We start from the raw sequence: 56,382 nt of genomic DNA on the forward strand, positions 1-56,382 counted from the left end.
AAGGCGGGACAGCACGTTCTCATCGAAAATATCTACGGCAATCAGGTCGCGGATCTCTGGGCGCTCGCAGCGGACAATGCGTTCGAGACGTCGTCGCTCGACCATACACGCTCGGTGAACAGCAATATCTTCTTTGCCACCGGCATGACGCTCATGAGTTCACGCCGTCGCCCGATGCTGACGATGGTGGCCGACAGCGGTGACGTGCGCCACGACACGCTTCTGTGTCCCTGCAGCCGCGAGCTCTACCGGCAGCTCGGTTGCGCAGACGGCCACCGCAATTGTAGCGACAATTTCCACGAGGCGCTGTCAGCGCTCGATCTTGCGCTACCCTTCACGCCGGCCTCGCTCAACCTGTTCATGAACGTCCCCGTTGCCCCGGATGGCACGGTCGATCGCCTTCCGCCGACAACCGTTGCCGGCGATACCGTCGTGCTGCGGGCCGAGATGGATCTGGTGCTCGTTCTCTCCGCATGCCCGCAGGATGTCACGCCGATCAACGGCGCTTCCCGCACCCCCCGGGACATCGCGGTCACCCTTCACGACACCAACCCCGCCGAGGTGACAGCATGACACCGCCATTGCTGTCGCTGCGCGAGATCCGCAAGAGCTTCGGAGAGAACGAGGTTCTCAAGGGCGTTTCCCTCACGGTGCAGGCGGGGGAGGTGGTCTCCATCATCGGGGCGAGCGGCTCGGGAAAGAGCACCTTCCTGCGGTCGATCAACGCGCTGGAGGTGCCGCAATCCGGCTTCATGGATTTCGAGGACCAGTCCTTCGACTTCCGCACCGAGTCACGCTTCTTCCCGACTGCCGCCCAGCTGCAATCGCTGCGGACCCGGGTGGGCATGGTGTTCCAGAGCTATCACCTCTGGCCGCACATGACCGTGCTGGAGAATGTCACCCACGCACCCATCCGGCTCCTCAAGATGCCGCGCAAGCAGGCGATCGAGGAAGCGGATGCGCTTCTGTCCCGCATCGGCCTTTATGAGAAACGCGGCAGCTACCCGTCGCGGCTGTCGGGCGGACAGCAACAGCGCGTCGCGATCGCGCGGGCGCTTGCCATGAAGCCGAAGCTGATGCTGTTCGACGAGGTCACGTCGGCACTCGACCCGGAGCTCGTCCACGAAGTCCTCGTGCTCATGGCCTCCCTTGCCTCGGAGGGAATGACGATGCTGTTGGTCACCCACGAAATCGCATTTGCCCGCGACGTCTCGTCCCGCGTGCTGTTTTTCGACCAGGGCGTCATCGCCGAAGCGGGCACGCCCGATATTCTCCGGCACCCCGAGAGCGAGCGCCTGAAGCAGTTCCTGCACCGCATCCTCCATGACGACGTCGGCCATGGGTATTCCGCCTTGAACGCGCAGGAAGGACAGTCGTCATGACGTTCATTCTCGAAGAATTGCAGCTCTATGGCCCCGGCTTTCTGAAGGCCGCCTGGACGGTGTTCGCCCTGACGATCCTGACGATCGTCGTCAGCTGGGCCTGCGGGCTTCTGGCCGCTCTTGCGCAACGGTCACGGTTTAGATCTGTGCGGGCTGTCGCCGGCTTTTACATCTGGTTCATCCGCGGCACGCCGACGCTTATCCAGATCTTCATCATCTATTTCGGCCTGCCGCAGTTTGGCATCCGGCTGTCGCCGTTCACGGCCGGCGTGCTCGCCCTCGGGATCAACAGCGGCGCCTATATCGCCGAGATCGTCCGTGGCGGCCTGACGGCGATCCCGTCGGGGCAGAGCGAGTCGGCGCTTGCGCTCGGCTTCAGCCGGGCGGAGACGATGCGCACGATCATCCTGCCGCAGGTCTTCCGCATCATCCTTCCGGCCGTGACCAACGAAGCGATCTCGACATTGAAGAACACGTCGCTCCTGTCGACCATCACCGTCGTCGAACTGACGCTCTACGCCCAGACGCTTATCGCCGCGACCTTCCGGCCCTTCGAATTCTACATCGCGGTCGCGGTCATCTATCTCGTCCTGACGACCGTCCTGACGCTTCTCGCATCGTGGCTGGAGCGCCACTATGCCCGGCTGAGCTGAGGGCCCGATACAGGCGTTTTTCCGGCAAGGCACATTCGCCGCGCCGTCGCAGTGCAGACCGAATACATCAAAGAAAACAGGGAACTCGACATGCTTTTCAAAACGCTTTTCGCCGTCACTGCAACCGTCGCAAGCCTCACGCTGGGCTCGTTTGCCCACGCCGCCGACCTCGAACTGCTGGAACCCGGCAAGCTGATGGTCGCCACGGAAGGCACCTATGCGCCCTTCAGCATGCGGGCACCCGACGGCACGCTCGATGGTCTGGAAATCCGGGTCATGTCGGAGGTCGCCAAGCGCCTGAACCTCGAATACACGCCGGTCCTCATCAAGTGGGACTCGCTGCTCGTCGGCCTGCAGGCCGATCAGTACGACGTCATCAGTGCCGCGATGGACATCACCGAAGCTCGCCAGAAGCAGGTGACGTTCTCCAACGGATGGCTGGAGTCCGGCGGGCGTGTCGTGGTCGCCGAACAGTCCGAGCTGAAGACCGCCGCCGACCTCGAGGGCAAGACCGTCGGCGCGCTCGTCGCCTCCAGCTGGACGAAGATCGCGGAAGAGAAGGGCGCCACCGTCAAGGGTTACAAGGCGGAGTCGGACGCGATGCAGGATCTCGTCAATGGCAATGTCGATGCGGTCATTACGGACGCGATCGCGGCTGCCTATGCCATCAAGACGGCAAAGATGCCGCTGAAAATGACCGACGATTATGTCAGTCACGTCCAGAAGGGCTTCGCGTTCAAGATGGGCAAGCCGCACCTCGTCGAGGCCGTGAACAAGGCGCTCGCCGACATGGTGTCCGACGGCACCTATGCCAAGCTGACGACCGACCTCGTCGGCTTCGATCCGACCCCGAAGGATCCGATCAAGACGATCAAGTAAAACGTGTGTGGCGGACGTCCAACGACGTCCGCCACATCATCATGCAGGCTTCTCTTCACCTGTGTAGCGGGTCGTCAGCTCTTGACCGACCCCGACGTCATGCCGGCGAGGAAGTAGCGCTGGGCGAAGAGGTAGAGGAGGAGGAGCGGCAGCGAGCCGAGGACGCTCATGGCCATCATCTCGTTCCACTCGAAGGCGTGTTGCCCCATGAGAAGCTGGATGCCGATCGGGACGGTGCGCAGGTCCATGGATTTCGTCAGCGTCAGCGCAAAGAGGAACTCGTTCCAGGACAGAAGAAACGTATAGACCGCGGTGGCCACGATGCCGGGCACCGAGACCGGGACGATAACGCGCCAGAGGGCCGTCCAGCTGGTGCCGCCGTCGACCAGCACAGCTTCGTCCAGCTCCTTCGGCAGCGTGTTGAGATAGCCGGTCATCAGCAGGATGGCATAGGGCAACGTGAAGACGAGGTAGGTGAGGATCAGCGCGAAGTAGGTATCGAAAATGCCGAAGGCGACCACCATGCCGAAATAGGGAATGAGCAAAGTGATCGGCGGCACGGTCTGCGTGCTGATAATGAAGATGTTCAGCGTGTTCTTGAATCGAAACGCATAGCGGCTGAAGCCATAGGCGGTGATGATCGCCACGAGCAGTGTCAGTAGGGTGACGACGCCGGCGACGATGTAGCTGTTGATGAAGAAGCGGATCTTCACCGGATCGTCGAAGATCGAGGCATAGGCAATGAACGTATAGACGTCCGGCAGCAGTTTCGGGGGTAGGGCGAAGATTTCCGTGTTGGATTTCAGCGAGCTGAAGAACATCCAGAGAATGGGGAAACCCGCAAAGACGAGGCCGATCGCCAGGCCGATATAGGTGAGAACGGTCGGAAGGATGGAGCGGCTTGACGAGCGCTTCGAGGAGCGTTGGGCCATGGGATTACCTGCCCTTCTGATGCTTGATGTAGAAATACGTCACGCTCATGGAGATGACGAGGATGATGATCGCGCTCGCTGAGGCCAGCGAGAACTCGTATTGCGAAAAGGCGAGCTTGTAGGTGTAGGTGCTCAGCACCTCGGTCGAATAGATCGGCCCGCCGCCGGTCGTCATCCAGACCAGCGGGAAGACCTGCATCGTCCAGATGAAATCGAGAAGCGCGATCGAGATGATGATCGGCATCAGTTGCGGGATGGTGATGTACCAGAATTTCTGCAGTTCGTTCGCTCCGTCGATGCCGGCCGCCTCGTAGAGTTCCTTAGAGATACCCTGCAGACCGGCCAGCAGGCTGACCATGTAGAGCGGATAGCCGGCCCAGATGTTCGCGAATGTCAGGGCATGAAGGGCGGTCGCGGTGGATGAGAACCATTCGACTTTGAAATCCACGATGTGGAGCGCCATGAGCACGCTGTTCACGACGCCGTTCGGGTCGAGCAGCAACCGCCAGATGATGGCGATGATGACGGCGGTAAACAGCCACGGCAGGATGTAGAGCACGCGCAACAGGCTACGAACCGCGGGATCGATGCGCTGGGTATTGAGGAGAAGCGCGAAGGCGAGGCCGATGAGGAAGTGGAAGACCACGCTCATGACCGTGAAATAGAGGGTTTGTCCGAAGGCCTGCCAGAAGATCGCGTCCCGGAAGATCGTCAGGTAATTCTGAAAGCCGACGAAGGCGGCATCCTTCTTCATGATCGCGCCGTCCATCAGCGAATAGCGGAAGACCATGATCATGGGAAACAGCATGAGCACCGAGAAGAGCAGGGTCGCCGGTGCGATGTAGAGATAGGGGACCAGCCGTTTGCGCGTCCGATAGGTCAGAAGGCCGCTGCTGCGCTTTTTAGCCGGTTGGACGGCCAGACCTTGCATCACACTGCTCATGACGATTGCTTTCCCGGTTTCCTCAAGGGCGGATGAAGTACCCCGGCAAGCGGTTGATCGCCTGCCGGGGCTGGAAATCCTGCTCGACTAGAACTTGGTCAGCCACTGCTTCTGCGCGTTGGCCGCGGCTTCCTTTGCCGTTTCCGAACCGTCGAACATCTTCTGCACCTCGATACCCATCTGACGCATCAGCTCCTCGGCCACGGGAAGGCCGACGAACTCGTTGGCGAGATGGCCGCTCTGGAAGATTGCGAAGGCCTCTTCGAACAGCGGGTCGGACTTCGAGAAGTCGGGCTTTGCGTTCACATTGCCCGGAAACGCATTGGCGATGGAGACGAGGCGGCCGTTGACGTCGGGGCTCATCAGGTATTCGACGAGCTTCCAGGCCTCTTCCTTATGCTTGCTGCCTTCGCTGATGCCGATGCCCCAGGAGGCATAGGGCAGTCCGCGCTTGCCGGTATAGCCATCGACGGCGGGCAGGGCCGAGATGCCGAAATTGAGCTTCGGGTTGCGTTCGCGGATGAGGTTGATGTGGGCCAGCGAGTCGACCATCATGCCGACGCGGCCGTTGACGAACTCCTCGACCTTGTCCTGCTCCTTCTTGGCGAAGATGCCGGGCGAGATGACGCCCGCGTCGTGCAGGGACTTGATGTATTCGAGGGTGCCGACGACAGATTCGTTTTCGAGATCCGGCTTGCCGTCCTTCAGCATCGATCCGCCGGACGCCCAGGTCCAGGACATCACGTCGTTCTGAATACCGCCGGGGTTCTGCAGCGACAGCGGCAGCACCCAACCATACTGGTTCTTGCCCGCATCCGTCATCTTCTTCGCCGCATCGGCAAATTCCGTGCGCGTGCCCGGGATCTTGTCGACGCCGGCGGCCTTGGCGAGGTCGAGGTTGACGAACACCGGATAGACGAACGAGGCGAGCGGGAACATGACGCTGTTGCCGTCGACCTTGACGATATCGGCGATCTGGCCGGCATCGTATTTCGCATTGGCCATCAGCGGATCCATCGACGCGATGGCACCCTGTTTGGCAAGGCCGTTGACCCAGGCGCCATCAAGACCGACGACATCGCTGAGCGTGCCGGACGCCGCGCCGACGACGATCTGGTCGCGGGTGGTGGCATAGGGGCCGCTGACCAGCGTGACCTTGATGCCCGGATTGGCCTTCTCGAAATCGTCCATGATACCGCGGAGTGCGCCCGCGGGCATCTCCGGCTCCCACCACTGGATGAACTCGATGGTGGTATCGGCGAACGCAGCGGTCGAGCACAATGCCCAGAGTGCTGCGGTGGCAAGAAGCTTCGTAGCTTTCATGATCCCCTCCCAGGAATACGGTTTGTTCGATCCTCCCAGATCGATATGGCAGTAGGGTCCCGAACGCCGACACCTGTCAACGTCCATTTTCGGCATGAAACGCGTTTCGCGTTCCGGGGTCTTCAAGATACCAATTAAATCACTGATATCTATGGTTTTATAGAGCGTGTCTCACGGAGCATTTTATTTGGAATAAATGACTTGAGGATCGTTTTCTCTTTACGTTCGTAAAGAAATGAAAGTGGGCCTTGCCGGGAGCTTTTTCGTCTTGATCGCGCATCCCTGTATCGCGGTTGTCAGCATTCAGGTCGGCGGCTTTTCCCGCATCCACGGCACCCAGCCAGCGCCCCCGGCTCAGAGCGCCAGATGGCTCTCCGGGTCGAAGAAATGCAGCTTGGCGACATCGATCGCCACGTCGATCCGCTCGCCGGCACGGGCGTGGCTCGTGGCTTCGAACTTGGCGACGGCGTTCGCAGCACTGCTCAGTTCCTCGACGGCATCGGGGTCGCCGGAATCGACGCGGACGGCATCGATATTGAGATGGACGATCCACTCCGATCCAAGTTCTTCGATGGATTTGACCGTTGCCGGGATCGTCGGATGCATCGCACCGGACGCGAGCTTGCTGTCGTGCAGATCTTCTGGCCGAATACCGAACAGGACCGTCCGCCCCTCGAACGCCGTCAAGCCGGGGGATCGTGCGAAGGCTTCCGCCGACAGCGGCAGAGAGAAGGTCGGCAGGACGACGCGGCCATTTTCGAGGCGGCCTTGGAAGAGGTTCATCGACGGCGAGCCGATGAAGCCGGCGACGAAGGCGTTGACCGGCTTGCTGTAGAGGATCTTCGGCGTATCCACCTGCTGCAGCACGCCGCCTTTGAGCACTGCGACGCGGTCGCCCATCGTCAGCGCCTCCGTCTGGTCGTGTGTCACGTAGATCGTGGTCACGGCTAGCTGGCGTTGCAGGCTGACGATTTCGGCGCGCATCTGCACGCGCAGCTTGGCGTCGAGGTTGGAGAGCGGCTCGTCCATGAGGAAGGCCGCCGGCTCCCGCACCATGGCCCGCCCCATCGCCACACGCTGGCGCTGCCCGCCGGAGAGCTCGGCCGGCTTGCTGCCGAGCACCTTGGTCAATTGCAAGGTCTTTGCGATCTCGTTGACGCGTTTTGTTCGTTCATCCTTGCTTTTGCCCGCAAGCTTCATCGAGAAGGCGATGTTGTCGAACACGGTCATGTGCGGGTAGAGCGCGTAAGACTGGAACACCATGGCGATGTTGCGGTCCTTGGGCGAGAGATCGACGACGTTCTCGCCGCCGATGCTCAGCGTGCCGCTGCTGATCTCCTCCAGCCCCGCGATCATGCGAAGAGCCGTCGATTTGCCGCAGCCCGAAGGCCCGACGAGGATCAGAAACTCGCCGTCGCGGATCGTCAGGCTGAGATCCTTGATCGCATGGAATTCCGTTCCAAAGGTCTTGCAGATTTTGTCCAGCACCACATCGGCCACGGTGTTTTCCTCCCTGTTTCCTCAGCCATCGGAACCTTGCGATGGCCCTTGTGCGACAGCGCCGATAGAAGGCCTGTCCGCATCCCGTTCGTCAACGGCCTGTCGCCGCCAGGAGCCTCCAAGATTGTCGGACGCTCGTGATGTCAGTATCCCAGGCCGTTGAGAAGAAACGCTTTTCTCAGCGTATCCTAAGCATTTCGAATGAAAAAGTATTTTTTTACGCGTGCAATTTTATTGGCGTGTTCGCTGCGCGCGCTTCAGGGCATCGCCAGCGGTCGTGGGGCGCCCGCTGCCTGCATCAGCGCGGTGCAGGCGGGGTGATCGGGAAGGGCCATTCGACCACCCTTTCCGGTGACGGAGATGGCGGCAGCAGCAGCGGCATATCGGACGCAGTCGATCGGCGGCTGCCCCCGGGCCAGCGCCAGGGCGTAGGCGCCATGAAAGCAGTCGCCTGCGCCCGTCGTATCCACAGCACGAACCGCGTAGGCCGGCACGTGCCAGTTTCCGGCGTCGCCCGCCTGCCTCACGAAGGCGCCGCGATCGCCGTCGGTGAGGACGACAGCTGCCCGGTCGTCGGTCCACAGATGTCGGAGGATGGCGGCAGGCGCGGTCTCGCCCGTCTGCGCCTCGGCATAGGCCAGCGGCAGGACGAGATGATCGGCAAGAGCGATCAGACGGTCCGTCGCCGTGCCGATCGACCATTCGATGTCGGCAACCACAGACAATCCGAGGGCGCGCGCCCGCGCGACGGTCCGCTCGGAATGCGTTGCATACCCATCCACGAGCAGAACACGAGCCTCCGACAGCGTCTCGTCGCTCAGATCGTGGCAGGTCCCGTGGGGGACATCGTCGTCATAGGCGATGAAACGATCGCCGTCCGGCCCGACGGTGATGACGGAGCGGATGGCACGGGCATCTGCCCGGCGCGGGGCGCGGGAAACGTCCACGCCTTGCCGCTCCAGTTCGCTGGCACTCGGATCCTCGTCCGGCGTGCTGCCGAGCCAGCCGATGAAGCCTGCCTGGCCGCCGAGTTTCGCAACCGCCACGAGGGCGGTCGCGACGTTGCCGCCGAAGTCTCGTGTGCGCCCCACGACCTTGCCCTTCCCGGCCTTCAGCGGGCGATCGACATAGACGATGTCGTCGATGGCGACGGCGCCGAAGCCGAGAACGTCGAGGCGGTGCGGTGCCATGGCGTCAGGCGCCTGCGGCCGTCAGGGCAGCTTCGGGCGCCATGCCGTCGTGAATGACGAGCTTGAAGGCGCGGGCAGCCTTCGTCGTATCGCCGTGACCCCAGAGGTTGCGGCCGACGACGGCACCGCGGGCACCGGCGCGCAGCGCGTCGCTGGTCTGCGTCAGTGCGCCCAGGAGCGTATCGGTCTTCGGTCCGCCCGCAATGACGATCGGGACCGGGCAGGTGGCGACGGTTTCCTTGAAGCTGTCGAAGTCGCCGGTGTAGCCGACCTTGATGACATCGACGCCCGTCTCGAAGCCGATGCGGACGGCATAGGCGATTTCATCCGGTGTGAAGACGATCTTGCCGCCATTGGCGTAATCGCGGGGATAGACGTGGGCGACGACGGGCATTTCGAAGCGTGCGGCGGCGTTGACGGTGTCGGTCAGCCAGCGGATATAGTGGCCTTCGGTATCGCCGCGCACGGGAATGGCCACGGCCAGCGCATCGGCGCCGTAGCGAACCGCATCTTCCGGCGTGGCGATGAGCTGCCGGATGCGGTCGTCCGGCGTGAAGCAGCCGGCCTGGATGACCAGCGCTGCCTTGCCGGCATAGGCCGACCAGAGGTGCCGGGCGGCACCCGGCTGGATGCTGATATAGTCAGGGCCTCCCGCCATGACCCGCTCCAGCGCGCCGGGCAGGTCCGCAAGTCCGCCTTCGCGCACATTGCCATAGCCGACGAAATGATCGACGGCGCCGCCGAACAGGTTTCCCGATGCATGCGAAAACAGGCGCGACAGCCGTACTTTGGTTCCAAGGCCCATGATGATTTCCTCCGTTGATGTCTTTCTGCGTATGCGCTGCAGCTAACTCGAAAGAAAAGAAACATTCAATATTTCGATTTCTTTCGTTTGCAATTTAGTTTACCGATGACTGATTATTTCTTCCGCGATATTGCACTGCACATGCTCGTTTTCGTATCATGTCGCGAATGTTAGTTTCGTTTTTCGAAAGTCACCATCGTTCCTCCTCATCGGATCCGTCATGCTTGCAGAACAAAGACGACATCAGATCATGCTCGAGCTCCAGCGCGTGGGTCAGGCTAAGACCCGCGAACTTGCGGAGCGCTTCGGGGTATCCGAAGTCACCATTCGCTCGGACCTCGAACATCTCGATGCGAAGAAGCAGCTCATCAAGACCCATGGCGGCGCGATCGCCTTGCCGGTGGACTCGCCGGCGGCTGCCTTCGAGGAGCGGATGAACCGCAATTTCGAAGCCAAGCGGCGCATTGCGCAGATGGCGGCGCGGCTGATCCTCGACAACCAGTCCATCGTGTTCGACAGCGGCTCGACGCTGCTGCAACTGGCGATGCAGATGCCGCCCGTCCACAATGTCGTCGTCGCCACCACCGCCATGAACATTGCCCAGCACCTGATGTATCGCCCGGGACTGGACGTTCACATGATCGGCGGACGGGTGTTTCCCAATACGGTCAGCACCATTGTCTCCGATGCGGACAAGGCCGTGGGTGGGCTGGTGGCGCACCAGGCATTCGTCAGCGCGCATGCCATCGATCACGCATTCGACGTGGTCGATGTGTCCGAGGATATCGCCCGCACGAAACGCAACCTCGTGCGCATGGCGCGGCGCGTCATCCTGGTCGCGGACTCCACGAAGTGGGACATCGGCGCGTCGTCCAAGGCCTTCCCGCTGTCGCGGGTCGACATGATCATAACCGATACCGGCATGCCCTATTCCATCCGGAGCCGCCTCGACAAGCTGGATGTCGAGGTCCGCTACGTCTGATCGCCGCCGCGCGTCACGACGCCCTGTGCCGGAAAGACCAGCCCCGCCGCACCCACCAGTCCGGCATTTGTTCCGAGCTCGGCCCGCACGATGACGACGTCGCGATAGGCCGACATGGCCCGCGTCGCGACGACGCTGCGGATGCCACCGATCAGGAGATCGAAGGCATTCGAAAGTCCGCCGCCAATGACGACGATATCCGGCGAGAAGATGTGCAGAAGGTTGGTCAGTCCGATGCCGAGCCATTCCGCCTCCTTCGCGATCAGGGCAAGTGCAGCAGGATCGCCGACCCTTGCCGCCTCCACCACCGCTCGCGCGCCCGGCCGTCCGATGTCGATCTGTGCCGCGGCGATTTTCTCTCCGCCTGGCCGGAGAGCGGCCTCCGCGCCGCGATGGCCGAGGGCCGTTCCCGATGCCAGCGCCTCGAAACAACCGACATTGCCGCAAAGGCAAGTCGGGCCGGAACCGGAGAGCGTCATGTGGCCGATCTCGACGGCAAGGCCGCGGCTGCCGTGGAATATGCGTCCATGGGAGACGACGCCGCCTCCGATGCCGGTGGAGACGGTGATGAACAGCACGGTCTCGAAGCCGCGGCCGGCACCGTAGTGCCACTCGCCAAGCGCCGCCACATTCGCGTCGTTGTCCAGGAAGACTGGAAGGCCCAGCCGCGCGGACAAGCGCTCAACCACGGGAACATCGTGCCAGCCGGCAAGCGTCGGTGGCGCGATCATGATGCCTGCCACCGGATCCAGCGGGCCGGGTGCACCGAGCCCGACGCCCGCGATCTCGTGGCCCGCTTGCGCCGTGAGCTTTTCGGCAAGCGACGCCATCTGGTCGAGCACCGCATCGACGCCGTCGCGGGCACGGGTCGGCACCGTCAGGGACTGCCGCACTTCGCCCGCGCGGCTGACGATGGCCGCACGCAGATCCGTACCGCCGAGATCGAAGGCGAGTGCGACGGTGGTCATGCCGCCCTGCCGCCAAGCCCGTGCAGCCAGGCGATCCGGGCGGCGAGATCGGACGCGCCGAAGGCCAGCGAACCCAGCACGACCGTTTCCGCGCCCGCTGCACGCAGATCCGGCACCGTCGTCTCCCTTATGCCGCCGTCGGCCGCAAGAATGATATCGGGGCGCCCCGCCGCCTCGATGAGGCGTCGCGCTTCGCCAAGCCGGCTGCAGGCCTCGGGCGCAAGCGATTGTCCCTTGACGCCGATCCGCGTGCCGAGCAGCGTGACCATGCCCACATGCGGCAGGAACGGCAGGATCGCCTCGACCGGGGTCTCGAGCCGCAGGACCACGCCGCCGACGACACCGGCCGCGCGCGCCGTCGCCAGTGCCCGAAGGCCCGCTTCGCCGTTTTCGGCGTGGACGCTGAGAAGGCTGGCGCCGGCTTCGATGAACTGCGCTGCCTGCGCCTCCACGCTGTCGGCTTCCACCATCAGGTGTACGTGGATCGGAACCTTCGTGCGCTGTGCGATCTGGGCCACGAGATCGGGGAAAAACAGGTATCCCGGCGCAAACCGCCCGTCCGCGACGTCGATATGGTGGAGGTCTGCCACCGCCTCGATACGGTTCAGGTCGCGCTGCAGGTTCACCAGATCGGCCGACCAGAGCGAGAATTCGGCCAGCAGCCGGTCGCGGGGCAGGGACGAGATGGCGTGGGCGTGATTGTCGATCATGGCGTTCTCCGAGCGTGCAGGGCGAGAAAGTCCGCAATCGCGGCTTTGACCTCATGGTGGTGGCGATCACGGTCCAGCGCCTTCGGCACGACGCTGACGAGCCGGGCGCCGGGAATCGTGGCCGCGAGCGTTTCGGCGCAGGCCTGCGGGTGGATCGCATCGTGGTCGTTGGCGATGATCAGCGTGGGAAGCCGCAGGGCCTCGACCTCGTGCCGTGGGGCGCCCGGGGAACCCGCGGCGATATCGGCCAGGACCTCGGCAAAGAGGGTGGCCTGCGGCCTGTCGGCATAGCCAAGCAGCGAGGCGAGATTGTCGGGCGCTTCGCGTGCAAGGCGCCGTCCGGTTTCGCCTGCGGAAAATTCGGCGCGGGCGGCTTCGGGCGGGAGACGCTGTAGCAGGACCGCCATCTCGGCGATGGGGGCCATATTGTCGGGCGCGCTGGCGAAGCTCCAGGCGGGCCGGACAAGGATAAGGCCCGTCACGCGCTCGGGATGGCGGCAGGCGAGATGGAGCGATATTGCGGCACCCATCGAAATGCCAGCCGCGACGAAGGTGCGATGTTCGGCCATCGCGTCGAGCGCGTCCTGCGCGAAGAGCGGGATGCCGAACGGCCGGTCGGGGCCGAGCGGCGTATCCTTGTGGCCGCGGCAGTTGACGGTCACCCGAAGCGCATCCGCCGTCTCCGGCCAGTTTGCGGCAACCTGTGCGTCGTCACCGCCCAATCCGTGCTGGAAAAGAACCGCTTGCGTCATGCGGGCACCGCAAGCAGAGGCGCGAGGAACCGCGCCACATGGGGTGCCTCTTCCGGTTCCAGTCCGTGCGTCACGACGGCGTCGTTGAAGCCGGAGGCGCGCAGGCGCGCGATGAAATCGGCGAAATCCACCACGCCGCGCCTGGGTGCTGCAAACCGGCCATCGGCATGGCGGTCCTTGGCATGCGCCATGGCCGTGAAGCCGGCTGCGATATCCACGGCGCGTGCGACGATTTCGCGGGCCTCGTTTGCATCGGCTTTCTCGAACAGGTTTGCCGGATCGAGCACAATCCTCAGCCGGTTCGAACCCATTTCCGTAATCAGCCGGCAAGCCTCTTCGGCAGATCTGACGACATTGGCTTGTTCCGGCTCGATGCCGAGCACGATCCCCGCCGCGTCCGCACGGGCAAGGGCCGCAGCCATCTCCTTTGCCATGTCGGCCCAGGCCTCCGGCGTGGCATTGTCGGGGTGGTGCGCCCACTGGTCGCTCGGATGGCGGGAGCCGGTGCAGAGCGTGACGAGCGGGATGCGGAGCGCGCCCGCGATATCGATGACGCGGCTGAGGGCCTGCCGTCCGCGTGCGCGAACTTCGGGATCGGGGTGGGCCATGTTGTAGGTACCGGAAAGGGCGGCGAGACCGACGCCGGAGGCCAAGCGTGCCGCATCGATCCGCGCGACCAGCGCGACCATGTCCTCGATCTCATCCGGCAGGGACGGCAGCCCGGCGCAGGCGAGATTGAACTGCACGGTCTCGTAGCCGGCCGCCCGCGCTGCCTGCAGCACGGCGGCGGGATCGGTGCCGGCAAAGGTCTTTGCAAAGATGCCGAGCTGCATCAGACCGCTCCCGTGACGGAGGCAAGCTCGACGCGCTCGCCGCTCTCCACCGAGCGGGCGATGGCGACCATGGCGCGGATGGAGGCAAGGCCATCGTGGACATCGGCGCCGCGCATCGGCGCACCGTTGAGGACCGTATCGGCAAGACCTTCGAGCTGCCGGCGGAAGAAATGGCCATCGGCCCCGAGCGGGCGCCGCGACGTCGCATCCTTCTCGTGGAAGATATCGACTTCGGAGGACCGGAAGTACCAGGGATTGAAGGTTTTCGCGACGACCGAGCCGTTCTCGCCATAGAGCTGGAAGCCCTCGTGCCAGTCCATTCGCACCGCTACCGTCAGGTCGAGATGGCCGAGTGCGCCACTGGCGAATTCGGTTTCGACGAACCAGCAATAGGCGCCGAAGCGCGTCGCGAGACGCGCGCGGACGGCGACGATATCGCCGCAGAAGAAACGGGCGGTGTCGACCAGATGCGACCCGTGCGCGAGCATGAAATATTGCCGGAGATCGGCCTTGGGATTGCCACCTGGCCGGCGCGCCAGCTTGCTGGAAACCGGCAGCGGCTGAATGGCGTCCGTATTGGTGTAGCGATGCGTGCTGTCGCAGTACCAGGCCTTCAGCGCCAGGATCTCGCCCATGTCGTCGCGCACGAAATCCCGTGCCGCCTCCAGCGCCGGATCGAACCGCTTCATATGGCCGACCTGCAGGATCTTGCCCGAGGCATCGACGGCACGGGCGAGCCCCTCGCCCTCTTCGATGGATACGCCGATCGGCTTTTCGCAGAGCACATGCTTGCCGGCCTGGAGCGCCTTGATCGACATCGGCACATGATAGGCATCCGACGTCGCGACGATCACGGCTTCCAGATCGGGGTCGGCCAGCATCGCGTCGTAATCGGCAAACGTGCGCTGCGGCTCGTAGGTGGCCGCCATGCGTGCCAGAAGATCCGGCGCCGCATCGCAGATGGCGTAGAGATCGGCATTCTCAGCCTTCACGCAGGATTCCAGATGCGCGAATTGCGCGATGGGTCCGCATCCGAGCACGCCGACCCGGAGCCGTCTCTCCCGTTTGCGGATCACGATTGCGCTCCCTTGCGGGTATCGGCAAAGCCCATGCGCGACAGCGTCTCGCGGTTGACGCGCACGGCGCTTGCGGGGTCTTTGCCCGCCTCTTCGCTTTCCTCCTCGACGACGATCCAGCCGTTGAAATGCGGCGCCTGACCGGCGATGTCGATGACGTCGGCAATGTCGCAGACCCCGGCGCCGAGCATCGCCCAGTCGCCGGCAGCATCCACGTCCTTCAGGTGGACGTAGCGGATGCGATCCTGGAATGCGGTGAGCGTTTCGGCCATGACCTGGCCGCCGCGCAGAATATGCCCGGTATCCGGCACCCAGCCGACCTGCGGGTCGAGGCGCGAGAAGATCTCGTCGTAATCGCTGCGGGTGTAGAGCAGCGTCCGGTGATGGGAGGAGGGGTGGACGGCGACCGTGACGCCGGCCGCGCGCCCGATATCGCTCGCCTTGTTGTAGATCTCGGATGCAACACCGAACCCGTCTTCCCGCGGCGCATCCGACATCGAGGTCGCCGAGCCGAGGGACACCAGCGCACCGGGAAAGCGGACCACGAAATCCACCCAGCGCTTGACGGCATCCAGATCGTCTTCGATCCGGTCCGGCATGGTGAAGCCGCTGTCGGAGCCGAAGGCGAAGGACACGAGCGTGAGGCCGGCATCATCCAGCGCGCGCCGGAAGTCGGCGGGACGCTCTGCATAATCGCCGATCATGGTGTTGGTGATTTCGATGCCGGTGTAACCGCCTTTCGCGATCGCCCTGATCAGATCGTCCGGGCCACCTTTCCAGCCGGCGCCGAGCATCTCCCACGTGTAGGTCTGGCAGCCGAACGCCCGTTCCGTTTTCGTCATCTGTCGGTTCCTGTCATGGTTTCCGGGCCCATCGTTTTCGGGTCCGTCGTGCGAGCGCCTCTGCCTGTCTTTCCCGGCAGAGACCGCGCCGGTCTCTTCAGGCGAGAAGGCGGGCCCGGCAGACTTGCGGGCGATCGGGCACGCGGCAGGCCTCGAAAGCCTGGACTTGAGTGTAATTCGTCGCGATTTTGATGGATGTCACCGTTGCCTCCCAGCCTGGTTGGTTGTACGTAAGATAAATTCTTATCGCACGTCAACATATTTTGTCTGCGTGTTCGTGACCACGCGGCGCAACGATCAGGTTCAGGACATGACGGAAACTCTTCGCCAACCACTTAGGATCGGCATCGTGGGATGCGGCAACATCTCGATGGCTTACCTGCGCAACGCACCGCTGTTCCGCGGCGTTGACATCGTCGCCTGCGCCGACGTCAACCCGCAGGCAGCGGAGCAGCGCGCCGCGCAGTTCGGCTTGCGGGCCAGCAGCGTCGATGCCCTGATGGCGGCAGCCGATGTGGACCTCGTGCTCAACCTCACCATTCCCGCGGCACATTTCGACATCTCGATGCAGGCACTGGAAGCGCAGAAACATGTCTTCACGGAAAAGCCGCTGGCAGTGACGGCGGAACTCGGCCGTCGGCTGGTGAGCGAAGCTGCTGCGCGCGGGCTTCTGATCGGCTCGGCGCCGGATACGTTTCTCGGTGCGGCCGGACGGTATGCGCGGCGACTGATGGAATCCGGCGCGATCGGCAAACCGGTGACCGGCACCGCCTTCATGATGGGGCGCGGCATGGAGCATTGGCATCCTGATCCCGGTTTCTACTACCAGCCGGGTGCCGGCCCCGTGATGGACATGGGCCCTTACTACCTGACGATGCTGGTCAACCTCATGGGTCCCGTCCGGCGGGTACAGGCCGTGGCCACCAGCGGCCAGAAGGACCGGCTGATCACCGCAGACGGCCCGAAGAAGGGAACGCGCTTTTCCGTGGCAACACCGACGAGCGTCCTGTCGCTGCTCGAATTCGAGAGTGGCGCCACGATCACGTTCGGCGCGTCCTGGGATGTTTTCCGCCACTCCAACCATCCGATCGAACTGCATGGCACCGAAGGCTCGCTGCGCCTGCCGGACCCGGACACGTTCGGCGGCACGGTGGCGCTCTCCGAGCGGGGTGACGACTGGAAGACGACGGATACGGCGACGCTTCCCTATGGCGCCGTCAACTGGCCGGTCGATGCGCCGGACAGGGCGAACTACCGCATGCTGGGCCTTGCCGATCTCGCCCGGGCGATCGAGGAAAAGCGTCCGCCGCGCGCCTCCGGTGACCTTGCGCTGCATGTGCTGGAGATCATGGAAGGTATTCTGCAGGCGGGCGAAACCGGGGTCGCGCAGGCCATCGGAGGCGGGGTGGACCAGCCGTCCGAACTGCGGGAAGACGAAGCCCGGAGCCTGCTCGCATGACCGGGCTCGATCTCTCCGCCAAGCGCGTCCTTGATAGGGCGGCCAGCGACAATGCGCCACCCATCGAGACCCTGTCGCCAGAGGAGGCCCGCAGCGGCTTTCTCGAAGGGTTCGCCCCGATGCAGAAGCCGCTCGAAGACGTCGCGGCGACGGAGGAACGCTTTCTTGGGCCATTGCGTCTCCGGATCTGGCGCGGGCAGGGCGCACCCGTCGAAGGCGCGCCGGCCCTTCTCTATCTTCATGGTGGCGGATGGGTCATCGGGGCGCCGGAGAGCCATGAGGACATCTGCCGCATCCTCGCCAATCTTACAGGTGCCGTCGTTGTCTCGCCCGATTACCGGCTCGCACCCGATGATCCGTTTCCCGCCGCGATCGACGACTGCGCCGCGGTTCTCTCCGACATGGCGGCACACGGCGAGCGCTACGGCATCGATCCTGCCCGCATCGCGGTCGGCGGCGACAGTGCCGGCGGAAACCTCGCGGCCGTTCTGGCGCTGATGGCGCGCGACGGCACGGCGCCGCGACTGACGGCGCAGATCCTGATCTATCCCGTGACGGATCAGAGCCAAGGCTCCGACAGCTATCGCCGCTACGCGCGGGATTTCGGGCTGACCGCCGCCGGCATGGCCTGGTTTCGCGCGCACTATCTGCCGGAAGATGCCGACAGGACGGACTGGCGCCTGTCTCCGCTGCTGGCTTCATCGCTGCACGGCGTTGCCCCGGCGTTCGTCGCTCTTGCCGGTCATGACGTGCTCTACGACGAGGGTGCGGCCTATGCCGAGCGCTTGCAGAGGGAGGCGACGGTGATCGTCAAGACCTGGCCGGGTCAGATCCACGGCTTCGTCTCCATGGGCGGCATCATTCCGCAAGCGCGGGAGGCGCTGGAGGCCGCCGCCGCGGCCTGGGCTGCGTTCGATGCAGAAAGCCGCCAGGCACGACGATAAAATTCAGGCGGACTCCCGCATGACCAGCGTTGCCTCGAGGATGATCTTGTCGTCCTGCATCGGGCGCCCCTCGTCGAGATCGTCGATCCGGCGCAGAAGGATCTCGACGCTCGTTGAGGCGATGGCGGCTGCGTTCTGCGCCATGGTCGTCAGAGGCGGGCAGGTATAGCGGCTGAGCGGATGGTCGTCATGGCCGGCGATCCGCACGTCGCAGCCCTCTCCCCGCCCGATCTTCAGCCCGGCCGCAAAGGCCGCGGCCATCGCCCCGAAGGCAAAGCGATCGTTGGCGCAGAAGAGCGTGCGGCCGGGAAGGCCGTCCCGCTTCAGGATCGTCTGCATCTGCTCGAAGCCCAGCCGTTCGAATTCCCAGGACGCCGGCGTCTCACAGTCGATCACCAGCGGCTCGTGCCCTTCCTTCAGCATCGTCGCCCGATAGCTCTCCTGCCGTTCGCCGGAGTTTTCGTTGACCTGCGGAATTTCCAGAAAGACCGGCGGCTCGCCCGAGCGACAGAGATACTGCACCATGGCCGCAACACTCTGGGCATTGTCGTTGCCGACATAGGGCAGGTCGAAGCTTGCCGGACTGTCGAAACAGACGACAGGGATCGTGTCCGTCAGTCTCTGGAGCGTCGATGCCCGGGACCCGGCACCCAGCGGCGCGACGATGGCGCCGGCGACCTTCAGTGCCAGGAGCGTCCGGATCGCTTCCTCTTCCAGATCGGGCCGCGTGTGGCACGAAATCTGGATGGGCCAGAATCCGCGGGCGCGGAGCTCCAGTTCAATGAGTGTGACGACCTGCACGTAGAAAGGATCGGAGATGGTGGGAACGAGCACGCCGATGTTGCGCGTGCGCTTGCGGTTGAGGTGCCGGGCAAAGAGATTGGGCTCGAAGTTCGACTTCTTCAACGCCGCCTCGATGCGTTTGCGTGTAACCTCCTTGACGTTCGACGGATCGTGGAAATACTTCGACAGCGTCGGGCGCGAAACGCCGCAAGCACCGGCAAATTCGTCCATCGACTTGTAGCTTTTCTTTGCCACGGATGCTTCCTGCTCGTCGTCACTCCGGCGGGTCTTTCCACCATCTCCAAATTCACAACGGACAAAAATTTTACAAGCGAAAAGAAAAATATTCCGCAGGGAAAACGTTAGGAGACGGACGCGTTCGTTGATGATCCGGTCGCGATGAGCGGCGGCACGCTCCAGCGTATCGCGCTCGCCGGAGCCCTGCCGATCGTCCGGCAATGCTGATCGCCGCCGAATCCCGACGCCTATCGACGATGACCGATATCGAGATCCGGCAGCTTTCTTATTCTGGCGTGAATTGTCCGCTTGTCGTCCGGAAGTGGCCTTTGTTCTTGAGATACAAGGCGTAGAATACCCCTGGATCGACACCTTGGAGAAACAACAATGTCCGACACTGCACTGATCGTCATCGACGCTCAAGAATCCTTCCGGCATCGCGATTATTGGGACGACGGGATGGTGCCAGCCTATATCGAGCGGCAGCAGGCGCTGATCGACGGGGCGAAGGCTGCGGGAATTCCCGTTGTTCAGGTCTTTCATGTCGAAGACAGCGGTGTCTTTTCCGAGGCCTCCGGATTTGTAACGGCTCTGGCGCCTCTTCGCATCGCGCCGGATGCTGTTTTCAGGAAGCGCCGTCACAGCGCGCTGGTGGGAACTGGGCTTGATGTCTGGCTGACCAGCAACGGCATTCGGCGGGTCATTATTTCCGGCATCCGCACGGAACAGTGCTGCGAAACGACGACGCGACACGCGTCCGATTTGGGTTATGCCGTCGATTATGTCGGCGAGGCCACGCTCACGTTCCCGATGACCGATGCCAGCGGCCGCACGTGGAGCGGCGCAGACATTCGCGCCCGAACCGAACTGGTTCTCGCCGATCGTTTCGCGCGGATCGCAACGGTCGAAGATGCGCTTGCCGGTCGAGTGGCGGATCGTGCGGCGTGAGGGACGACGCCCATCCTCCGGTGGAAATCCCTGTTTTCGTCGTCGTGCCGCCGCGCGTTCTGTTGCTGGACATCGCCGGGCCGATGGAGGTGCTGCGCAAAGCCAATCTTGAACAGGATGCCGTCCGTTTCAGCATCGCCTATGTCGGTCCCTCGCCAACAACAGGCAGTTCCATCGGGCTGGATATTGCGCGCATCCGCCCGCTGCCCGGGGACCTGCCGGATCAGGCCCTGGTCGTCATGCCCGGCAGCGCCGAAATACCGTTGGGAGGCGTCCGGCCCGATCGAGAGGCGGACGCGCCGTTGGAAGATGCCATCATCGCCTGGCTGAAGCAGGTGATCCGGCCCGGCATCCGGCTGGTGTCGATCTGTTCGGGGGCACTGACGGCTGCCCGTGCCGGACTGCTCGATGGACACGACTGCACGACGCATCATGCGTGCACGGCCGATCTCGTCCGGCTCGCGCCCGCGGCCCGCGTTCTGGAAAACCGGCTCTATGTCGAGGATGGCGAGCGTTTGACCAGTGCCGGGATCACCACCGGCGTGGATTTGATGCTCCATGTGGTGGCGCGGATGGCCGGTCATGCGGTGGCGCTGGCAGTGGCGCGCTATCTCGTCGTCTATCTTCGTCGCGGCGGCAGCGATCCCCAGCTTTCCCCCTGGCTCGAAGGGCGCAACCACATTCATCCAAGCATTCACCGGGCCCAGGATGCAGTCGCCGCCGATCCCGCCGCCGATTGGTCGGTCGAACGGCTGGCCAATGTCGCAGCGGCAAGTCCACGCAATCTTTCGCGCCTGTTCAACGAGCACACGGGAATGACCGTCATCGATTACGTCAACCGGATGCGGATCGCCCTGGCGCGCGAACTGTTGGCCGGCTCGCAGCTTGACATGGAGACCGTCGCGGAGCGAAGCGGCTTTGCCTCCACACGGCAGTTGCGCCGCGCCTGGGGCCGGTTTCACGATGTTCCCCCTAGCCGTATGCGGGCGTCAGTGGCCGTTTTGCAGCATGGGTGACCATGACCGTCGTGTGCGTGGTTCGAACATTGGATGCCACGCTATCGACGGGATGCCGGAGTTTTCTGAGTCGGTGCGGAGCGCTTGATGACGTGGATGCCTCAATGATGCGAATCTCGCCAATGGGAGACACGAAAAGCGCGAGCCAAATCCGGCGTCTTAATGTCGCAGGTTAGATTAGGAGCCGTCTTGCCATCCTTGCGTCTGCGGCAATATGTCGATAAAAAGCGATTGTATCGACATATTTCTCCGACATGTCGTCGCTATCGACATATACGCATGACATGTCGACGAACCTGCAGAACGCGAACATGTCCTTTGATCCCAAACGGCCCCATAACGACCTTTCTCCTCTTCCCCCGGGCGTCGATATTGAATCGAAACCAATCCTGCGGGCTTGTATCGGCGCGCGGGCTGCCATTGCAGAACTGAAAGTTGCCGGCCAATTGATCCCGAACCAGGCCGTTCTCATCAACTCCATCCCGCTCCTTGAGGCCCAAGCCAGTTCCGAGATAGAAAACATTGTGACGACGACGGACCGCCTGTTTCGCTTCGCCAATGAGGAAGGAAACCAGGCCGACCCGGCCACCAAGGAGGCTCTGCGGTATCGTACAGCACTGAACCGGGGTTTCCATACGCTGGCGGAGCGTCCCCTTTCCACCGCGACGGCAATCGAGGTCTGCCGGACAATCAAGGGCATCGATCTCGACATCCGGGCAACACCCGGTACGGCCCTGATGAATGAGGCGACTGGCGACGTTATTTATACGCCGCCCGAAGGTCAGGTTCTTCTGCGCGACAAGCTGACCAATTGGGAGCGTTTCATCCACGAGGCCAAGGACGTCGACCCCCTGATCCGTCTTGCCGTCATGCACTACCAGTTTGAGGCCATTCATCCCTTTATCGACGGCAACGGACGTACCGGGCGTGTTCTCAACCTGTTGTACCTTGTCGATCAGGGACTCTTGGAAATTCCGGTTCTCTATCTCAGTCGTCACATCATCCAGAACAAGCGAGCCTACTATGACCTTCTGCTTGCAGTAACGGCTGAAGCGGCTTGGGAGGCATGGATACTTTTTATGCTCGAAGCCGTCCGCGCGACCGCTGAATGGTCAACCGCAAAGATTCGCGCCATCCGTGAGCTTCTCGATCAGACCGCAGAACGTCTGCGGCGGGAAGCTCCCCGGATTTACACGCGCGAACTCGCCGAGGTCATTTTTGTCAATCCGTATTGCCGCATCGGTGATCTTGTCTCAGCCGGCATCGCGCAGCGACAAGCAGCTTCTACGTATCTGAAGACCCTCGTCGGTCTGGGCCTGCTTCAAGAGGTGAAATCCGGTCGTGAAAATCTTTACATCAATCCCGCACTGTTGACCCTGCTGTCAGACAAAAATTGAACTGATGCGGTACGATTGCATGGCCTGAGGGATTGAACGCGATCTCCGTAGACGCTTCGATCAAGCCGCCGTTCCAAGAAAACGTAGCGCATTCGCAAGGAGCCCCCCCCCGATGGACCGCGTCATCCACGGCGAGGTCAAGGACAAGGGCTCAGCGCTATCATCGAGGTGGCCGATATCTTGTTCTGGCTTTGGGAGCCAACAGCGAGCTTTCGGAACTGCTAGCAGGCCTTCGAAAGAGAACCTTATTTAGACCCGCAGCAAGCCTTTGAGCACGACGACCCCTGTTCCGGACAGTTCAGGTTCGGGCCTCAGCCGGACACGCAGAATGCTGCGACGGCCCATTCGGGTGCCTTGTTCGATGGCCAGTTCATCGTTTTTGATAAATTGGGTCGCTGCGAGATAGGCTGCCAGAGGCCCGGCCGCTGTTCCGGTTGCCGCATCTTCCCACAGGCCGACGGTCGGGTTGAAGAAGCGGGCATAGGCCGTCTCGGGATTGTCGGGATCGAACGCATAGATGTAGCATCCCTCGGCGGGCGTGCCGTTCAGAACGGCCAGCAATGCGCCGGCGTCCGGTCGCGCTTTATCGACCGCTGCGGCGTTGCGAACACGCACCAGCAGATGTGCCGCCCCGGTATCGGCAGGGCGGGGCGGGGGCTCCGGGAGGATATCTCCGTGTTCGAGGCCAAGAGCCACGGCCAACGGCGCGACATCGTCCAGCGGTTCCGACAGACGCAACGGACCCTGGCGCATCCGCCCGTGGACGCGGGCGTCGATCGACACGAGTTCGATCGGCAGGACATCCGGGCCAATCTCCTGGTGAAAGGTCCGCGCACGTGTCAACGATCCGAGATCGCCGTGCTCACCGAGCCACAGCCATGCGCCGAGCGCATTGTGGCCGGCGCCAAACACTTCCGCGCCGCTTGCGGTGAAGGATCGCAATTTCCAGTCGGCGCGCGTGCTCCGCAGGATGAACGTCGTCTCGGCCTGCTGGAATTCGCCGGCGATCCGCCGCATCGTCTCGTCGCTCAGGTCATCTGCTCCTTGAACCACGGCGAGCGGATTGCCCGTCAAGGGCACATCCGCAAAGACATCGATGATGCCAGCGATCAAATCGACCATTTTTCTGCCTTTCCTGAATGCGATCGCCTCTTGAGGTGGGGTGACGCTTGGCATCCCTGCGATAGAGAAGATCGAACGGTCTATTCCGCGGCTTGCAGTCCTCGATCAAGCCTTGCCGTCGATTGTCTCGCCTTGCGAAGGCCGAGATGCTCGCGCAGCGTGGCGCCTTCGTACTCGGTGCGAAACAGTCCGCGCCTGCGCAGTTCCGGCACCACGAATGCGATGAAATCATCGAGCCCGCCAGGCAGCGTCGGCGGCATGATGTTGAAACCGTCCGCACCGCCATTGACGAAGCGATCCTCGAGCTGATCGGCAATATCGGCAGCCGTGCCGACCACCTGCCAGTGGCCGCGCGCGCCGGCGATACGCTTGGCAAGCTGGTTGATCGTCAGATTGTCGCGCCGGGCGATCTCGAACAGCAGATGCTGGCGGCTTTTCCCGCCATTGGTTTCCGGCAGTTCGGGCACCGGGCCATCGAGCGGATAGGCCGAGAGGTCGAAACCGCCGATCATGTCGGAGAGCAGGCGGATGCCCACGGCCGGATGGATCAGGTCCTGCAGTTCCTCGAATTTTTCCTGCGCCTCCGCGAGGCTGCGGCCGATCACGGGAAAGATGCCGGGCATGACCTTTAGTTCGTCCGGTTCCCGCCCATATTTGGCCATGCGGCCCTTGAGATCGGAATAGAAGGCCTGGGCCTCGGCCAGCGTGTTTTGCGCGGTGAACACAACCTCCGCCGTGCGCGCCGCGAGCTCCTTGCCCGGCTCCGAGGAGCCGGCCTGCACGATGACCGGCTGTCCCTGCGGCGACCGGCGGACATTGAGCGGACCCGCAACGGAAAAATGAGCGCCGGCGTGGTTTGCGGCGTGGAGCTTGTCGGGATCGTAGAAGAGCCCGCTGTCCTTGTCGTGCAGGAAGGCATCGTCCTCGAAGCTGTTCCAGAGCGTGACGACGAGGTCGATGAATTCCTCTGCGCGATCGTAGCGTTTCTCGTGCAGCAGGTGCGGCTGGGTGCCGTAATTGCGCGCCTCGGCCTCTAGATTGGAGGTTACGAGGTTCCAGGCCGCACGCCCCTCGCTTAGCACGTCCAGCGAGGCGAATTTTCGCGCGAGCGTGTAGGGTTCGTTGAAAGTGGTCGAAACGGTCGCCGTCAGACCGATGCGCTCGGTCAGGGCGGCAAGACCGGCAAGCAGGGTGATTGGCTCGAAGAAGGCCGAACGCGCCGAGCGCGCGCCGGTCTCCGGATCGAGATCCTTGACCGCCAGATTGTCGTCCAGGAACAGGAGGTCGAATTTCGCCGCCTCGGCCTTGCGGGCGATGTCCGCATAGGCGCGGAAATTCGAGCCGAGATCGGCGGTGGCGCCCTTGTGCCGCCATGCTGCCACATGGTGGCCGGGCGACATCAAAAAGGCTCCGAGTTTCAACTGGGGACGGTGTGTCATGCGTCTTGCCTCTCCTGCTGGCCGCGTTTTTCAAACGTTTCGGGCGCGCCTGCCGACCGCGTTCCCGCGCCGGTGCCGGTATCGACGCCGAGAAGCCGAAGAACCTCGTCGCGCAGCGCGATGAACTCCCGGCTGGAACGGTCCTGCCGGGCCGCCTCCGGAATGGCGAGCACGGTGGCGATCCGGCCGGGATGGGGCTGCATCACAACGATCCGGTGGCCGAGGTGGACGGCTTCGTCGACATCGTGGGTCACGAGCAGGGCCGTGGTCTTTTCGTGCTCGACGATCCGCTTCAGTTCGTCCTGCAGCCTGAGGCGCGTGAGTGCATCGAGCGCGCCGAGCGGTTCGTCGAGAAGCAGAAAGCGCGGGCGGTTGACGAGCGCACGGGCGATGGCGACGCGCTGTGCCATGCCGCCCGACAGCTGGGCGGGATAGGCGTGGGCAAACGATGTCAGCCCCACGAGCTCAAGATGCTCGCGCACCGTCTCCCGCTTCTGCGCTCGCGACAGTGGACTGCGCCTGAGCGCGGCCGCGACATTTGCCTCGACGTTGAGCCAGGGTAGAAGCCTGTGATCCTGAAAGACGATCGACCGGTCGAGACCCGGCCGTTGAACCCGTGCGCCATCGACGAGAACATCGCCCTGATAGTCGAGATCGAGACCGAGGATCAGGCGCAGCAGGGTGGATTTGCCGCAGCCGGACGCACCGACGATCGTGACGAACTCGCCGGACCGGATGGACAGGTCGATGTCTTCCAGCACTTTCAGTGCTCGACCCGCAACGATGAAACTCTTGTCGAGCCCGCGGATCTGCAGGGCGGGCGGCGCCGTCTGGAATGTGGATGCGTGAGAGATCTGGTTCATCGCGTTCGTCTCCTGAGTATCCAAGTCTCCAGCCATTGGGCGGAGCTGTTGTAGAAAAGGCCGATCCCGGCCAGCACGATGATGCCGAGAACCAAGAGGTCCATGTCGAACAGCTGGCTGGCCTCGTTGAGGCGTCCGCCAATGCCGGGCGTGACGTTGAGAAACAGCTCCGAGCCGAGCGTGGCGAGCCAGGCATAGATCAGGCCGGAGTGAAGGCCGGTAAAAATCGCGGGCAGGGCGCCGGGCAGGGCCACCAGACGGGCGAAATCGAGCCGGCTGAACAAGAGCACGTCGGACAGTTCACGATAGGCGGCCGGAAGCTCGCGCACGCCGCGCCATGTATTGATGACGACGGGCTGGAAAGCGGCGACGGCGATGAAGGCGATCTTTCCGGCATTCGCTCCGCCGAACCAGACGGACAGGAGCGGCACCCAGGCAAACAGCGCGATCTGTCGAAAGGCGAGAAGCGTCGGGCCGACGATCCGCTCGGCCGTGCGCGAAAAACCGAGCACCAGCCCGAGAGACAGGCCGGCTGCGGTGCCGAGCGCAAAGCCCGTCAGGTTGCGGCGGAGGCTCTCGGCGACGTCGAGCGCCAGCGTGCCGGCGGTCAGTTCCGTTCCGGCACGGGTGGCGACCGCGAACGGCGAGGGCAGGAACCGCGGATCGACCCATGCGAACCGCGACGCCGCCAGCCAGAGGAGGAAAAGGGCGCCGAAGGCGGCGGCAGGACGCCAATGCCGCGTTACGAGGGTGAGGCGGTGCCGCGGCAAGGTCTCAGCGCTCACGGTCGGCCTCCGTCTTCCACGGCTGCACGAACCGTTCGAGATATTCCAGCGATGCGTTGAGAGCGAGGCCGATCGCGGCGATGACGATCATGGCGGCAATGACGATTTCCAGCTGGAACAGCTGGCGTCCCCAGACCATCAGGTAGCCGAGCCCTTCGAAGGAGGCGAACAGCTCCACGATCACCATGTTCTGCCAGGCGGACGCCAGGCCTTCGCGGATGCCGGTGAACAGCGAGGGCAGTGCCGCCGGCAGGACGATGCTCGAGACGCGCTGGAGCGGCGTGAAATCGAGGACGCGGCCAAGCTCCAGCAGTTTCGGCGACACATCGGTGATGGCGCGGGTGGTCGCAAGGATCACCGGTATCGCGGCGGCCCAGGCGATGCTGACATATTTCAGTTCCTCGTCGATGCCGATGAAGAGAACGAGGAGCGGCAGCCAGGCGAGCATGTTCACCTGCGCGATCGCTGAAAACACCGGCCAGGCGAAGGCCCGGACGCGGGGCAAAAGGCCGAGCGCGGCGCCGGAGACGAGACCGAGGAGCGCACCGGCCCCGAAACCGATGGCGACGCGCTTCAGGCTCTGGAGCGTGTGATCGACCAGCGACCCGTCGCTCCACAGTTCGACGAGGGTGGCCCAGACCACCTGCGGCGCGGGCAGGATCTGCTGGGGAAGCCAGCCGAAGCGCGCCGAGCTTTCCCAGGCAAGCAGCAGAACGAGCGGCAGCGACAGTCCGTAGGCGATATCGGTCAGCACGGCCGGCACGGCGAACGATCCTCGCTCGGCCGGCGGAGCGGCGGAAACAGTCAGTGTCATCTCTGGCATCCCGTTGAGAAGGAGGCCGTCCGGGTGTCGGTCGCGACACAAGGCCGGCCTTGCGCGTCAGTTGGTCTGCTTCTTGTCGAGATCGCCTGCCTTGGCGATCTCGCCGCCGGCGCCGAAGCTCGACCAGTAGGTCTCCAGCTTCAGGTCCTTCAGCGCCTGCTGCAGATATTTCGGTTCCAGCCACGTATCGACATCGACGTCGGACTTGATCAGACCGTAGGCTTTCGCGCGCGCCGCCTGATCCTTGTAGCGGGTGACGACGAAGTCATCGATGAGCGGGTTGAGCCGGTTGGCGAGCGTATCGCCCTCAAGATCGGCGACGAACGTTTCCTTGGGGAAGCCCGAAAGCGACCAGCCCTCGAACACCTCGTCCGTGTTGGCGGGATCGGAGGCAAAGGCCGCCGCCTTGATGAACGTGGTGACCACGCGCTGCGTCAGGTCCGGATGCGCCTGTTCGAAGGCGGTCGTCACTAGATAGGATGAGTTTCGCCCGAGCGTCGGATCGTCGCCCTTGGTGGTGTAGACGATCTTCACGATCCCCTTCCTGGCCAGCGCCAGATATTCCGGGCCGCCGAAGACGGCGTCCACATTGCCGGAGGTCAGCGCCGGCACTGCCGCATTGGTGTCCAGATTGATGAAGCGGACGTCTTTTTCCGTCAGGCCGTGGGTGGACAGCACGCGGTCCGTGGCCAGCTGCAGGTTGGTCCCCTTGAACAGCGCGACCTTCTTGCCCCTCACGTCGTCGATGGATGCGATGGTGCTGTCGGCGGGGACGGCGAGGTAGATCGGCTGGTGCCGGCCCGTCGTGAAGAGGAACTTGTGGTCGAGACCGCGCGAACGGCCGACGATGGCCGGCAGGTCGCCGAGAAGAAAGAAGTCGAGCTGATTGGCCGCGACAGATTCGTTGAGCGCCGGGCCTGCGCCGCGAAAAAAGGTCCACTCGATCTTGATGTTCTTGTCGGCCGCGAATTCCTTCTCGATATAGTCGCGGGCCCGCCCGTAGGAGGTCGCGTCCCCTTGCGAATACTGCCGGTTGTCGAGACCGATCCCGGGATAGCCGAAGCGGATGGTCACATCCTCGGCGAATGCCGAGGTGGCGACGAGCGCGGCGAGCGCCGCGACGATGAGACGTTTCATGGATCTGTTCCCTTTCCCGGCGCTCAGGCGGCTTTTGCCGAGGGCTTGGCGGCCTTCACATGCGTCACGCTGCGGCGGCCATCGACGCTGACCGGAACATCGCCATCCACCGTGGCGCGGCGCACGACGCGATGCTGGTCACCGTAATCGTTGACGGCGTAATGCTGGGTGGCGCGGTTGTCCCAGATGGCGACGTCTCCGGTCTGCCAGTGCCACCGCACGGTGTTTTCAGGGGCGGTGACATAGGACTGGAACACCTCGTAGAGCTTTGCGGAATCGCTCTTGGAGAGGCCAACGAGGCGCTGGACGAAATTGCCGAGCAGCAGCGAGCGCTCGCCAGTTTCGGGATGGACGCGCACGACGGGGTGCTCGGTCTCGTAGACCGTAGAGGTGAAGACGTCCTCGAAATGCTTCCTCTCGTCAGCGGTCGCGCGGGGGCGAACGGCCGCGTAATCGTAGGCATTGCTGTGGATGGCCCACAGCGTGTCGGCCAGCGACTTCAGTGGTGCCGGCAGGCTTTCATAGGCCGCATGCGTGTTGGACCAGATCGTGTCGCCGCCCGCCGCAGGAATGACCACGCCGCGCAGGACCGAGAACTTCGGATAGGCATCGACGAAGGTCACATCCGTGTGCCACTGGTCCGCCCGCCCGCCGCCACGGCTGGAGTCGAGATTGAGGATGGAGGCCGTGCCGGCCACCGGTCCCTGTGTCGGGTGCGGTACGAGATCGCCCAGACGCCGGGCAAACAGTTCCTGCTCCTGGTCGTCGAGATGATCCTGACCGCGGAAGAATATGACCTTGTGCTTCAGAAGAAGCTGGTTGATGGCAGCGACCGTTGCATCCGAAAGATCTCCACCGAGACGGATGCCCCGGATTTCAGCGCCGACACGGCCGGTCAGGGGCAGGATATCGGAGGTGGGGATGGTCTGGTTGACAAGGACTGGATTGCTCATGAAATCACTCCTGTTGATCTGGATAAAGGACAGCACATCGCGTCCGCCCCACGGCATTCGCCGGGCGTTGAACGTCTCATCGCTCGAAGTCGATGGCTCCATAAAACCAAGTAATCTATAAAAACTATAGAGAAAATATTCTAATTATTCGAGACCGGACGAAACATGTCGCTCCCGTTTCTGCAGTCCCGCCTTGGAATTCTCTCATTATTCGGTTCTCGGGAGAAACTGGCAGGAGCGGGTGCTAAGCAAGCCCCTAACGGATCAATGCTCGGAACAGTCGCGCTGCTAGGCTCCGCGACAGGCTTCGATCTGCCGGGAACTGAAAAAACCGTCTTTGTTAGCAAAAAAATTCATTATTAAATCGGTAGACAATAGCGAATTTCTCGCGCCCATTCGCCCTGCTGCTAGATTGCCCGGCATCACTTACGTGCATCCCGGAGCGGATCGATGACCAGGCAGATACGGTTTAACGCCTTTGACATGAATTGCGTAGGGCACCAGTCGCCGGGTCTCTGGAAACATCCGCGGGATCGGTCCTGGAAGTACAAGGACCTCGATTACTGGCAGGATCTTGCGAGAACCCTGGAACGCGGCATCTTCGACGGGATCTTCATCGCGGATGTCATCGGCTATTACGATGTCTACAAGGGCTCGAATTACCATGCGATCGAGCAGGCGGCGCAGATCCCCGTCAACGATCCGATCCAGCTTGCCGCTCCGATCGCCCTTGCGACCGAGCATCTCGGCATCGGCATCACCGCTTCGACCTCCTTCGAGCATCCCTACACCTTCGCCCGCCGGCTGGCGACGGCGGACCACCATACGAAGGGACGGGTCGGCTGGAACATCGTGACGTCCTATCTCGAAAGCGGCGCGAAGAATGTCGGTCAGGGCGGCCTGCGCAGCCATGACAACCGCTACGAGGTCGCCGCCGAATATGTCGAGGTGCTCTACAAGCTGTTCGAGGGGAGCTGGGAGGAGGGCGCCGTGCAGCGCGATCCCGTCCGCGGGATCTTTACCGATCCGACCAAGGTTCACGAAATCGGTCACAAGGGCACGTTCTTCGACGTGCCGGGCTACCATCTGTCCGAGCCCTCGCCACAGCGCACGCCGGTTCTCTATCAGGCCGGGGCCTCCGGTCCGGGCAAGGCCTTTGCCGCAGCACATGCCGAATGCGTCTTCGTCGGCGCGCCCACCAAGGCGCTGCTAAAGGCCTATGTCTCCGAAATCCGGCAAAAGGCGGCGGCCAGCGGCCGCGATCCGAAGAAGGTGCTGATCTACAATCTGACGACGCTCATCATCGACGAGACGGACGAAAAGGCCCAGAAGCGGTTCGAGGAATATCAGAGCTATACATCCTATGACGGCTCCCTCGTCTTCATGTCGGGATGGAGCGGCATCGATTTCGGGCAGTACGCACCGACGGACGCACTCAAGAAGGTCGAGACCAACGCCATCGTCTCGATGGTTGAGCACTTTGCCGGCAAGGATAAGACCTGGACGGTAGAAGAGCTTGCCAAATGGGGCGGTATCGGCGGCGTCGGTCCGGTCTTCGTCGGCTCGCCCGGCACGATCGCCGATATCCTTCAGGATTGGGCGGAGGAAACGGATGTCGACGGGTTCAATCTTGCCTATGCCGTGACACCGGAGAGCTTCGAGGCGGCGGTCGATCTGCTCGTGCCGGAACTGCAGAAGCGCGGCGTCTATCCCACGGCCTACAAGCCCGGCACCCTGCGGGAGAAACTTTTCGGCGACGGACCCTACCTACCGAAGAACCACCCTGCCGACGCTTACCGCGACATCGAAGCCGTCAAGCGCCGGGATGCCGAACGCGCATCGGCCTCTGCGCTGCGGTCGGTCGTCGCCTGATGAGCGATCTCCTCCAGCTTCGCGACGTTTCGCTGTCCTTCAAGGGCGTGAAGGCGGTGAATGCCTTGAGCTTCAGCGTCGCCACCGGCGAGATCTGCGCCCTGATCGGCCCCAATGGGGCCGGCAAGAGCTCGCTCCTGAACGTCATCAACGGCGTCTACCGGGCCGATACCGGCGATATCGTTTTCAACGGCGCACGCTTCGGGGCGATCCATCCGCAGAAGGCGGCCTTGCTGGGTATCGGGCGAACCTTCCAGCACAATGCGCTCTTCCACCGCCTGACCGTGCGGGAAAACGTGCTGGCCGGCCTCTCGCGGCGGGGCACCGCGACGTTCCTCGAAAACATCTTCCGCTTCGGCCGGGATGGCGCGGAACGTCGCCGGTTCATCGACCGGGCGGACGAGATCATCGCCTTTCTCCATCTCGATCGGCATGCCGAGACGGTCGTGTCGAAACTCTCCTACGGTATGCAGAAGCGCGTCGATCTCGCCCGCGCGCTGGCGGCTGCGCCGAAACTCCTGCTGCTGGACGAGCCGATGGCCGGCATGAACCAGGAGGAAAAGCAGGAGATGAGCCGCGTCATCGCCGAGGTCAACCGCTCCTTCGGTACGACGATCGTGCTGATCGAGCACGACGTCGGCATTGTGCTGAACCTCGCCTCGCATGTCGTCGTCCTCGACTACGGCCGCAAGGTTGCAGACGGTACGCCGGACGAGGTGCGCAACAATCCCGATGTCATCGCCGCCTATCTCGGCACCGTTCATTAGAGATTTCCCATGTCCTTTTTTCTGGAAACCCTGATCACCGGCCTCTTCGCCGGGCTGATGTATGCGCTCGTCGCCATTGGGTTCGTGCTGATCTACAAGGCGTCGGGCGTCTTCAACTTTGCCCAGGGCGCAATGGTCTTTCTGGCGGCGCTCGCCTTCGTCACCCTCGTGGAGCACGGATTTCCGTTCTGGATCGCGTTCCTCGCGACGGCGGCGCTGATGGTCGTGGTAGCGATCCTGGTCGAGGCTCTCGTTCTCCGACCCTTGCGAAACCGGGATTCGCTGACCCTCTTCATGGCCACGCTGGGTCTCAGTTTCGTCATCGACGGCACCGCACAGTTCTTTCTCGGCACCGACGTGCACATGCTCGATCTCGGCATCGACGATATCGCCGAGGATTACGCCGGGATCCTGATAAGCCATTTCGACATCGTTGCCTCCCTGATCGTCGTCACCCTGGTCGCGGTCCTCGCCATCGTCTTCAGCAAGACCCGGATGGGCGTCTCGCTCAGGGCCGTGGCGGACGACACGCTCGCTGCCCAGTCCATCGGCATCCGGCTGCCGGTGATCTGGCGCATCGTCTGGAGCGTCGCGGGCCTCGTCGCGCTGGTCGCCGGGCTTCTCTGGGGCGCGCGACAGGGTGTGCAGTTTTCGCTCTCGCTGATCACGCTCAAGGCTCTCCCGGTGCTGATCATCGGCGGATTCTCCTCGATCCCCGGGGCGATTGCCGGCGGGCTGATCGTCGGCGCAAGCGAGGCGCTCGCCGATATCTATCTCGGGCCGTTGGTCAACGGCAGCGTCTCCACCTGGTTTGCCTACATCCTCGCCGTCGCCTTCCTCCTCATTCGGCCCGCCGGCCTGTTCGGCGACCGTGACATCGAAAGGGTCTGACCGTGACCTTGCTTCAGGATCGAACGTTGCCGTCCGGCCTCCTCTCGCGCCTCGACGCGCCCCTGTTGCCGATCGTCGCCGGGCTACTCGTCACGTTCGCCGTCATCCCGGCCATGGCGGACGACTATTGGCTCAGCTCCATCATCATTCCGACACTGGTCATGGGGCTTGCCGGCATCGGACTCAATCTGCTGCAGGGCTATGCCGGTCTCGTGTCCCTGGGCTCGGCGGCCTTCATGCTGATCGGCGCGTTCTCGGCCTATAATCTTATTCTGCGCGTACCCGGGCTGCCGCTACCCCTCGTGCTTTTGATCTCCGGGCTGATCGCTGCGGCGGCCGGCGTCGTCTTCGGCCTGCCGTCGCTGCGGATCAGGGGCTTCTATCTTGGCGCCTCGACGCTGGGCGCGCAGTTCTTCTTCGAGTGGCTGTTCAGCAATTTCACCTGGTTCTCCAATGACAGCCAGTCGTTGACCATCTCCGCGCCGCGGCTCGAAATCCTCGGCTACAGCCTGCAGTCGCCGCTCGGCCGGTACTTTCTCGCCGCCAGCGTCACGGTCCTGCTCATCGGCCTTGCCTTCCTCATCGTCCGCAGCCGGCTCGGGCGTGAATGGATGGCCATCCGGGATATGGAAACGGCAGCCTCCGTTCTCGGCATCCGGGTCGCCCGGCGCAAGCTGCAGGCTTACGCGATCAGCTCGTTCTTCCTCGGCGTTACGGGTGTCCTTTGGGCCTTTGCCTATCTCGGCACGTCGGATGCGCACACCTTCAACCTCGACAAGTCCTTCCAGGTCCTCTTCATCGTGCTCATCGGCGGCGTGGCGACGATCTTCGGCAATTTCCTTGGCGCCGCGTTCATCGTGCTGACGCCGATCCTGCTCGACCGCGTCGTGCTGGCGGCCGATCTCTCCTTCCTCGGCGATCAGGGCGCGCTGACCAACCTCCAGCGCATCATCTTTGGCGCCATCATCATCCTGCTCCTGATCAAGGAACCGGATGGCCTCTCCGCGCTGCTGCGGCGTGCGCGACAGGCCATCCGGAACAGATACGCCGGATAACGACCCGAGCGGCGACGAGGCCTGCTCCATCCTCCCGAATTTCTCCCAACGCTCCATCAACGAACCCAAAGGACCGCCATGTCTCTTCTCTCGAAAACTCTTGCACTCGCCACCAGCGCCCTCATCGCCGCTTCCACGCTCACGAGCGTCGCAAAGGCGGACGAGGCGACGGGCCAGCAGCTCTTCCCGCTCTTCTCCTATCGCACCGGCCCCTACGCGCCTTCGGGCATTCCGCAGTGGGCGGGATACCGCGACTATTTCAACTACATCAACGAAAAGGGCGGCGTGAACGGCGTCAAGATCTTCGTCCAGGAGTGCGAGACGGCCTATACGCTCGAGCGCGCCTTCGAATGCTACGAGCGCTACAAGAACGGTTATGCCGGAGCACCGGTCGCCGTTCTCTTCACCACGTCCAGCGGCTTCGATGCCGCCATTTCCGACAAGGCGCGGCTCGACAAGCTGCCGATCATCTCGGTTGCCGGCGGACGGGGCGATGCAGTGGACGGGAGCGTCTTTCCCTACCAGTTCCCGCTTCTCTTCGATTACTGGACGGAAGCCTCGATCGTCGTCGAGCATATCGCCAATCAGGTCGGTGGCTATGACAAGCTCAAAGGTCTGAAGATCGCCACGCTCTATCACGACTCCGGCTATGGTCGCGAAACGATCCAGCCGATGGCCATTCTCTCGGAAAAATACGGGTTCGAGAATATCCAGATCGCAGTGCCGCATCCCGGCGAGCAGCAGCAGGCACAATGGCAGCAGATCAAGCGGGCCGGCGTGGACTGGGTGTTCTTCCGCGCTTGGGGCGTAATGTCGCCGGTCGGACTGAAGACCGCGGCGCGTGTCGGCTTCCCGGCGGATCGCATCATCGGCGACATCTGGACGGGATCCGAAGAGGATGCGCGGCCTGCAGGTGCCGCCGCCAAGAACTATCTCGCCGTGTCGGTCTTCCCGTCGGGCACGGATTTCGAGATCACCAAGGAACTGAAAAAGAACGTCATCGATGCCGGCAAGGGTGACCTGAAGGACGTCTCGAAATTCGGCTCGGTCTACTACAATGCCGGTCTCGTCCAGGCGATCATCTACACCGAGATCCTGCGTACCGGCCAGAAGAAGTTCGGAAACCGTCCCCTGACCAAGGAAGAGGGCCAGTGGGCCGCCGAGCATCTCGACATCACCGCTGAACGCATCGCCGAGCTTGGCGCGACAGGCCTGCTCAGCCCCCTGAAGATCACGCCGCAGGACCATGAAGGCGATCCGGCCGCCAAGATCGTTCAGTGGGACGGGCAGAAGTGGAATGCGGTGACCGACTGGCTGAAGGGCGATCGTCCCCTGTTCCGTGACGCGATCTACGCGCGCGCAGCCGCCTACGCCAAGGAAAAGGGCATCGAGCCGCGTCAGGCGCAGAACTGATCCCCCTACACGGACGGGCCAACATACGGAAACGATCATATGACCCTTCAGGACACCGGCTTTCTCGAGATCAGGAATATCGAGGCCCTCTACGGTTCTGCGATCCTGGCCGTTCGTGACGTCTCCCTGACCGTCGGGAAGGGCAAGATCGTCGCCCTCCTCGGCGCGAACGGCGCGGGGAAGACCACAACGCTGAAAGCCGTCTCCAACCTCCTCGGCCCGGAACGCGGTCACGTCAGCAAGGGCACGATCCTCTGGCGCGGCATCCCGGTTGGTGCGCTCTCGGCCTCCAGGCTGGTCGCGCAGGGCGTCGTGCAGGTTCTCGAAGGCCGGCACTGCTTTGCGCAGCTGACCGTCGAGGAGAACATTCTCTCCGGCGGCTACGTCCGCAAGCCCGGTCGGGCCGAACTCGCACGCAGCCTCGAGCAGGTCTATGCGTGGTTTCCGCGGCTGAAGGAGAAGCGCAAGGTCAAAGCCGGACTGACGTCCGGCGGCGAGCAGCAGATGGTGGCGATCGGCCGGGCTCTGATGACCAGGCCGCGCCTCGTCCTTCTCGATGAACCCTCCATGGGGCTGGCCCCGATCATCGTGCAGGAAATCTTCGAGATCATCCGGACGCTCAACACGGAGGCTGGCGTCAGCTTTCTCCTCGCCGAACAGAACGCCAACCTGGCGCTTCGCTACGCCGACCACGCCTATATTCTGGAAAACGGTCGTGTGGCCCTGTCGGGAACGGCCGAAGAGCTGCGCCGTCGCGAGGACGTTCACGACTTCTATCTCGGAGGCGCCCCGGCCTCCAGACCGAACTGACCCTTTCAAGGAATACATCGATGTCACAGATTGATCTGGCCTGGGGCGCAGGCCCGAGCCCGCGTTACGAAGAGCTTGCCGCCCGGTTCCGCCCGCTGTTTTCCGAGATCGCCAAGGGCGCGATCGCACGGGAGCTTTCGCGCACCCTGCCGGTCGATGAGATCCGGACGCTGAAGCAAGCGGGCTTCGGCGCGCTCCGCCTGCCGGAGGCCGAAGGCGGCTTCGGCGCCTCTATACCGGAACTCGCCAACCTCCTGATCGAGCTTTCGGAAGCGGATTCCAACATCACGCAGGCCCTGCGCGGTCATTTCGGCTTCGTCGAGGACGTCGTCGGCAAGCCACAGGACGACAGCCGCAAGCGCTGGGTACAGCGCATCGCGGCCGGCGAGATCGCCGGCAATGCCTGGACGGAGATCGGCGACGCCAAGCGGGATGCCTTCTCGACGCGCGTGTCGAGGAAGGGCGATGGACTGGTCGTCAACGGCACGAAATACTACACCACCGGCTCGCTCTTTGCCGACTGGATCGACGTCGGCGCGACTGGTCTGGAGGGGGAGGGCGTCGTCCTGCAGGTGCGCCGGGATGACCCCGGGGTCGATGTCGTCGATGACTGGGACGGCTTCGGGCAGACCTTGACCGCCAGCGGCACCACGACCTTTACGGATGTTGCCGTGGATCCCAAGGACATTGTGGCCGATCAGGAGAAATTCCGATACGGCGCCGCGTTCTACCAGATCGTGCACCTGGCAACGCTTGCCGGTATCGGCCGGGCCATCGCAGACGAGACGGCGGCGGCCGTCGGCACACGCAAGCGTCATTACTCGAACGCGGCCGGCCCGAGTTCGCGCGAGGACCCGCAGGTGCTGCAGGTGGTCGGCCGTATCCGCAGCCACGCCTATTGCGCCGGCGCCATCGTGTTGCAGGTCGCGGCGGCGATCGAACGTGCATACCAAGCCCACTTCGCCGGTGACGCAGACGCCGAGGAACGCGCCAACGCTATTGCGGAACTGGAAACGTCGCAGGCCCTGAACGTCGTCACCAATCTCGTTCTCGAGGCATCGACGCTCCTCTTCGACACGCTCGGTGCCTCCGCGGTCAAGAAGCCCGCCGGTCTCGACCGCCATTGGCGCAACGCCCGTACCCTGTCCTCGCACAACCCACGCATCTACAAGGACCGCATCATCGGCGACTACGCCGTTAACGGCACGCCTCCGCCCTACCAATGGCGGATCGGGAAGGCGCCAAGCTGAGGTGACGGAAGCAGGCGGCGCAAATCTACGGCATTGAATCCCGTCTCGCGCGTCAGTCGGACACCACACGCCGTGCGCCAGAACGCTCCAGCCCTCGCGTGCGATCTTGAGCGCAGGGGCCTAAAGGGGATCCATAGCCCGACAGGGACCCGTCAACGCGGGCCGGGTTAAGTTTCAACCCAGTATCTGCTGGAGCTATGCCGTGGCTGCCAAGCTGTGTTCGAAGTCGCAAAGCTCTATCCCCAGCTGTGCAATCTCCTCGAAGAACAGGCTGTTGTAGTCGTTGCGGTAGGTGATGAAATATTCGAGCTTCGGCAGGCGGAGTGCGGATTTGATAATCCGCAGACGACCATCCGTGACGTAGCGGCTGAAGAAGGCCTTGGGCAGGATGGTGATGCCCAAGCCGTGGGCTGCAAGCTCGGCAAGGGCTGCCATGTTGTTGCATGAGATCGTCTTCGTGAACGGCATGCGCGGGTTGTCTATGACGTCCTGCAGGATGGGGCGCAGCATGGAGCCGGCCGACTGGATGAGCAGCGGGAACTTGAGCATGTCCTCGCGGCTGAGCTCCGCGCTGCCGCTGTAGAGCTTCGGGCTGCACATCCACACCAGCTCGATTTCCCCCAGCGGCATGTTCACGAATTGCGGATGCTGGATGAGGCGCGGGCAGATGACGAAGTCGATACGGCGCTCGTTCAGCCGCTCCAGCAGACCCGATGTCAGGTCGATTTCCGGTTCGAGCGAGATGCCGGGATAGCGTTCCATGATCGTTGCCAGAAGCTGCGGCAGCCACGAGAGCGCCACAAGGTCGGTCACGCCGAGCCGGAACCGGAAGGGCGGCGCATTGGCGGTGCGTGCGGTGAGCGTCAGCCGGTCGTTCAGTCGCAGCATCTGTTCGGCAATGTCACGAATGTCCTGCCCCTTGCTCGTCAGGATCGACTGGCGGCTGGACCGATCGAACAGCGGCACCGGGAACTTTCCCTCCAACTCTCCGATACGTTTCGAGATCGTCGATTGGGTCACGTTCAGATAGGATCCGGCGGCCTCGAAGCTGCCGAGCGTCGAGACCCAATAAAGAGCTTCCAACTGCTTCAACGTGAACATGGGCACCTCGCATGAAGAAAAGCGATATGGATAGAGGCAATTTTATCGCTTTTTTTCGGGATAGCGCAAGTTTAGGTTTTCGGCTGTCGGAAGGCCTTGGGAGAGGCCTTCATAAAGGTCCAGGCACCGAGCCTTCAGGAGGAGACATGACGATCGAAGAAAATGCAGCCCCGCAGCCGGTAGATCCTAGCCTGATCACCGAGTATCGCGGCGTCGCCACGTCCATCATCAGCGACAACCTGTCCCGCCTGCCGGGTGCGACCGGCGTGCTGCCTTATCATGCCGGCGGTCCGCTCATCGGAACGGCGCTGACGGTGAAGACGCGCAGCGGTGACAATCTCGCCATTCACGCAGCCCTGAAGATCGCCCGCCGCGGCGATGTCATCGTGGTCGATGGCGGCGGCGATGTCAGCCAGGCGCTGATCGGCGAAATTATTCTGACGCACGCGGAATCGATCGGTGTCGCCGGCTTCGTGATCGACGGCGCCATCCGCGACGTCTCGGCGATCCGCGCGTCCGACCTGCCATGCTATGCCCGGGGCGTGACCCACAAGGGTCCCTATAAGAATGGTCCGGGATCTCTCAACGTTCCCGTGTCGATCGGCGGACTGGTCGTCCATCCCGGCGATCTCATCGTGGGCGACGACGACGGCGTGGTTGCGCTGTCGCCACAGGTGGCCGTGGATCTGCTGCCGGGCATCCGGGCGCAGGAGGAGCGCGAACGGGTGAAGATCGCCAAATTCAAGGAGGCGCGGCTGCAGCTTGTGAGAGCCTGAGCCGTCTCACCGAACAGGTCCATTCGAACGACAATGAGGAGAACGTCGTTGAATTTCTGGAAATCCATCGCGCTGGTCGCATCGACCGCCCTGATCGCCCCCGCCAGCCTTGCGCATGCGCAGGGCGCGACGGCCGTCACCATCGTGCTTCCCGCAGGTCCCGACCGGCTCGACCCCTGCGAGACGCCTCGCTCGGTCATCGGCCGCATCATCAAGCAGAACGTCGTGGAGACGCTGGTCGAGCTGGACTATGCCAACCAGAAGACGCTGCCGCGTCTTGCGACAAGCTGGGAGCAGACGACACCGACCGAGTGGGTGTTCAAGCTTCGGCCCGGCATTGCCTTCCACGACGGTACGCCCTTCGACGCCAAGTCCGTTGTCCACTCGCTGGAGCGCACCAACGATCCGGCGCTGACCTGCATCACCCGCACCAAATATCTCGACGGTATCGACATCAAGGCCGTGGAGGTCGATTCGCAGACGGTGAAGTTCACGACCAAGACGGCGGTGCCAATCCTGCCGACGCTGCTCGCGCAGCTCACCATTTCCTCGGTCAACACACCGAAGGGCGAATACACCGCGAAGCCGATCGGCACGGGCCCCTACACCTTCGACCACTGGACGCAGGGCGAGAATGTCGGCCTGGTCAGAAACGATGCCTATTGGGGCGACAAGCCCGTGATCGACAAGGCGACCTATGTCTGGCGCACGGAGTCCTCCGTGGCGGCCGCCATGGTGGAGACCGGCGAAGCCGATCTTGCCTTCTCCATCGCGCCGCAGGATGCGACCAATCCGGAGACGGACAAGGTCTATCCGAACTCCGACAGCGCGCTGTTCCGCCTCTCCGTCGATATTCCCCCACTCAACGACGTCCGCGTGCGCAAGGCGATCAACCTGGCCATCGATCGCAAGGCGTTCCTTGGCAGCGTCATCAGCGACAAGGCGGAACTCGCCATGCAGCAGGTCGGCCCGAGCGCGCTCGGCTTCAATCCCAACCTGAAGCCCTGGGCTTATGATCCGGAACAGGCACAGAAGCTGCTCGCCGAAGCCAAGGCGGATGGCGTGGATGTCGATCGCGAGATCCGCATGATCGGCCGCCCGGCCATGTTTGCGAACTCGAACGAGTTCGTGGAGGCGTCCGCCGAAATGCTGCGGGCGGTCGGCTTCAACATCAAGCTCGAAAACCTCGAAATGACGCAATGGCTGAAGATGGCGAACAAGCCCTTTTCGCCGGACCGGGCGCCCAACATCTTCCTGACCATGCACGACAACAACAGCGGCGACGCTGCCTTCACGGCCTTCTTCAAGTATCACTCCAATGGCCGACAGAGCGAGTTGCACGACCCGGCGCTGGACGCCCTGATCGTCAGCGCCGGCACGAAATCCGGCGACGAGCGGGTGAAGGAATACAACGAGGTCTTCCGCAAGATTTATGAGGACGTCGTCGCCGACGTGCCGCTGTTCCACATGGTCAACTACATGCGCGTGGGCAAACGGCTGGATTTCACACCGACGATCGCCAATGCCGTCGAGCTGCAGTTGGCCCGGTTGAAACTGGCCGACAAGGCGACTGACTGATTATCCGGCGGCGTGCCTCCCTTCCAAGGGGGCGCGTCGTGTCCGACCATCGATCCACATCCGGCGGAGGAGGCTGATATGGGTTCTTTCATCTTCAAGCGATCGTTGCAGAGCGTGTTCTCGCTCGTGGCGCTGATCATTCTGATCTTCTTTCTGGCCCGCATGACGGGCTCGCCCGCGGACCTCTATCTGCCACAGGACGCATCCGCGCAAGCGCGCTTCCAGTTCAACGAACAGTACGGGTTCAACGACCCACTGATCGAACAGTTTGGCCGCTTCCTGTGGGGCCTCCTGCATTTCGACATGGGCCAGTCGCTGCAGTTCTCGCGTCCCGCCGTGGATGTCGTGCTGCAGGCTTTTCCGACGACGCTGGCGCTGGCCGCCATCACCATGCCGCTCGTTCTGCTGGTGTCGATCATCACCGGCTCGCTCGCAGCCTACCGCCCCGGCGGCATTTTCGACCGGCTCGCCAGCATTCTCTCGCTGATCGGGGCAAGCACGCCGAACTTCTGGGTGGCGATCGTCGGCGTCCTCGTCTTCGCCGTCACGCTGCGGGTGCTGCCGACGTCCGGCACGGGAACGGCCCTCCATTGGATTCTGCCCGTCGGTGTTCTCATGCTGCGGCCTACCGGCGTGCTCGTTCAGGTCGTGCGGACGTCCATGATGACGGCCCTGTCCTCCACCTACATCAAGACGGCGCGCGCCAAGGGCGTCGGCTCCCGCGCCATCGTCTTCGTGCATGCGCTTCGCAACGGCCTGCTCCCCGTCATCACGGTGGCGAGCGACCAGGCGGCCGGCATCGTAAACGGCGCCGTCATCGTGGAAACCGTGTTCGGCTTTCCCGGCATCGGCAAGCTGATGATCGACTCGGTCCTGCTGCGGGACTTCGCCGTCATCCAGGCCGCTGTGCTCGTGACGGCGCTCGCCGTCTTCGTCATCAACATCATCGTGGATATCGCCTATGCCCTCGTCGACCCGCGCATTCGGTACAGCTGAGATGGCCGCGCCCGTTTCGCTCACCGTCAGGCCCGCCGCGCCGTCCTCCGGCGTCCGGGAGATCCTCGGCCTTCTCTGGCAGGACAAGGTGGCCACCGTCTCGGCCGCGCTCCTGACCCTCGTCCTCGCCTGCGTCCTTCTCGGACCCTGGCTGCTCGCCGATCAGGCGCGCGCCCTCAATCTCATGGCGCGCAACGCCCCGCCGTTCTCGATCGACAAAGGATGGCTGTTCGTGCTCGGGGCCGACGCGCTCGGCCGCAGCCTGCTCGCCCGTATCGTCGTTGCCAGCCAGAACACGATGCTGATCGCGGTCAGCGCGGTCGCCATCTCCATGGCCATCGGCGGCATTCTCGGCCTTATCGCCGGCTACAAGGGCGGATGGGCGAGCGCCGTGCTCTTGCGGCTCGCGGATGCGATCATGAGCTTTCCGTCCATGCTTCTGGCGGTCATCGTGCTCTTCGTATTCGACCCCGGCGTCGTCAACGTCATTCTCGTGCTTGCCGTCTCCCGCATCCCGATCTTCCTGCGCACGGTGCGCGCCGAGGTGCTGGAGATCAAGGAGCGCATGTTTGTGGTCGCCGCCCGCGCCATGGGCGCCCGGACCGACCGCGTGCTCTTGCGCCATGTCGCGCCGATGATCCTGCCGACCATCATCAACCTCGCGGCCCTTGAGATCGCCTTCGTGATGCTCGTGGAGTCCGGCCTTTCCTTCCTCGGCATCGGCATCCAGCCGCCCGAGGTGACCTGGGGCCTGATGGTGGCCGACGGCCGCAACTATCTCGGCTCCGCCTGGTGGCTCGCCTTCTGGCCCGGCGTCGCGATCATGCTCGTCACCATGGCCCTCAACCTTCTTTCCAACTGGCTCCGCGTCGTCACCGATCCGGTCGAACGCTGGCGCCTCCAGACATCGGTAGGCAGACATGACTGATCAGCCGCTTCTCGACATCCGCAATCTCTCGATCGATTTCCCCAACCGCCACGGCGTCGTCCATGCCGTTGCCGACGTCAGCTGGTCCGTCAATTCCGGCGAAACGCTGGCGATCCTCGGCGAAAGCGGCTCCGGCAAGAGCGTCAGCGCATCGGCGGTGATGGATCTGGTCGATGCGCCGCCGGCGCTCATCACCAGCGGCGAGATCCTCTATCGCGGTCGCGATCTTTTGAAGACGCCGCGCGCGGAACGCCGCAAGATCAACGGGAAGAACATCTCGATGATCTTCCAGGATCCGCTGGCGGCCCTCAATCCGGTCTATCCCGTCGGCTGGCAGATCGCCGAGACGCTGCGGGTCCACGGCGTCGACAAGGCGACGGCCCACGCCCGCGTGATCGATCTTCTCGGCCGCGTCGGCATTCCCGACCCGGAACGTCGGGCGAAACAATATCCGCACCAGTTCTCCGGCGGCCAGCGCCAGCGTATCATGATCGCGTCGGCCATCGCGCTCGAGCCCGACCTGCTGATCGCCGACGAGCCGACCAGCGCGCTCGACGTGACGGTCCAGGCGCAGGTTCTGAAGCTTCTGAAGGAGTTGCAGGCGGAAAGCGGCATGGGTCTCGTGCTGATCACGCACGATCTCGGCGTGGTCGAGAAGGTGGCCGACCGCGTGGTCGTCATGCAGAACGGCCGGATCGTCGAAGCGGGTACGGCAACCGCCATCATGACGACGCCGCAGCATCCCTATACCCGCAAGCTGATCGACGCGATGCCCGGGCGGCATGGCTTCCAGCCGCAACCGGCCGTTGCCGGAAGCGAGCGTCCCCTACTGGAGGTGCGCAATGTCTCACGGGTCTACGGCGTGTTACCCGGTGGGAAAGCCGAGATCGGCCCGAATGCCGTCAAGGCGGTGGACGATGCGAGCTTCGTGCTGAACAAGGGGGAGACGCTCGGCATCGTCGGCGAATCCGGCTCGGGCAAATCGACGCTCGCCCGCATGCTGCTCGGCCTCGACAAGCCGACGCTCGGCACGATCCGCTTCGACGGCCACGACCTCAACGCCATGTCGTCGGCGGAAACCTTCCGGGTGCGGCGGCGGATGCAGTTCGTCTTCCAGGACCCCACGGCCTCGCTCAACCCGCGCATGACGGTCGGCCAGATCGTGTCGGAGCCTTGGGCGATCCATGCCGACGTTTTGGAAAAGCCGCTCTGGCGCGACCGTGCGATCGATCTTCTGGAGCGCGTCGGCCTGAAGGCCGACCAGATCGACCGACATCCCCACCAGTTCTCCGGCGGCCAGCGCCAGCGCATCGCCATCGCCCGGGCGCTGGCGCTCCAGCCGGATGTCATCGTCTGCGACGAGGCCGTGTCGGCGCTCGACGTTTCGGTGCAGGCGCAGGTGATCGACCTCCTCAAGACGCTTCGTCGCGATTTCGGCCTCTCCTACATCTTCATCGCCCACGACCTTGCGCTGATCCGCGACTTCGCAACCTCCACCATCGTGATGTATCGGGGACAGATCGTCGAACAGGGACCCACGGAGTCCGTCTATCGAGATCCGCAGCACGCCTACACGAAGCGTCTGCTTCAGGCGAGCGACGTAAACCTCCCGAACGCAGCATGAGCGTCGATGACCGTTAAAAGGCGCAGAGCCGCCCCTCCGTTCGCTTGGCCCTCGGAGACCGAATGTCCCAGCGAATTGACCTGGAATGTCGATTTTTTCGAAAAGATCCCGCTGCGGTTTTCATTGACCTGACAGCCGCACTGATGGCTTCCTCTTCCGGATCCGAATGAATGGCGGGAGGGCCCAAGATCTATGCGGGGCAATGGGAAGCGGCCATCAGCCGAGCCAGGTAACATATGATGAGAGACAAGTGGTTCTGGGTATGGCTCTTGGTCCTCGCCGTACCCGTCACCTCGCTGATCACCGTTCAGATCGATACCCATTCCGGGGCCTCGATTGGCGGCGGAAGCTACGATCTTGGGCCATTCCTGTATTCCTGGGCGTTGATCATCGTAACGGCGGTATGGTCGCTCTGCGCTTTCACAGTTGCATTCCTTCATCGCAACCCGGCAGCGTCGAGACGGTCCTTCTGCTTGACAGCGATAGGGGGCGTGACATTCAGTGTTGTTCTGCTTCTTTATCGAAAGAACCTTTCTTAGAATGATCGGTAATCCGGCATTCGATCCGCGCTTGTATCTCTCGCGTCACCTTGCAAACACGAGATCGTGTCCCCGCTGCCGTTCATCTCGGCCGTCACGGTTGATCGCGCGCGGGCGCCGCATGCTGTGATGCACCATCAATGTCGGGGATCAAACACCTAAAGCAGCCCCAGCCGCTTCTTCACGGCATCACGCGAAACCAGCAAAATGTCGCTCGCGCTGTCCGTGTCCAGGGTTGCGCGCGCCACGATCATTGCTCCCAGCAACTCGGAAACGGCCGAACGCGCGGCCCTGCGCGGATCCTCGTGGCCGATCTCGCGCAGCAAGCGTTCGATGCGGGCTGGAAAACGCTCAAGCCCCTCGGCGAAGCGTTCTCTTGCGAGAGAGGGAAACCGCGGCGCGTCGTTGGCGAGCGACGTCGATGGGCAGGATTTCTCGACGCAGTTCCGGCTTTCGAGGGATGCATACTGGTCGATTGCGGCGATCAGAGCCTCCCGCGGAGATCGGCCTTCCGTTGCCTTCACCATCGCGGCCGAGATCTCATCGAACGCATAGGTCACCGCCTCCGCAGCCAGATCGTCCTTCGATTTGAAATGCGCATAAAAACCGCCATGCGTCAGATTCAGGCTCCCCATCAAAGAGGCGACCGACAGTCGCTCAAGGCCAAGCCGTCTCAGTGACGCGGAGGCCTCGGCCAGGATATTCCGTCGCGTCACTTCGGACTTTCTCAGTGTTGCGGGTTTGACCATCCACAATGCTCCATCATCATCAGGAATATGATGACTATCACATTCCGATCCGAGAATCATCCACGCAGATTCAGTGACTTGTCATCGGGTAGTAGATTTCGCTTGCCATAAAATATGATGAGTATCATATTATTGATATTAGCATCTTCGGAGGACCCATGACCCACGACCCTATTCAGTACGCAGAAACGGCATTCGGCAAACTCGCCTATCGCATCGACGGTGCTGCCGATGCGGAGCCCTTGCTCCTGCTGCAACGGTTCCGCGGCACGATCGAGGACTGGGACCCGCTGTTCATCGAGCGGCTTGCCCGGGACCATAAAGTCATTCGCTTCGACAATGTCGGGGTTTCCCGTTCGCAGGGCGAAACGCCCGACAATGTTCCGGATATGGCCAAAGGCGCCCTCGCGCTGATGGATGCGATCGGGCTCGGCTCCGTCCACACGCTGGGATGGTCGCTCGGTGGCTATGTGGCGCAGGCCCTGGCGCTGCTCGCTCCGGACCGGGTCAAACGTTTGGTGATCGCCGGTTCCGGCCCGGGCGCCGTGACGGAGGGAACGCAAAAGCGTCACCCGCGGGTCAACGAGATCGCCCAGAAGAAAACGATCGAGGACGCCGATACGGTGTTTCTGTTTTCCGCCGATAGCGACAGCAGCCGGGCGGCCAGCCAAGCGAGCCTCGATCGCATCGCCAAGGCACGCACGGGAGACCTCGCCACGCAGGCGACGGCCGGCGCCCAGCTGCAGGCCATCATGAACTGGTCGGGAGGGCGGGATGCCGCAAGGCCGCGGCTTGGCGAACTGACGATGCCGATCCTGGTGGCCAACGGCACGACCGATGTCATGGTGCCGCCCTATGGCGCGTTCGTCATCTCGCAGGAAGCGCCGAACGCCAAGCTGATTCTCTATCCAGACTCCGGCCATGGCTTTCTCTTCCAGCACATCGACGCCTTCGTCGACGAGCTGAAGGCGTTCTTTACCGCCTGATGGCAGTCGCCTGAAGAGAGCGTGGTTTCGGGAGAACACCATGCCTCGGTAAATGAAGACGGCGCGGACATCGAGCCGCGCCGAACACTCGCCCGGGAGGAGCCGGCGGCGAGAATGGTGCGCGTTGACCACGCTGGATCAGCCTATCCAAAGACAAAGTTACGGATCGAGGCGCCTTGGCGCCTGAGCGAACCCTGGGAGGGGAAAATGGAACGCACGGACGGTCGATCGACGCTGAGAGCATCGGCTCAGCACATACTGGACAATCATCCGATGGGGAGACAGCGATGGCTCATGCTCATCGCATGCTTTCTGATCATCGCGCTCGATGGAGCAGACGTCCAATCCGCAAGCTTCATCTACCCGGAATTCGTCCGGCTATGGGGCGTGGAGAAACCCTTCATCAGCGCTATCGTCGTCGGCGGGTTGATCGCGATGGTCATCGGGGCCTCCATCGCCGGGCCGCTTGCCGACAGATACGGGCGCCGCAGCGTGATCGGCTGGGGCGTGGCACTTGTCTCCACCGGCACGTTTCTGGGCGCCTTCGCATGGGATGCGAGAATCTTCCTGATCATCCGGGCGTTCACCTGCCTGGGGCTGGGCGCCATCATGCCGATCACGGTGGCCTTGATCAGCGAATTCGCCCCAACACAGAAGCGGGCACGGGTGGTGACGACGGTCTTTGCCGGCTACACGGCTGGCGCCGCCATTTCCGGTTACCTCGCAGCCGTGCTGATCCCGATGCTGGGCTGGCGCTGGTATCTCGTCGCCATCGGCGGGCTTTCTGCCGTTATGCTTCCTGTTTTCCTCAAGGTGGTGCCGGAATCCATCGGCTGGCTGGCGACGCAGCGCGATGGCGAAAGACGGGTTCGCGAGATCGTCCAGCGGGTTCTGCCCGGCGCTGATATCGCGACCCTGAAGGGTACAGGCGGCGAACGCACCGAAGCGAAGGTCGGGGGTATCAAGCTGATCACCTCCAAGCGTTATCTGCCGATCATGGTGGGCATTGCGATCTGCTACTTCATCGGCCTGGCCGTCATCTATCTCTTCCAGACCTATTTTCCCTTGGTCATCACGCAGTCCGGGTTGCAGCTATCGCAGGCGGGCATCCTCGTTGCCGCCTTCAGCGTTGGCGGCGTTCTTGGCGCCTTGTTGATCGGTTCGGCCATGGACACGTTCGGACGGTTCAAGGTTCTCGCTGTCGCATGGCTGATCGCGATCCCGGCCATCTGGGCCGTTGCTTTCTCGACGCTGGATTACCAGACCCTGATCGTTCTCTCGTTCATCTGGGGCATCCTGCTGCAAGGCGTCAATTCCGGCCTGAACGCCCTTGCCGCCACCCTGTTTCCGGCGGACGCAAGAGCCACAGGCGTATCGTTCATGCATGCGCTGGGCCGTTTCGGGGCCATTCTGAGCGGTCTGGTCGGCGGCGTCGCGATCAGTCTGGGATGGTCGATCGGGAAGATCTTCTTCATCCTCGGATGCCCGCTCATCGTCGGTGTGGCCGCAATCATCTTCCTCAGTGTGGTCAGCGGACGAAAAGATGACGTCGTGATCGAAGATCCCGCCTTCCTCAAAGCCTAAACAGCTCCTTCAAACACGCAACGAACCCGGCGCTGCCGGCTTCGTTCGCCCATCATCAGGATGAAACAATGTCAGTGGATTTCAACGGAGCAGTCGTCCTCGTCACCGGAGCCAATGGCGGTCTGGGGCAGGAATGGATACGCCAGTCGCTTGAGCGGGGTGCAACAAAGATCTATGCCACCGACCTGCAACAACGCGAGTGGAACGACGAGCGGATTGTTTCGCTCGTGCTGGATATCACGGACGACGCATCGGTGACTTCCGCCGCACAGACGGCGCTGGATACGACCATCGTGATCAACAATGCGGGCGTGGCCTTTCGCGAGCCGCTGTTGACCACCGACGACCAGACGATGCGGCGGGTCTTCGATATCAACTTCTTCGGTCCCGTGGCGGTATCGAAGGCATTCGCCCCTGTTCTGAAGAACAATGGCGGCGGTGCGATCCTCAATGTAACGTCCGTGCTGAGCTGGCTCGTCGTTCCCCCCGTCTACAGCTCTGCCAAGGCAGCGCTCTGGATGGCGACGAACGCCTTGCGCATCGAGCTCCTTCCGCAGGGAACCGCGGTGGTGAGCCTGCATATGGGCTACACAGACACGCCGATGACGAAGGCGCTGAACGTTCGTAAGAACGATCCGGTCGATGTCGTGCGGGCTGGTCTCGATGGCATCGCCAATGGCGCATATGAGGTGCTGGCCGACAAGCTGTCCGTTCAGGTCAAGCGCGCGCTGTCGGAGCCGGTGGAGGTGCTCTATCCGCAACTGACGGGTTCTGCGCTGCGCTTCGACCAACAGCCGCACATACTGGCCGAACAGGCTTTGGCCTAGGTGCGGCGCGTAAGGAGGGTAGCGAAGATGTACAAGGGTTTCGATTTGACAGGCAGAGTTGCGGCGCTGACGGGCTCGTCGAGCGGCATGGGATTCGCGATCGCACGAGCATTGTGCGAATGCGGCGCGAAAGTGGTTCTGTCGGGTCATCTCGAGCCGGAGCTGGACGACGCGGTCGCGACCTTGTCCCGTGAGAGCTACGACGTTGCAGGCGTCGTCTGCGACATTACTCGCCCCGAGCACGTCGCCGTGTTCGGAGAACGCTCGATGTCCGCCTTCGGCAAGGTGGACATCCTGTTTGCGCTCGCAGCGCCCCAGGCGCCTGTCGGCCCGTTGCAGGCGATGACGCCGGACGCGTTCGAGAAACTGTTGTCGGGCACGGTCGTCTCGAATTTCGCGCTCGCGCGTCAATTCCTTCCTGACATGGTTGAGCGGCGCGACGGCAGTATCGTCTTCATGTCGAGCATAGCCGCAGAGCGCGCAAACCCGGTTCTCGGCGGATATGGCGCCGCAAAAGCGGCGTTGAACAGCCTCGTTCGCAACATCGCCGTCGAGGTCGGCGCCTTCAACGTCCGCGCCAACGCGATCTCACCGTCGATTGTTCGGACGGCGTTTTCGAAAGACATATGGAGCGACGACGAGCGGGAAAAGGCGCTGCTGGCAAAAATCCCGGCTGGCCGCATCGCAACGGTTGATGACATCGTCGGCGCCGCTATCCTGCTCGCCTCACCGGGCGGCTCCTACATTTCCGGCCAGACCTTGTTGATCGATGGCGGGCGCTCGGTCTGGTAGGAGGGATCGTTCGTTACGACAGAGCCCGAGAGTATGGGCCTAAACGGATCCCGCGACCCAGACTGGCGGACTCGAAGAGCGTTATCCTTACGGTCTTGCGACTTCTTCGAACTCCACCAGCGTTCCGAAGAAATCCTTGGGATGTGCAAACAAGACGGGAAGGCCATGCGCGCCGATCTTCGGCTCACCGGAGCCGAGGATGCGAACCCCGATGTCGTTCATTTTTTGGCCTACGCCATCAATGTCGCTCACCTCGAAGCAAAGGTGGTGAATGCCACCCGACGGGTTCTTGGCAAGGAAAGACGCTATCGGCGAATTCTCACCGAGCGGATACAGAAGCTCGATCTTGGTATTCGGCAATTCGATGAAGACGACGGTGACCCCATGTTCGGGCAGATCCTGTGGCTTGGATACCTGTGCCCCCAGAGCCTCGTAGAGCGCGATCGCCGCATTGAGGTCCGGGACCGCGATCGCGATGTGATTGATGGGTCCTAACATGCTGCCTCACTGGTTGCGCAATTTGCCCTGCATCAGATCGATCACCGCGCGGGCCGCCTCAAGAACGTTCGTGCCCGGCCCGAAGACGGCGGAGACACCGTTTTCGAGCAGGAATTCGTAATCCTGGCGCGGAATGACGCCACCGACGACGACGATGACGTTGTCGGCACCGCGCGCCTTCAGGGCCGCGACCAGCTGCGGCGCCAGCGTTTTGTGGCCGGCAGCCAGAGACGACATTCCGACCACGTGAACCGTGTTCTTCACCGCCATCTCGGCAGCCTCGTCCGGCGTCTGAAACAGCGGACCGACCAGCACCTCGAAGCCGATGTCGCCGAAGGCCGAGGCGATGATCTTGGCGCCGCGGTCATGGCCATCCTGGCCAAGCTTGGCGACCATGATCTTCGGCTTGACCGAAAGCGCGGCGGCGAACTCGCCGAGCCGGCCGACCAGCGTGGTATATTCCGGATCGTTCTCGTAGGCCGCGCCATAGACATCGGCGACGACCTCGGAAACGGCAGTGTGATCGCCGAAAACCATGCGCATGGCATCGGAGATCTCGCCCACCGTGGCGCGTGCCCGAGCCGCATCGACGGCGGCGGCCAGCAGATTGCCGTGACCCTGGAGTGCAATCCCGGTCAGTGCCGCCAGCGTCGCTTCGACCGCTGCCGGATCGCGGCGACGCTTGGTCTCCTCGATGCGCCGGATCTGGGCGATGCGCACGGCGGCATTGTCGATGTCGAGAATGTCGAGCGGTGCTTCGTCTTCAAGCCGGTACTTGTTGACGCCGACGATGACCTCCTCGCCACGGTCGACGGCGGCCTGCCGGCGGGTGGCGGCTTCCTCGATCCGGCGCTTCGGCATGCCCGTCGCGACCGCCTTGGTCATGCCGCCCAGCGCCTCGATCTCCTCGATCAGCTCCCAGGCCTTGCTGGCGAGCTCGTCGGTCAGGCTTTCGACATAATAGGAGCCGGCCAGCGGATCGACCACGCGGGTGACGCCGGTCTCGTGCTGCAGGATCAGCTGGGTGTTGCGGGCGATGCGGGCGGAAAACTCGGTCGGCAGGGCGATCGCCTCGTCGAGCGCATTGGTGTGCAGCGACTGCGTGCCGCCGAGCACCGCCGACAGCGCCTCGTAGGCCGTGCGGATGACGTTGTTGTAGGGGTCCTGTTCCTGCAGCGAGACGCCGGAGGTCTGGCAATGGGTGCGCAGCATCAGGCTTGAGGCCAGTTTCGGCTCGAACTCCGCCATGATGCGCGACCAGAGAAGGCGCGCGGCACGCAGCTTGGCTGCCTCCATGAAGAAGTTCATGCCGATGGCGAAGAAGAACGAAAGGCGACCGGCAAAGGCGTCGACGTTCAATCCCTTGGCCAGCGCGGCGCGCACATATTCGCGACCATCGGCCAAAGTGAAGGCCAGTTCCTGCACCAGCGTCGAGCCGGCCTCCTGAATGTGATAGCCGGAAATCGAGATGGAGTTGAAACGGGGCATCTCCTTCGCCGTGTATTCGATGATGTCGGCGATGATCCGCATCGAGGGCTCGGGCGGGTAGATATAGGTGTTGCGGACCATGAACTCCTTGAGGATGTCGTTCTGGATGGTGCCCGAGAGTTTTTCGCGCGAGACCCCTTGTTCTTCGCCTGCGACGATGAAATTGGCGAGGATCGGGATCACGGCGCCATTCATGGTCATCGACACCGACATCTCGTCCAGCGGGATGCCGTCGAACAGGATCTTCATGTCCTCGACGCTGTCGATCGCCACGCCGGCCTTGCCGACATCGCCCTCGACGCGGGGGTGATCGCTGTCGTAACCACGATGGGTCGCGAGATCGAAGGCGACGGATAGGCCTTTCTGCCCGGCGGCAAGGTTGCGCTTGTAAAAGGCGTTCGACGCTTCGGCCGTCGAGAAGCCGGCATACTGCCGGATGGTCCAGGGGCGACCCGCATACATGGTTGCGCGTGGCCCGCGGGTAAACGGTGCGAACCCCGGCAGGGAGTCCAGATGACCGACATCCTTCAGATCCGCCTGGGTATAGAGCGGCTTGACGTCGATGCCCTCGGGCGTGTGCCAGGTAAGCGTTTCCTCAGGGGCTTTCAGCTCGCGCTCAGCCAGCGCCTTCCAGTCGGCAACTGTTTTCGCATCGGACATCACTCGAACTCCATGATCAGTTCATCGACCGCAAGACTCTGGCCTGCCGATGCGGCAATGCGCTTCACCGTCGCGCGTCTTTCGGCGCGCAAGGTATTTTCCATTTTCATCGCTTCGACGATCGCAAGCGCCTGGCCGGCCTCGACCTGCTCACCCTCCTGAACCGCGATCACGGTGATGATGCCGGGCATCGGGCAGAGAAGCATCTTCGAGGTATCGGGCGGCAGTTTGACCGGCATCAGGCGCGCGAGCTGTGCCACCCTCGGCTCTCTCACATGGGCCATCAGATCCATGCCTCGCCAGCGAAGACGAATTCCCACCCCGGAGTGGGAGATCTTGACGCCGATCTGCTCTCCATCCACCGAGAAATTGGCATGGCTTTGTCCCGGCTGCCACCGACCCGAGATCGTCGATACCGTTCCATCGGCGAACTGCACTGTCGTCGTCTCTGCAGAAGAATCCAGCGTTAGCTCGAACGTCTGGTCGGCAATCGTTGCCACCCAGTGTCGCCCAATAATCCGCCGGTGGTTGCCGATCGTTCCGGAGATCTGCGCGGCGCGGCTCTGGAGTGTGTGGTTGATGTGGGTTGCGATCGTTGCCAGTTTCCGGGCTGCCGTGGTGTCCGGCGCGACGCCGTGGAAACCGTCGGGAAACTCCTCAGTGATGAAGGCTGTGGTGATGTTGCCCGACCGAAACCGGTCATGCTGCATCACGGCCGAGAGGAAGGGCAGGTTGTGGCCGATCCCCTCGACCTCGAAATCATCCAGCGCAGCGCTCATCGCATCGATGGCCGCAAGCCGGTCCGGCGCCCAGGTGCAGAGCTTGGCGACCATCGGGTCGTAATACATCGAAATCTCGCCGCCTTCGAAGACGCCCGTGTCGTTGCGCACGACCGTGCCGTCCGGTCTCTTGCCTTCCTGCGGCGGGCGATAGCGTGACAGCCGTCCAATCGAAGGCAGGAAATTACGGTAGGGGTCCTCGGCATACAGCCGGCTTTCGATCGCCCAGCCGTTCAGTTTGACGTCGTCCTGGCCAAGAGACAGCCTTTCGCCCGCGGCAACCCGGATCATCTGCTCGACGAGGTCGATGCCGGTGATCAGCTCCGTTACCGGGTGCTCGACCTGCAGGCGGGTGTTCATTTCGAGGAAGTAGAAGTTTCTGTCGCCATCGACGATAAACTCGACCGTGCCGGCCGAGTGATAGCCGACGGCCTTCGACAGCGCGACGGCCTGCTCGCCCATGGCGCGGCGGGTGTCCTCGTTGAGGAACGGTGAGGGAGCCTCCTCGATGACCTTCTGGTTTCGTCGCTGGATGGAGCATTCACGCTCACCGAGATAGAGCACGGTGCCGTGCTTGTCGCCGAGCACCTGAATCTCAATGTGGCGCGGCTGCGTGACGAATTTCTCGATGAAGATGCGGTCGTCACCGAAGGAAGCCTTGGCCTCGTTCTTGGAGGACTGAAAGCCTTCTCGCGCCTCGGCATCGTTCCAGGCGATGCGCATACCCTTGCCGCCGCCGCCCGCAGACGCCTTGATCATGACCGGGTAGCCGATTTCGCCAGCGATCTTCACCGCCTCGTCGGCATCGGCGATCAGGCCCATATGGCCGGGAACCGTGGAGACGCCGGCTTCCGCCGCCAGCTTCTTCGAGGTGATCTTGTCGCCCATCGCCTGAATGGCGCCGACCGGCGGACCGATGAAAACGACGCCTTCCGTCTCCAGCGCTTCTGCGAAAGCGGCGTTTTCCGACAGGAAGCCGTAACCCGGATGAACGGCATCGGCGCCGGTCTTGCGGATCGCATCCAGGATCCTGTCGATGACGATATAGGACTGGTTCGACGGCGCTGCGCCGATATGCACCGCCTCGTCAGCCATCTTCACATGGAGCGCATCAGCATCGGCATCGGAATAGACGGCGACGGTGGCGATGCCCATCTTCTTGGCCGTCTTGATAACCCGACAGGCGATTTCACCGCGGTTCGCAATCAGAATTTTTTTGAACATGGGTTATCCCGCGACTGAAGCGCTGTTGAGGTTTGGCGACCGTTCCATCGTGATGGCCTTCGATTTGATCGACGATCCGACGACCGATGCCGTGCCCGTGGACATCCGGCATTCTTCCAGCCGCAGGGCGAATTCATCCTCCGCAACGGCGTCTCTCAGGTTCATCGTACTCGACACGGTACTCACAACGGTATCGTGTCGTGCTTGCGCCAATGCACATGGCTTTGCTTGTTGCGAAGCGAAGCGAAGGCCCGGGCAATGCGGCGGCGGGACGAATGAGGCATGATGACCTCATCGATGAAACCGCGCTCGGCGGCGACGAAGGGGTTGGCGAACCGCTCTTCGTATTCCCTGGTGCGCTCTGCGACTTTGTCGGGATCGCCAAGCTCCGACCGGTACAGGATTTCGGTGGCGCCTTTTGCACCCATGACGGCGATCTCGGCTGTCGGCCAGGCGTAGTTGACATCGGCGCCGATGTGCTTGGAGGCCATCACGTCGTAGGCTCCGCCATAGGCTTTGCGCGTGATCAGCGTGACCATCGGCACCGTCGCCTGACCGTAGGCGAAAAGAAGCTTGGCGCCGTGCTTGATGACGCCGCCATATTCCTGCGACGTTCCGGGAAGGAACCCGGGGACATCGACCAGGGTCAGAATGGGAATATTGAACGCATCGCAGAACCGGACGAACCGCGCCGCCTTACGGGCGGAATCCATATCGAGGCAGCCAGCCAGTACCATTGGCTGATTGGCGACGACGCCGACGGATTGCCCCTCTATGCGGATGAAGCCGGTGATGATGTTCCGGGCAAACGCCTCCTGGATCTCGAAGAAGTCGCCCTCGTCTGCAATCGCCAGAATCAATTCCCGCATGTCGTAGGGCTTGTTCGACGAAGCCGGGACCAGCGTGTCGAGGCGGTGCTCGATCCGGGCGGGGTCGTCGAAGAATGGGCGCACGGGCGCCTGTTCGCGGTTGTTGAGAGGCAGGAAGTCGAACAGCAGGCGGATCTGCTCGAGCGCTTCCACGTCGTTTTCAAAGGCGCCATCCGCGACGGATGATTTTGTGGTGTGGGTTCGCGCACCGCCCAGTTCCTCGGCGGTGACGATCTCGTTGGTCACCGTCTTCACGACATCAGGGCCGGTCACGAACATGTAGGAACTGTCGCGAACCATAAAAATGAAGTCGGTCATGGCCGGCGAATAGACCGCCCCGCCGGCGCAAGGCCCCATAATCACCGAAATCTGGGGGATGACGCCGGAGGCGTCGACATTGCGCTTGAACACGTCGGCGTAGCCGGCCAGCGACGCGACCCCCTCCTGAATGCGGGCGCCTCCGCTATCGTTGAGGCCGATCACCGGTGCGCCGACCTTGACCGCCATATCCATAATCTTGCAGATCTTCTGCGCGTGCGTTTCCGACAACGAACCGCCGAGAACAGTGAAATCCTGGGAGAAGACATAGACCTGCCGGCCGTTGATCGTGCCCCAGCCCGTCACGACCCCGTCGCCGGCAATCTTCTGAC

52 protein-coding genes (2 of these 52 only partly in view) are annotated in these 56,382 nt (G+C 62.9%); 26 read left to right on the plus strand and 26 right to left on the minus strand.

Annotated elements, in window-relative coordinates:
• The 4 genes from C8J33_RS13895 to C8J33_RS13910 all read left to right on the plus strand — a co-directional run.
• Positions 1 to 573, plus strand: partial view of an urea carboxylase-associated family protein gene (locus C8J33_RS13895; protein WP_110802036.1) — the 3' portion only. The gene continues 54 nt to the left of window position 1, outside the view; the window shows 573 of its 627 coding nt (coding positions 55–627); its start codon lies off the left edge, out of view; the stop codon is at positions 571 to 573.
• On the plus strand, positions 570 to 1,382 hold the full coding sequence (locus C8J33_RS13900; RefSeq protein ID WP_110808153.1) for an amino acid ABC transporter ATP-binding protein: 813 nt from the start codon (positions 570 to 572) through the stop codon (positions 1,380 to 1,382). The genes C8J33_RS13895 and C8J33_RS13900 overlap by 4 nt, the downstream gene beginning before the upstream one ends.
• Positions 1,379 to 2,035 (plus strand): amino acid ABC transporter permease, encoded by a 657-nt coding sequence (locus C8J33_RS13905; protein WP_110808154.1) that lies wholly within the window; start codon positions 1,379 to 1,381, stop codon positions 2,033 to 2,035. Before C8J33_RS13900 ends, C8J33_RS13905 begins: the two co-directional genes overlap by 4 nt.
• A gap of 90 nt (positions 2,036 to 2,125) precedes the next feature.
• A complete protein-coding gene (locus C8J33_RS13910) occupies positions 2,126 to 2,914 on the plus strand; it encodes a transporter substrate-binding domain-containing protein (protein WP_110808189.1) in 789 nt (262 codons plus the stop codon).
• 74 nt (positions 2,915 to 2,988) lie between these two features.
• Here the strand turns inward: C8J33_RS13910 and C8J33_RS13915 are convergent, their stop codons facing one another.
• From C8J33_RS13915 to C8J33_RS13940, 6 genes are all read right to left on the minus strand, one after another.
• Positions 2,989 to 3,846 (minus strand): carbohydrate ABC transporter permease, encoded by an 858-nt coding sequence (locus tag C8J33_RS13915; RefSeq protein WP_110808155.1) that lies wholly within the window; start codon positions 3,844 to 3,846, stop codon positions 2,989 to 2,991.
• Positions 3,847 to 3,850: 4 nt separating this feature from the next.
• Positions 3,851 to 4,789 (minus strand): carbohydrate ABC transporter permease, encoded by a 939-nt coding sequence (locus tag C8J33_RS13920; protein WP_110802033.1) that lies wholly within the window; start codon positions 4,787 to 4,789, stop codon positions 3,851 to 3,853.
• Positions 4,790 to 4,876: 87 nt separating this feature from the next.
• Positions 4,877 to 6,112 carry an ABC transporter substrate-binding protein gene (locus C8J33_RS13925; RefSeq protein ID WP_132664648.1) on the minus strand — a complete coding sequence of 412 codons (1,236 nt, stop codon included), beginning with the start codon at positions 6,110 to 6,112 and terminating at the stop codon, positions 4,877 to 4,879.
• 354 nt (positions 6,113 to 6,466) lie between these two features.
• Positions 6,467 to 7,612 (minus strand): ABC transporter ATP-binding protein, encoded by a 1,146-nt coding sequence (locus tag C8J33_RS13930; RefSeq protein WP_110808156.1) that lies wholly within the window; start codon positions 7,610 to 7,612, stop codon positions 6,467 to 6,469.
• A gap of 257 nt (positions 7,613 to 7,869) precedes the next feature.
• The gene (locus C8J33_RS13935) at positions 7,870 to 8,802 is read right to left on the minus strand and encodes a PfkB family carbohydrate kinase (RefSeq protein WP_110808157.1); all 933 of its coding nucleotides are present in this window, start codon (positions 8,800 to 8,802) and stop codon (positions 7,870 to 7,872) included.
• Positions 8,803 to 8,806: 4 nt separating this feature from the next.
• The gene (locus tag C8J33_RS13940) at positions 8,807 to 9,607 is read right to left on the minus strand and encodes a class I fructose-bisphosphate aldolase (RefSeq protein WP_110808158.1); all 801 of its coding nucleotides are present in this window, start codon (positions 9,605 to 9,607) and stop codon (positions 8,807 to 8,809) included.
• A gap of 220 nt (positions 9,608 to 9,827) precedes the next feature.
• Here C8J33_RS13940 and C8J33_RS13945 point away from each other — a divergent pair, with 220 nt between their 5' ends.
• Positions 9,828 to 10,589 carry a DeoR/GlpR family DNA-binding transcription regulator gene (locus C8J33_RS13945; protein WP_110802029.1) on the plus strand — a complete coding sequence of 254 codons (762 nt, stop codon included), beginning with the start codon at positions 9,828 to 9,830 and terminating at the stop codon, positions 10,587 to 10,589.
• Here C8J33_RS13945 and C8J33_RS13950 read toward each other — a convergent pair.
• Genes C8J33_RS13950 through C8J33_RS13975 form a run of 6 tightly spaced genes read right to left on the minus strand, consistent with a single transcriptional unit; the run spans position 10,580 to position 15,770 of the window.
• Entirely contained in the window at positions 10,580 to 11,557 is a 978-nt protein-coding gene (locus C8J33_RS13950; RefSeq protein WP_132449164.1) for an ROK family protein, read from the minus strand. The two genes, C8J33_RS13945 and C8J33_RS13950, sit on opposite strands and share 10 nt — an antisense overlap.
• Complete coding sequence (locus tag C8J33_RS13955) at positions 11,554 to 12,267, minus strand: ribulose-phosphate 3-epimerase (protein WP_110808160.1); 714 nt, start codon at positions 12,265 to 12,267, stop codon at positions 11,554 to 11,556. Before C8J33_RS13955 ends, C8J33_RS13950 begins: the two co-directional genes overlap by 4 nt.
• A complete protein-coding gene (locus tag C8J33_RS13960) occupies positions 12,264 to 13,019 on the minus strand; it encodes an alpha/beta fold hydrolase (RefSeq protein ID WP_110808161.1) in 756 nt (251 codons plus the stop codon). The genes C8J33_RS13955 and C8J33_RS13960 overlap by 4 nt, the downstream gene beginning before the upstream one ends.
• Positions 13,016 to 13,852, minus strand: coding sequence for a sugar phosphate isomerase/epimerase family protein (locus tag C8J33_RS13965; RefSeq protein ID WP_132449166.1), 837 nt, complete (start codon positions 13,850 to 13,852; stop codon positions 13,016 to 13,018). Before C8J33_RS13965 ends, C8J33_RS13960 begins: the two co-directional genes overlap by 4 nt.
• Entirely contained in the window at positions 13,852 to 14,928 is a 1,077-nt protein-coding gene (locus tag C8J33_RS13970) for a Gfo/Idh/MocA family protein (RefSeq protein WP_110808163.1), read from the minus strand. The genes C8J33_RS13965 and C8J33_RS13970 overlap by 1 nt, the downstream gene beginning before the upstream one ends.
• On the minus strand, positions 14,925 to 15,770 hold the full coding sequence (locus C8J33_RS13975) for a sugar phosphate isomerase/epimerase family protein (protein WP_110808164.1): 846 nt from the start codon (positions 15,768 to 15,770) through the stop codon (positions 14,925 to 14,927). Before C8J33_RS13975 ends, C8J33_RS13970 begins: the two co-directional genes overlap by 4 nt.
• A 310-nt stretch (positions 15,771 to 16,080) precedes the next feature.
• On the opposite strand from C8J33_RS13975, the gene C8J33_RS13980 reads away from it, so the two are divergent.
• Entirely contained in the window at positions 16,081 to 17,229 is a 1,149-nt protein-coding gene (locus C8J33_RS13980; protein WP_110808190.1) for a Gfo/Idh/MocA family protein, read from the plus strand.
• Positions 17,226 to 18,173, plus strand: a complete 948-nt coding sequence (locus C8J33_RS13985; RefSeq protein ID WP_110808165.1) for an alpha/beta hydrolase — start codon at positions 17,226 to 17,228, stop codon at positions 18,171 to 18,173. Before C8J33_RS13980 ends, C8J33_RS13985 begins: the two co-directional genes overlap by 4 nt.
• A 3-nt stretch (positions 18,174 to 18,176) precedes the next feature.
• Here C8J33_RS13985 and C8J33_RS13990 read toward each other — a convergent pair whose 3' ends face one another.
• On the minus strand, positions 18,177 to 19,211 hold the full coding sequence (locus tag C8J33_RS13990; protein WP_110808191.1) for a LacI family DNA-binding transcriptional regulator: 1,035 nt from the start codon (positions 19,209 to 19,211) through the stop codon (positions 18,177 to 18,179).
• Between the two features lie 369 nt (positions 19,212 to 19,580).
• Here C8J33_RS13990 and C8J33_RS13995 point away from each other — a divergent pair, with 369 nt between their 5' ends.
• The 3 genes from C8J33_RS13995 (at position 19,581) to fic (ending at position 22,554) form a co-directional block, all read left to right on the plus strand.
• Positions 19,581 to 20,141, plus strand: a complete 561-nt coding sequence (locus C8J33_RS13995) for an isochorismatase family protein (RefSeq protein WP_110808166.1) — start codon at positions 19,581 to 19,583, stop codon at positions 20,139 to 20,141.
• Complete coding sequence (locus C8J33_RS14000; RefSeq protein ID WP_280953145.1) at positions 20,138 to 21,157, plus strand: GlxA family transcriptional regulator; 1,020 nt, start codon at positions 20,138 to 20,140, stop codon at positions 21,155 to 21,157. Before C8J33_RS13995 ends, C8J33_RS14000 begins: the two co-directional genes overlap by 4 nt.
• Before the next feature lie 311 nt (positions 21,158 to 21,468).
• Positions 21,469 to 22,554: a protein adenylyltransferase Fic gene (gene fic / locus C8J33_RS14005; protein ID WP_110808192.1), complete on the plus strand. Its 1,086-nt coding sequence runs from the start codon at positions 21,469 to 21,471 to the stop codon at positions 22,552 to 22,554.
• A 249-nt stretch (positions 22,555 to 22,803) separates the two neighbouring features.
• Here the strand turns inward: fic and C8J33_RS14010 are convergent, their stop codons facing one another.
• From C8J33_RS14010 to C8J33_RS14035, 7 genes are all read right to left on the minus strand, one after another.
• Complete coding sequence (locus C8J33_RS14010; protein ID WP_110808167.1) at positions 22,804 to 23,676, minus strand: PhzF family phenazine biosynthesis protein; 873 nt, start codon at positions 23,674 to 23,676, stop codon at positions 22,804 to 22,806.
• An 80-nt stretch (positions 23,677 to 23,756) separates the two neighbouring features.
• Entirely contained in the window at positions 23,757 to 25,115 is a 1,359-nt protein-coding gene (locus tag C8J33_RS14015; protein ID WP_110808168.1) for an LLM class flavin-dependent oxidoreductase, read from the minus strand.
• Positions 25,112 to 25,978 carry an ABC transporter ATP-binding protein gene (locus tag C8J33_RS14020; RefSeq protein ID WP_110808169.1) on the minus strand — a complete coding sequence of 289 codons (867 nt, stop codon included), beginning with the start codon at positions 25,976 to 25,978 and terminating at the stop codon, positions 25,112 to 25,114. The genes C8J33_RS14015 and C8J33_RS14020 overlap by 4 nt, the downstream gene beginning before the upstream one ends.
• The gene (locus C8J33_RS14025; RefSeq protein ID WP_165917037.1) at positions 25,975 to 26,763 is read right to left on the minus strand and encodes an ABC transporter permease; all 789 of its coding nucleotides are present in this window, start codon (positions 26,761 to 26,763) and stop codon (positions 25,975 to 25,977) included. The genes C8J33_RS14020 and C8J33_RS14025 overlap by 4 nt, the downstream gene beginning before the upstream one ends.
• Positions 26,753 to 27,577 carry an ABC transporter permease gene (locus C8J33_RS27535; RefSeq protein WP_245423312.1) on the minus strand — a complete coding sequence of 275 codons (825 nt, stop codon included), beginning with the start codon at positions 27,575 to 27,577 and terminating at the stop codon, positions 26,753 to 26,755. Before C8J33_RS27535 ends, C8J33_RS14025 begins: the two co-directional genes overlap by 11 nt.
• A gap of 66 nt (positions 27,578 to 27,643) precedes the next feature.
• Positions 27,644 to 28,723 (minus strand): ABC transporter substrate-binding protein, encoded by a 1,080-nt coding sequence (locus C8J33_RS27540; protein WP_245423313.1) that lies wholly within the window; start codon positions 28,721 to 28,723, stop codon positions 27,644 to 27,646.
• A 23-nt stretch (positions 28,724 to 28,746) separates the two neighbouring features.
• Positions 28,747 to 29,676, minus strand: coding sequence for a TauD/TfdA dioxygenase family protein (locus C8J33_RS14035; protein WP_110808193.1), 930 nt, complete (start codon positions 29,674 to 29,676; stop codon positions 28,747 to 28,749).
• A gap of 450 nt (positions 29,677 to 30,126) precedes the next feature.
• On the opposite strand from C8J33_RS14035, the gene C8J33_RS14040 reads away from it, so the two are divergent.
• The 7 genes from C8J33_RS14040 (at position 30,127) to C8J33_RS14070 (ending at position 37,734) form a co-directional block, all read left to right on the plus strand.
• On the plus strand, positions 30,127 to 31,548 hold the full coding sequence (locus C8J33_RS14040; RefSeq protein WP_110808171.1) for an LLM class flavin-dependent oxidoreductase: 1,422 nt from the start codon (positions 30,127 to 30,129) through the stop codon (positions 31,546 to 31,548).
• Positions 31,548 to 32,315: an ABC transporter ATP-binding protein gene (locus C8J33_RS14045; protein ID WP_110802011.1), complete on the plus strand. Its 768-nt coding sequence runs from the start codon at positions 31,548 to 31,550 to the stop codon at positions 32,313 to 32,315. Before C8J33_RS14040 ends, C8J33_RS14045 begins: the two co-directional genes overlap by 1 nt.
• 9 nt (positions 32,316 to 32,324) lie before the next feature.
• Positions 32,325 to 33,206 (plus strand): branched-chain amino acid ABC transporter permease, encoded by an 882-nt coding sequence (locus C8J33_RS14050; RefSeq protein WP_092938088.1) that lies wholly within the window; start codon positions 32,325 to 32,327, stop codon positions 33,204 to 33,206.
• A 26-nt stretch (positions 33,207 to 33,232) separates the two neighbouring features.
• A complete protein-coding gene (locus C8J33_RS14055) occupies positions 33,233 to 34,261 on the plus strand; it encodes a branched-chain amino acid ABC transporter permease (protein WP_245508114.1) in 1,029 nt (342 codons plus the stop codon).
• 78 nt (positions 34,262 to 34,339) lie between these two features.
• Positions 34,340 to 35,674, plus strand: coding sequence for an ABC transporter substrate-binding protein (locus C8J33_RS14060; protein WP_110802009.1), 1,335 nt, complete (start codon positions 34,340 to 34,342; stop codon positions 35,672 to 35,674).
• 39 nt (positions 35,675 to 35,713) lie between these two features.
• A complete protein-coding gene (locus tag C8J33_RS14065) occupies positions 35,714 to 36,484 on the plus strand; it encodes an ABC transporter ATP-binding protein (RefSeq protein WP_110802008.1) in 771 nt (256 codons plus the stop codon).
• 20 nt (positions 36,485 to 36,504) lie between these two features.
• On the plus strand, positions 36,505 to 37,734 hold the full coding sequence (locus tag C8J33_RS14070) for an acyl-CoA dehydrogenase family protein (protein ID WP_110808173.1): 1,230 nt from the start codon (positions 36,505 to 36,507) through the stop codon (positions 37,732 to 37,734).
• Between the two features lie 195 nt (positions 37,735 to 37,929).
• On the opposite strand, the gene C8J33_RS14075 is transcribed toward C8J33_RS14070, so the two are convergent.
• The gene (locus C8J33_RS14075) at positions 37,930 to 38,835 is read right to left on the minus strand and encodes a LysR family transcriptional regulator (RefSeq protein WP_110808174.1); all 906 of its coding nucleotides are present in this window, start codon (positions 38,833 to 38,835) and stop codon (positions 37,930 to 37,932) included.
• Between the two features lie 146 nt (positions 38,836 to 38,981).
• Here C8J33_RS14075 and C8J33_RS14080 point away from each other — a divergent pair, with 146 nt between their 5' ends.
• The 5 genes from C8J33_RS14080 to C8J33_RS14100 all read left to right on the plus strand — a co-directional run bounded on the left by C8J33_RS14080 (position 38,982) and on the right by C8J33_RS14100 (position 44,737).
• The gene (locus C8J33_RS14080; protein WP_110808175.1) at positions 38,982 to 39,611 is read left to right on the plus strand and encodes an RraA family protein; all 630 of its coding nucleotides are present in this window, start codon (positions 38,982 to 38,984) and stop codon (positions 39,609 to 39,611) included.
• Between the two features lie 48 nt (positions 39,612 to 39,659).
• Positions 39,660 to 41,189 (plus strand): ABC transporter substrate-binding protein, encoded by a 1,530-nt coding sequence (locus C8J33_RS14085; RefSeq protein ID WP_245420167.1) that lies wholly within the window; start codon positions 39,660 to 39,662, stop codon positions 41,187 to 41,189.
• Between the two features lie 78 nt (positions 41,190 to 41,267).
• Entirely contained in the window at positions 41,268 to 42,185 is a 918-nt protein-coding gene (locus C8J33_RS14090; RefSeq protein WP_110802004.1) for an ABC transporter permease, read from the plus strand.
• Position 42,186: 1 nt separating this feature from the next.
• On the plus strand, positions 42,187 to 43,113 hold the full coding sequence (locus C8J33_RS14095) for an ABC transporter permease (RefSeq protein ID WP_110802227.1): 927 nt from the start codon (positions 42,187 to 42,189) through the stop codon (positions 43,111 to 43,113).
• A complete protein-coding gene (locus C8J33_RS14100) occupies positions 43,106 to 44,737 on the plus strand; it encodes an ABC transporter ATP-binding protein (protein WP_110808176.1) in 1,632 nt (543 codons plus the stop codon). Before C8J33_RS14095 ends, C8J33_RS14100 begins: the two co-directional genes overlap by 8 nt.
• A gap of 697 nt (positions 44,738 to 45,434) precedes the next feature.
• Here the strand turns inward: C8J33_RS14100 and C8J33_RS14110 are convergent.
• Entirely contained in the window at positions 45,435 to 46,085 is a 651-nt protein-coding gene (locus C8J33_RS14110) for a TetR/AcrR family transcriptional regulator (protein WP_132664650.1), read from the minus strand.
• Positions 46,086 to 46,183: 98 nt separating this feature from the next.
• Between C8J33_RS14110 and C8J33_RS14115 the strand changes: the two genes are divergently transcribed.
• From C8J33_RS14115 to C8J33_RS14130, 4 genes are all read left to right on the plus strand, one after another.
• The gene (locus C8J33_RS14115; protein WP_132664651.1) at positions 46,184 to 47,011 is read left to right on the plus strand and encodes an alpha/beta fold hydrolase; all 828 of its coding nucleotides are present in this window, start codon (positions 46,184 to 46,186) and stop codon (positions 47,009 to 47,011) included.
• Positions 47,012 to 47,305: 294 nt separating this feature from the next.
• On the plus strand, positions 47,306 to 48,595 hold the full coding sequence (locus C8J33_RS14120; protein ID WP_165929811.1) for an MFS transporter: 1,290 nt from the start codon (positions 47,306 to 47,308) through the stop codon (positions 48,593 to 48,595).
• A gap of 68 nt (positions 48,596 to 48,663) precedes the next feature.
• Positions 48,664 to 49,422 (plus strand): SDR family oxidoreductase, encoded by a 759-nt coding sequence (locus C8J33_RS14125; protein WP_132664653.1) that lies wholly within the window; start codon positions 48,664 to 48,666, stop codon positions 49,420 to 49,422.
• Between the two features lie 45 nt (positions 49,423 to 49,467).
• Positions 49,468 to 50,214 carry an SDR family oxidoreductase gene (locus C8J33_RS14130; protein WP_207904039.1) on the plus strand — a complete coding sequence of 249 codons (747 nt, stop codon included), beginning with the start codon at positions 49,468 to 49,470 and terminating at the stop codon, positions 50,212 to 50,214.
• 87 nt (positions 50,215 to 50,301) lie between these two features.
• On the opposite strand, the gene mce is transcribed toward C8J33_RS14130, so the two are convergent.
• From mce to C8J33_RS14150, 4 genes are all read right to left on the minus strand, one after another.
• Positions 50,302 to 50,712 (minus strand): methylmalonyl-CoA epimerase, encoded by a 411-nt coding sequence (gene mce / locus C8J33_RS14135; RefSeq protein WP_132664655.1) that lies wholly within the window; start codon positions 50,710 to 50,712, stop codon positions 50,302 to 50,304.
• 6 nt (positions 50,713 to 50,718) lie between these two features.
• Positions 50,719 to 52,860 (minus strand): methylmalonyl-CoA mutase, encoded by a 2,142-nt coding sequence (gene scpA / locus C8J33_RS14140; protein WP_132664656.1) that lies wholly within the window; start codon positions 52,858 to 52,860, stop codon positions 50,719 to 50,721.
• Complete coding sequence (locus tag C8J33_RS14145) at positions 52,860 to 54,863, minus strand: acetyl-CoA carboxylase biotin carboxylase subunit (RefSeq protein ID WP_132664657.1); 2,004 nt, start codon at positions 54,861 to 54,863, stop codon at positions 52,860 to 52,862. The genes scpA and C8J33_RS14145 overlap by 1 nt, the downstream gene beginning before the upstream one ends.
• A gap of 182 nt (positions 54,864 to 55,045) precedes the next feature.
• Positions 55,046 to 56,382: the 3' portion of an acyl-CoA carboxylase subunit beta gene (locus tag C8J33_RS14150; protein ID WP_110801992.1), read on the minus strand. It continues 196 nt past the right edge of the window; only the last 1,337 of its 1,533 coding nucleotides appear in the window; its start codon lies off the right edge, out of view; it ends in the stop codon at positions 55,046 to 55,048.

It is taken from the genome of Rhizobium sp. PP-CC-3G-465 (genome assembly GCF_004343445.1).
GTDB classification, from domain to species: Bacteria; Pseudomonadota; Alphaproteobacteria; order Rhizobiales; family Rhizobiaceae; genus Ferranicluibacter; species Ferranicluibacter rubi.

What these genes read in the sequence shown, in the direction of transcription:
- C8J33_RS14050 (WP_092938088.1), top strand. Translation starts at nt 32,325, where the DNA reads ATGTCCTTTTTTCTGGAAACCCTGATCACCGGCCTCTTCGCCGGGCTG.
- C8J33_RS14100 (WP_110808176.1), top strand. Translation starts at nt 43,106, where the DNA reads ATGACTGATCAGCCGCTTCTCGACATCCGCAATCTCTCGATCGATTTC.
- C8J33_RS14095 (WP_110802227.1), top strand. Translation starts at nt 42,187, where the DNA reads ATGGCCGCGCCCGTTTCGCTCACCGTCAGGCCCGCCGCGCCGTCCTCC.
- C8J33_RS14065 (WP_110802008.1), top strand. Translation starts at nt 35,714, where the DNA reads ATGACCCTTCAGGACACCGGCTTTCTCGAGATCAGGAATATCGAGGCC.
- C8J33_RS14035 (WP_110808193.1), bottom strand. Translation starts at nt 29,676, where the DNA reads ATGAGCAATCCAGTCCTTGTCAACCAGACCATCCCCACCTCCGATATC.
- C8J33_RS14070 (WP_110808173.1), top strand. Translation starts at nt 36,505, where the DNA reads ATGTCACAGATTGATCTGGCCTGGGGCGCAGGCCCGAGCCCGCGTTAC.
- C8J33_RS27540 (WP_245423313.1), bottom strand. Translation starts at nt 28,723, where the DNA reads ATGAAACGTCTCATCGTCGCGGCGCTCGCCGCGCTCGTCGCCACCTCG.
- C8J33_RS13905 (WP_110808154.1), top strand. Translation starts at nt 1,379, where the DNA reads ATGACGTTCATTCTCGAAGAATTGCAGCTCTATGGCCCCGGCTTTCTG.
- C8J33_RS13910 (WP_110808189.1), top strand. Translation starts at nt 2,126, where the DNA reads ATGCTTTTCAAAACGCTTTTCGCCGTCACTGCAACCGTCGCAAGCCTC.
- C8J33_RS14060 (WP_110802009.1), top strand. Translation starts at nt 34,340, where the DNA reads ATGTCTCTTCTCTCGAAAACTCTTGCACTCGCCACCAGCGCCCTCATC.
- C8J33_RS14120 (WP_165929811.1), top strand. Translation starts at nt 47,306, where the DNA reads ATGCTCATCGCATGCTTTCTGATCATCGCGCTCGATGGAGCAGACGTC.
- C8J33_RS14145 (WP_132664657.1), bottom strand. Translation starts at nt 54,863, where the DNA reads ATGTTCAAAAAAATTCTGATTGCGAACCGCGGTGAAATCGCCTGTCGG.
- C8J33_RS13900 (WP_110808153.1), top strand. Translation starts at nt 570, where the DNA reads ATGACACCGCCATTGCTGTCGCTGCGCGAGATCCGCAAGAGCTTCGGA.
- mce (WP_132664655.1), bottom strand. Translation starts at nt 50,712, where the DNA reads ATGTTAGGACCCATCAATCACATCGCGATCGCGGTCCCGGACCTCAAT.
- C8J33_RS13975 (WP_110808164.1), bottom strand. Translation starts at nt 15,770, where the DNA reads ATGACGAAAACGGAACGGGCGTTCGGCTGCCAGACCTACACGTGGGAG.
- C8J33_RS14015 (WP_110808168.1), bottom strand. Translation starts at nt 25,115, where the DNA reads ATGACACACCGTCCCCAGTTGAAACTCGGAGCCTTTTTGATGTCGCCC.
- C8J33_RS13960 (WP_110808161.1), bottom strand. Translation starts at nt 13,019, where the DNA reads ATGACGCAAGCGGTTCTTTTCCAGCACGGATTGGGCGGTGACGACGCA.
- C8J33_RS13935 (WP_110808157.1), bottom strand. Translation starts at nt 8,802, where the DNA reads ATGGCACCGCACCGCCTCGACGTTCTCGGCTTCGGCGCCGTCGCCATC.
- C8J33_RS13925 (WP_132664648.1), bottom strand. Translation starts at nt 6,112, where the DNA reads ATGAAAGCTACGAAGCTTCTTGCCACCGCAGCACTCTGGGCATTGTGC.
- C8J33_RS27535 (WP_245423312.1), bottom strand. Translation starts at nt 27,577, where the DNA reads ATGACACTGACTGTTTCCGCCGCTCCGCCGGCCGAGCGAGGATCGTTC.
- scpA (WP_132664656.1), bottom strand. Translation starts at nt 52,860, where the DNA reads ATGTCCGATGCGAAAACAGTTGCCGACTGGAAGGCGCTGGCTGAGCGC.
- C8J33_RS13950 (WP_132449164.1), bottom strand. Translation starts at nt 11,557, where the DNA reads ATGACCACCGTCGCACTCGCCTTCGATCTCGGCGGTACGGATCTGCGT.
- C8J33_RS14045 (WP_110802011.1), top strand. Translation starts at nt 31,548, where the DNA reads ATGAGCGATCTCCTCCAGCTTCGCGACGTTTCGCTGTCCTTCAAGGGC.
- C8J33_RS13915 (WP_110808155.1), bottom strand. Translation starts at nt 3,846, where the DNA reads ATGGCCCAACGCTCCTCGAAGCGCTCGTCAAGCCGCTCCATCCTTCCG.
- C8J33_RS14080 (WP_110808175.1), top strand. Translation starts at nt 38,982, where the DNA reads ATGACGATCGAAGAAAATGCAGCCCCGCAGCCGGTAGATCCTAGCCTG.
- C8J33_RS13980 (WP_110808190.1), top strand. Translation starts at nt 16,081, where the DNA reads ATGACGGAAACTCTTCGCCAACCACTTAGGATCGGCATCGTGGGATGC.
- C8J33_RS13945 (WP_110802029.1), top strand. Translation starts at nt 9,828, where the DNA reads ATGCTTGCAGAACAAAGACGACATCAGATCATGCTCGAGCTCCAGCGC.
- C8J33_RS14125 (WP_132664653.1), top strand. Translation starts at nt 48,664, where the DNA reads ATGTCAGTGGATTTCAACGGAGCAGTCGTCCTCGTCACCGGAGCCAAT.
- C8J33_RS13920 (WP_110802033.1), bottom strand. Translation starts at nt 4,789, where the DNA reads ATGAGCAGTGTGATGCAAGGTCTGGCCGTCCAACCGGCTAAAAAGCGC.
- C8J33_RS14020 (WP_110808169.1), bottom strand. Translation starts at nt 25,978, where the DNA reads ATGAACCAGATCTCTCACGCATCCACATTCCAGACGGCGCCGCCCGCC.
- C8J33_RS13955 (WP_110808160.1), bottom strand. Translation starts at nt 12,267, where the DNA reads ATGATCGACAATCACGCCCACGCCATCTCGTCCCTGCCCCGCGACCGG.
- C8J33_RS14010 (WP_110808167.1), bottom strand. Translation starts at nt 23,676, where the DNA reads ATGGTCGATTTGATCGCTGGCATCATCGATGTCTTTGCGGATGTGCCC.
- C8J33_RS14040 (WP_110808171.1), top strand. Translation starts at nt 30,127, where the DNA reads ATGACCAGGCAGATACGGTTTAACGCCTTTGACATGAATTGCGTAGGG.
- C8J33_RS13985 (WP_110808165.1), top strand. Translation starts at nt 17,226, where the DNA reads ATGACCGGGCTCGATCTCTCCGCCAAGCGCGTCCTTGATAGGGCGGCC.
- C8J33_RS14090 (WP_110802004.1), top strand. Translation starts at nt 41,268, where the DNA reads ATGGGTTCTTTCATCTTCAAGCGATCGTTGCAGAGCGTGTTCTCGCTC.
- C8J33_RS13965 (WP_132449166.1), bottom strand. Translation starts at nt 13,852, where the DNA reads ATGCAGCTCGGCATCTTTGCAAAGACCTTTGCCGGCACCGATCCCGCC.
- C8J33_RS14110 (WP_132664650.1), bottom strand. Translation starts at nt 46,085, where the DNA reads ATGATTCTCGGATCGGAATGTGATAGTCATCATATTCCTGATGATGAT.
- C8J33_RS13995 (WP_110808166.1), top strand. Translation starts at nt 19,581, where the DNA reads ATGTCCGACACTGCACTGATCGTCATCGACGCTCAAGAATCCTTCCGG.
- C8J33_RS14115 (WP_132664651.1), top strand. Translation starts at nt 46,184, where the DNA reads ATGACCCACGACCCTATTCAGTACGCAGAAACGGCATTCGGCAAACTC.
- C8J33_RS13940 (WP_110808158.1), bottom strand. Translation starts at nt 9,607, where the DNA reads ATGGGCCTTGGAACCAAAGTACGGCTGTCGCGCCTGTTTTCGCATGCA.
- fic (WP_110808192.1), top strand. Translation starts at nt 21,469, where the DNA reads ATGTCCTTTGATCCCAAACGGCCCCATAACGACCTTTCTCCTCTTCCC.
- C8J33_RS14075 (WP_110808174.1), bottom strand. Translation starts at nt 38,835, where the DNA reads ATGTTCACGTTGAAGCAGTTGGAAGCTCTTTATTGGGTCTCGACGCTC.